Annotated in this window: 57 protein-coding genes (1 of these 57 running past the window's edge); 35 read left to right on the forward strand and 22 right to left on the reverse strand. The window is 30.7% G+C overall.

Going from position 1 to position 57,671, the window contains the following annotated elements:
- The first annotated feature begins 497 nt into the window (after window positions 1–497).
- The 6 genes from LX78_RS12090 to LX78_RS12115 all read left to right on the forward strand — a co-directional run bounded on the left by LX78_RS12090 (window position 498) and on the right by LX78_RS12115 (window position 4,809).
- Entirely contained in the window at window positions 498–1,040 is a 543-nt protein-coding gene (locus LX78_RS12090) for a DinB family protein (protein WP_109682928.1), read from the forward strand.
- Window positions 1,041–1,232: 192 nt separating this feature from the next.
- Window positions 1,233–1,478, forward strand: a complete 246-nt coding sequence (locus tag LX78_RS12095; protein WP_109682929.1) for an FUSC family protein — start codon at window positions 1,233–1,235, stop codon at window positions 1,476–1,478.
- A 226-nt stretch (window positions 1,479–1,704) separates the two neighbouring features.
- Window positions 1,705–2,139, forward strand: a complete 435-nt coding sequence (locus LX78_RS12100; RefSeq protein WP_109682930.1) for an RrF2 family transcriptional regulator — start codon at window positions 1,705–1,707, stop codon at window positions 2,137–2,139.
- A 48-nt stretch (window positions 2,140–2,187) separates the two neighbouring features.
- A complete protein-coding gene (gene ric / locus LX78_RS12105; protein ID WP_109682931.1) occupies window positions 2,188–2,919 on the forward strand; it encodes an iron-sulfur cluster repair di-iron protein in 732 nt (243 codons plus the stop codon).
- A 244-nt stretch (window positions 2,920–3,163) separates the two neighbouring features.
- Entirely contained in the window at window positions 3,164–4,351 is a 1,188-nt protein-coding gene (locus LX78_RS12110) for a hypothetical protein (protein ID WP_109682932.1), read from the forward strand.
- Window positions 4,348–4,809 carry a hemerythrin domain-containing protein gene (locus tag LX78_RS12115; RefSeq protein WP_109682933.1) on the forward strand — a complete coding sequence of 154 codons (462 nt, stop codon included), beginning with the start codon at window positions 4,348–4,350 and terminating at the stop codon, window positions 4,807–4,809. Before LX78_RS12110 ends, LX78_RS12115 begins: the two co-directional genes overlap by 4 nt.
- 15 nt (window positions 4,810–4,824) lie before the next feature.
- Here the strand turns inward: LX78_RS12115 and LX78_RS12120 are convergent, their stop codons facing one another.
- The 4 genes from LX78_RS12120 to nirK all read right to left on the reverse strand — a co-directional run bounded on the left by LX78_RS12120 (window position 4,825) and on the right by nirK (window position 9,154).
- Complete coding sequence (locus LX78_RS12120; RefSeq protein WP_109682934.1) at window positions 4,825–6,099, reverse strand: alginate export family protein; 1,275 nt, start codon at window positions 6,097–6,099, stop codon at window positions 4,825–4,827.
- A 65-nt stretch (window positions 6,100–6,164) separates the two neighbouring features.
- Window positions 6,165–6,884 carry an SCO family protein gene (locus LX78_RS12125; protein WP_245881526.1) on the reverse strand — a complete coding sequence of 240 codons (720 nt, stop codon included), beginning with the start codon at window positions 6,882–6,884 and terminating at the stop codon, window positions 6,165–6,167.
- 3 nt (window positions 6,885–6,887) lie between these two features.
- Complete coding sequence (locus LX78_RS12130; RefSeq protein ID WP_170109850.1) at window positions 6,888–7,658, reverse strand: formylglycine-generating enzyme family protein; 771 nt, start codon at window positions 7,656–7,658, stop codon at window positions 6,888–6,890.
- Between the two features lie 20 nt (window positions 7,659–7,678).
- Complete coding sequence (nirK, locus tag LX78_RS12135; RefSeq protein WP_109682936.1) at window positions 7,679–9,154, reverse strand: copper-containing nitrite reductase; 1,476 nt, start codon at window positions 9,152–9,154, stop codon at window positions 7,679–7,681.
- Between the two features lie 172 nt (window positions 9,155–9,326).
- On the opposite strand from nirK, the gene LX78_RS12140 reads away from it, so the two are divergent.
- The 8 genes from LX78_RS12140 (at window position 9,327) to LX78_RS12175 (ending at window position 16,188) form a co-directional block, all read left to right on the forward strand.
- A complete protein-coding gene (locus tag LX78_RS12140) occupies window positions 9,327–10,484 on the forward strand; it encodes a porin family protein (protein WP_109682937.1) in 1,158 nt (385 codons plus the stop codon).
- A gap of 122 nt (window positions 10,485–10,606) precedes the next feature.
- Window positions 10,607–11,371, forward strand: a complete 765-nt coding sequence (locus LX78_RS12145; protein ID WP_109682938.1) for a ParA family protein — start codon at window positions 10,607–10,609, stop codon at window positions 11,369–11,371.
- Window positions 11,372–11,373: 2 nt separating this feature from the next.
- Complete coding sequence (locus LX78_RS12150) at window positions 11,374–12,273, forward strand: ParB/RepB/Spo0J family partition protein (protein WP_109682939.1); 900 nt, start codon at window positions 11,374–11,376, stop codon at window positions 12,271–12,273.
- On the forward strand, window positions 12,263–12,865 hold the full coding sequence (locus tag LX78_RS12155; RefSeq protein WP_109682940.1) for a DUF5683 domain-containing protein: 603 nt from the start codon (window positions 12,263–12,265) through the stop codon (window positions 12,863–12,865). Before LX78_RS12150 ends, LX78_RS12155 begins: the two co-directional genes overlap by 11 nt.
- Before the next feature lie 3 nt (window positions 12,866–12,868).
- Window positions 12,869–13,570, forward strand: coding sequence for a 4-hydroxy-tetrahydrodipicolinate reductase (gene dapB, locus LX78_RS12160; protein WP_109682941.1), 702 nt, complete (start codon window positions 12,869–12,871; stop codon window positions 13,568–13,570).
- Between the two features lie 62 nt (window positions 13,571–13,632).
- Window positions 13,633–15,210 (forward strand): signal peptidase I, encoded by a 1,578-nt coding sequence (gene lepB, locus LX78_RS12165; RefSeq protein ID WP_109682942.1) that lies wholly within the window; start codon window positions 13,633–13,635, stop codon window positions 15,208–15,210.
- Between the two features lie 49 nt (window positions 15,211–15,259).
- The gene (locus tag LX78_RS12170) at window positions 15,260–15,880 is read left to right on the forward strand and encodes a WbqC family protein (protein WP_109682943.1); all 621 of its coding nucleotides are present in this window, start codon (window positions 15,260–15,262) and stop codon (window positions 15,878–15,880) included.
- Window positions 15,880–16,188, forward strand: coding sequence for a DUF6122 family protein (locus tag LX78_RS12175; RefSeq protein WP_109682944.1), 309 nt, complete (start codon window positions 15,880–15,882; stop codon window positions 16,186–16,188). The genes LX78_RS12170 and LX78_RS12175 overlap by 1 nt, the downstream gene beginning before the upstream one ends.
- Here LX78_RS12175 and LX78_RS12180 read toward each other — a convergent pair.
- From LX78_RS12180 to LX78_RS12215, 8 genes are all read right to left on the reverse strand, one after another.
- Window positions 16,180–17,202 carry an endonuclease/exonuclease/phosphatase family protein gene (locus LX78_RS12180; RefSeq protein ID WP_109682945.1) on the reverse strand — a complete coding sequence of 341 codons (1,023 nt, stop codon included), beginning with the start codon at window positions 17,200–17,202 and terminating at the stop codon, window positions 16,180–16,182. The genes LX78_RS12175 and LX78_RS12180 overlap by 9 nt on opposite strands.
- Window positions 17,203–17,214: 12 nt before the next feature.
- Window positions 17,215–18,084 (reverse strand): rhomboid family protein, encoded by an 870-nt coding sequence (locus LX78_RS12185; protein ID WP_109682946.1) that lies wholly within the window; start codon window positions 18,082–18,084, stop codon window positions 17,215–17,217.
- A 2-nt stretch (window positions 18,085–18,086) separates the two neighbouring features.
- Window positions 18,087–18,845, reverse strand: a complete 759-nt coding sequence (locus LX78_RS12190; protein WP_109682947.1) for a rhomboid family intramembrane serine protease — start codon at window positions 18,843–18,845, stop codon at window positions 18,087–18,089.
- A 15-nt stretch (window positions 18,846–18,860) separates the two neighbouring features.
- Complete coding sequence (gene mutL / locus LX78_RS12195) at window positions 18,861–20,714, reverse strand: DNA mismatch repair endonuclease MutL (protein WP_109682948.1); 1,854 nt, start codon at window positions 20,712–20,714, stop codon at window positions 18,861–18,863.
- Window positions 20,714–20,998 carry a riboflavin synthase subunit beta gene (locus LX78_RS12200; protein ID WP_109682949.1) on the reverse strand — a complete coding sequence of 95 codons (285 nt, stop codon included), beginning with the start codon at window positions 20,996–20,998 and terminating at the stop codon, window positions 20,714–20,716. The genes mutL and LX78_RS12200 overlap by 1 nt, the downstream gene beginning before the upstream one ends.
- A 5-nt stretch (window positions 20,999–21,003) precedes the next feature.
- Window positions 21,004–21,219, reverse strand: coding sequence for a hypothetical protein (locus LX78_RS12205; RefSeq protein WP_146192579.1), 216 nt, complete (start codon window positions 21,217–21,219; stop codon window positions 21,004–21,006).
- Between the two features lie 129 nt (window positions 21,220–21,348).
- A complete protein-coding gene (ribH, locus tag LX78_RS12210; RefSeq protein ID WP_109682951.1) occupies window positions 21,349–21,834 on the reverse strand; it encodes a 6,7-dimethyl-8-ribityllumazine synthase in 486 nt (161 codons plus the stop codon).
- Between the two features lie 25 nt (window positions 21,835–21,859).
- Window positions 21,860–22,630 carry a tetratricopeptide repeat protein gene (locus LX78_RS12215; protein ID WP_109682952.1) on the reverse strand — a complete coding sequence of 257 codons (771 nt, stop codon included), beginning with the start codon at window positions 22,628–22,630 and terminating at the stop codon, window positions 21,860–21,862.
- Window positions 22,631–22,762: 132 nt separating this feature from the next.
- On the opposite strand from LX78_RS12215, the gene recF reads away from it, so the two are divergent.
- From recF to LX78_RS12230, 3 genes are read left to right on the forward strand one after another with little or no spacing between them, the layout of a single operon-like run.
- On the forward strand, window positions 22,763–23,842 hold the full coding sequence (gene recF / locus LX78_RS12220; protein WP_109682953.1) for a DNA replication/repair protein RecF: 1,080 nt from the start codon (window positions 22,763–22,765) through the stop codon (window positions 23,840–23,842).
- Window positions 23,839–24,258, forward strand: a complete 420-nt coding sequence (locus LX78_RS12225; protein WP_109682954.1) for a lipocalin family protein — start codon at window positions 23,839–23,841, stop codon at window positions 24,256–24,258. Before recF ends, LX78_RS12225 begins: the two co-directional genes overlap by 4 nt.
- Window positions 24,258–24,554, forward strand: coding sequence for a DUF721 domain-containing protein (locus LX78_RS12230; protein WP_109682955.1), 297 nt, complete (start codon window positions 24,258–24,260; stop codon window positions 24,552–24,554). The genes LX78_RS12225 and LX78_RS12230 overlap by 1 nt, the downstream gene beginning before the upstream one ends.
- A 71-nt stretch (window positions 24,555–24,625) precedes the next feature.
- On the opposite strand, the gene LX78_RS12235 is transcribed toward LX78_RS12230, so the two are convergent.
- The gene (locus tag LX78_RS12235) at window positions 24,626–27,169 is read right to left on the reverse strand and encodes a M4 family metallopeptidase (RefSeq protein ID WP_170109851.1); all 2,544 of its coding nucleotides are present in this window, start codon (window positions 27,167–27,169) and stop codon (window positions 24,626–24,628) included.
- 98 nt (window positions 27,170–27,267) lie between these two features.
- Window positions 27,268–27,687 carry a nucleoside-diphosphate kinase gene (locus tag LX78_RS12240; protein ID WP_109682956.1) on the reverse strand — a complete coding sequence of 140 codons (420 nt, stop codon included), beginning with the start codon at window positions 27,685–27,687 and terminating at the stop codon, window positions 27,268–27,270.
- 89 nt (window positions 27,688–27,776) lie between these two features.
- Here LX78_RS12240 and LX78_RS12245 point away from each other — a divergent pair, with 89 nt between their 5' ends.
- Genes LX78_RS12245 through LX78_RS12255 form a run of 3 tightly spaced genes read left to right on the forward strand, consistent with a single transcriptional unit; the run spans window position 27,777 to window position 30,530 of the window.
- Entirely contained in the window at window positions 27,777–28,796 is a 1,020-nt protein-coding gene (locus tag LX78_RS12245; protein WP_109682957.1) for a DHH family phosphoesterase, read from the forward strand.
- Complete coding sequence (gene gldI / locus LX78_RS12250; protein WP_109682958.1) at window positions 28,789–29,340, forward strand: gliding motility-associated peptidyl-prolyl isomerase GldI; 552 nt, start codon at window positions 28,789–28,791, stop codon at window positions 29,338–29,340. Before LX78_RS12245 ends, gldI begins: the two co-directional genes overlap by 8 nt.
- A gap of 53 nt (window positions 29,341–29,393) precedes the next feature.
- Window positions 29,394–30,530, forward strand: coding sequence for a peptidylprolyl isomerase (locus tag LX78_RS12255; protein ID WP_109683114.1), 1,137 nt, complete (start codon window positions 29,394–29,396; stop codon window positions 30,528–30,530).
- A 53-nt stretch (window positions 30,531–30,583) separates the two neighbouring features.
- Here LX78_RS12255 and LX78_RS12260 read toward each other — a convergent pair whose 3' ends face one another.
- Both LX78_RS12260 and LX78_RS12265 read right to left on the reverse strand, forming a co-directional pair.
- Complete coding sequence (locus LX78_RS12260) at window positions 30,584–31,138, reverse strand: hypothetical protein (RefSeq protein ID WP_109682959.1); 555 nt, start codon at window positions 31,136–31,138, stop codon at window positions 30,584–30,586.
- A 36-nt stretch (window positions 31,139–31,174) separates the two neighbouring features.
- Window positions 31,175–32,635, reverse strand: a complete 1,461-nt coding sequence (locus tag LX78_RS12265) for an aminoacyl-histidine dipeptidase (RefSeq protein WP_109682960.1) — start codon at window positions 32,633–32,635, stop codon at window positions 31,175–31,177.
- Window positions 32,636–32,708: 73 nt separating this feature from the next.
- Here LX78_RS12265 and LX78_RS12270 point away from each other — a divergent pair, with 73 nt between their 5' ends.
- Entirely contained in the window at window positions 32,709–33,764 is a 1,056-nt protein-coding gene (locus LX78_RS12270; RefSeq protein ID WP_109682961.1) for a DUF3810 domain-containing protein, read from the forward strand.
- A gap of 49 nt (window positions 33,765–33,813) precedes the next feature.
- Here LX78_RS12270 and LX78_RS12275 read toward each other — a convergent pair whose 3' ends face one another.
- Complete coding sequence (locus tag LX78_RS12275; RefSeq protein ID WP_109682962.1) at window positions 33,814–37,575, reverse strand: T9SS type A sorting domain-containing protein; 3,762 nt, start codon at window positions 37,573–37,575, stop codon at window positions 33,814–33,816.
- A gap of 38 nt (window positions 37,576–37,613) precedes the next feature.
- Between LX78_RS12275 and LX78_RS12280 the strand changes: the two genes are divergently transcribed.
- The 13 genes from LX78_RS12280 to LX78_RS12340 all read left to right on the forward strand — a co-directional run bounded on the left by LX78_RS12280 (window position 37,614) and on the right by LX78_RS12340 (window position 53,951).
- A complete protein-coding gene (locus tag LX78_RS12280) occupies window positions 37,614–38,414 on the forward strand; it encodes a TrmH family RNA methyltransferase (protein ID WP_109682963.1) in 801 nt (266 codons plus the stop codon).
- 219 nt (window positions 38,415–38,633) lie between these two features.
- Window positions 38,634–38,927 carry a GIY-YIG nuclease family protein gene (locus tag LX78_RS12285; RefSeq protein ID WP_342766619.1) on the forward strand — a complete coding sequence of 98 codons (294 nt, stop codon included), beginning with the start codon at window positions 38,634–38,636 and terminating at the stop codon, window positions 38,925–38,927.
- A 115-nt stretch (window positions 38,928–39,042) separates the two neighbouring features.
- Complete coding sequence (locus LX78_RS12290; protein ID WP_109682965.1) at window positions 39,043–40,275, forward strand: M48 family metallopeptidase; 1,233 nt, start codon at window positions 39,043–39,045, stop codon at window positions 40,273–40,275.
- 74 nt (window positions 40,276–40,349) lie between these two features.
- Window positions 40,350–42,563, forward strand: a complete 2,214-nt coding sequence (locus LX78_RS12295) for a RelA/SpoT family protein (protein WP_109682966.1) — start codon at window positions 40,350–40,352, stop codon at window positions 42,561–42,563.
- 27 nt (window positions 42,564–42,590) lie between these two features.
- Window positions 42,591–43,043 carry a Fur family transcriptional regulator gene (locus LX78_RS12300; protein ID WP_109682967.1) on the forward strand — a complete coding sequence of 151 codons (453 nt, stop codon included), beginning with the start codon at window positions 42,591–42,593 and terminating at the stop codon, window positions 43,041–43,043.
- An 11-nt stretch (window positions 43,044–43,054) separates the two neighbouring features.
- Window positions 43,055–44,326 carry an adenylosuccinate synthase gene (locus tag LX78_RS12305; RefSeq protein ID WP_109682968.1) on the forward strand — a complete coding sequence of 424 codons (1,272 nt, stop codon included), beginning with the start codon at window positions 43,055–43,057 and terminating at the stop codon, window positions 44,324–44,326.
- A gap of 144 nt (window positions 44,327–44,470) precedes the next feature.
- On the forward strand, window positions 44,471–46,312 hold the full coding sequence (locus LX78_RS12310) for an OstA-like protein (protein WP_109683116.1): 1,842 nt from the start codon (window positions 44,471–44,473) through the stop codon (window positions 46,310–46,312).
- A 1-nt stretch (window position 46,313) separates the two neighbouring features.
- Window positions 46,314–47,516: an aspartate aminotransferase family protein gene (locus LX78_RS12315; protein WP_109682969.1), complete on the forward strand. Its 1,203-nt coding sequence runs from the start codon at window positions 46,314–46,316 to the stop codon at window positions 47,514–47,516.
- Window positions 47,517–47,641: 125 nt separating this feature from the next.
- The gene (locus LX78_RS12320; RefSeq protein WP_109682970.1) at window positions 47,642–49,030 is read left to right on the forward strand and encodes a tetratricopeptide repeat protein; all 1,389 of its coding nucleotides are present in this window, start codon (window positions 47,642–47,644) and stop codon (window positions 49,028–49,030) included.
- 52 nt (window positions 49,031–49,082) lie between these two features.
- Window positions 49,083–50,093, forward strand: a complete 1,011-nt coding sequence (locus LX78_RS12325) for a DUF368 domain-containing protein (protein ID WP_109682971.1) — start codon at window positions 49,083–49,085, stop codon at window positions 50,091–50,093.
- Window positions 50,093–51,103, forward strand: a complete 1,011-nt coding sequence (locus LX78_RS12330; protein WP_109682972.1) for a DUF368 domain-containing protein — start codon at window positions 50,093–50,095, stop codon at window positions 51,101–51,103. Before LX78_RS12325 ends, LX78_RS12330 begins: the two co-directional genes overlap by 1 nt.
- A gap of 1 nt (window position 51,104) precedes the next feature.
- Window positions 51,105–51,842, forward strand: a complete 738-nt coding sequence (locus LX78_RS12335) for a shikimate dehydrogenase family protein (protein WP_109683117.1) — start codon at window positions 51,105–51,107, stop codon at window positions 51,840–51,842.
- A 99-nt stretch (window positions 51,843–51,941) separates the two neighbouring features.
- Window positions 51,942–53,951, forward strand: coding sequence for a DUF349 domain-containing protein (locus LX78_RS12340; RefSeq protein WP_109682973.1), 2,010 nt, complete (start codon window positions 51,942–51,944; stop codon window positions 53,949–53,951).
- A gap of 249 nt (window positions 53,952–54,200) precedes the next feature.
- Here the strand turns inward: LX78_RS12340 and mazG are convergent, their stop codons facing one another.
- The 5 genes from mazG to ruvX form a co-directional block, all read right to left on the reverse strand.
- Window positions 54,201–54,974 carry a nucleoside triphosphate pyrophosphohydrolase gene (gene mazG / locus LX78_RS12345; protein WP_109682974.1) on the reverse strand — a complete coding sequence of 258 codons (774 nt, stop codon included), beginning with the start codon at window positions 54,972–54,974 and terminating at the stop codon, window positions 54,201–54,203.
- 114 nt (window positions 54,975–55,088) lie between these two features.
- Window positions 55,089–55,511: a DUF5606 family protein gene (locus LX78_RS12350; RefSeq protein WP_109682975.1), complete on the reverse strand. Its 423-nt coding sequence runs from the start codon at window positions 55,509–55,511 to the stop codon at window positions 55,089–55,091.
- Window positions 55,512–55,564: 53 nt separating this feature from the next.
- On the reverse strand, window positions 55,565–56,155 hold the full coding sequence (def, locus tag LX78_RS12355; protein WP_109682976.1) for a peptide deformylase: 591 nt from the start codon (window positions 56,153–56,155) through the stop codon (window positions 55,565–55,567).
- Between the two features lie 111 nt (window positions 56,156–56,266).
- A complete protein-coding gene (locus tag LX78_RS12360) occupies window positions 56,267–56,515 on the reverse strand; it encodes a hypothetical protein (RefSeq protein WP_146192580.1) in 249 nt (82 codons plus the stop codon).
- A gap of 177 nt (window positions 56,516–56,692) precedes the next feature.
- Complete coding sequence (gene ruvX / locus LX78_RS12365; RefSeq protein WP_109682978.1) at window positions 56,693–57,103, reverse strand: Holliday junction resolvase RuvX; 411 nt, start codon at window positions 57,101–57,103, stop codon at window positions 56,693–56,695.
- A gap of 122 nt (window positions 57,104–57,225) precedes the next feature.
- Here ruvX and LX78_RS12370 point away from each other — a divergent pair, with 122 nt between their 5' ends.
- A protein-coding gene (locus LX78_RS12370; RefSeq protein ID WP_109682979.1) for a 2,3,4,5-tetrahydropyridine-2,6-dicarboxylate N-succinyltransferase crosses the window boundary here: on the forward strand, window positions 57,226–57,671 show its 5' portion. The gene runs 370 nt beyond the window's last position; only the first 446 of its 816 coding nucleotides appear in the window; the start codon lies at window positions 57,226–57,228; its stop codon lies beyond the right edge, outside the window.

Consider the following 57,671-nt stretch of genomic DNA (forward strand, 5'->3'; position numbering starts at 1 on the left):
TAGTGTTTTAAAGCCAGACACATCATTCTTTAGTTGATAATGACCTGTATTCTCATTATAAACATCAAACACAGATTTACTGATGTCAATACCATAAATTTTTCTATCTTTAGTCATAAGAACTGAATTTTGGAAAGAACAGATGCTACTCACATTTCAACAACTTGAAAACGAGATCTAGGTCTCACAGAACTGAACGAAGTTTAAGTAGTAAAAGAGAGAGGATTATCAATGTTGCCGAAGTCTAAATGCTTCACCGTGTATAGTAACCTTAATTCTCTCTTTTGTTCTTTCTGATTATTACTTAAATTTAGTGAATTACAAACTTAAGACGTGTATAGTTCATTGCTTCGGATTTTCTACCGAAAATCCTCGCACTTTTGCTATCTTGGTTTCTATGGCGGAAAATCCTCGCGGATTTTCACGCAACGAAACCATACACAAACACGTTACCACTCTTTGCAAAAAACTCAACTGAAATAAAAAGCTAACCAATTATGAAACGCATACTAATTTTGACCTTGGCAATAATATTTTCTTCGTGTACACATCAAACAAATACAGAACAAAATGATTTTATAAAAGACTATTTAGAGCGATTAGAAAACTCCAGAAAATATTTAATTCTTGTAGCAGAGAATATGCCAGAAGATAAATATGAATATAAGGCATCTCCAGAGTCAATGAGTTTTTCTGAAAATTTAATGCATATTGCTTGGGCTATGGATTGGCATAGTCAAACTTTATTAGGTGGACGTAAAGCAAGGGATTGGAACACAGATAAAGAACTTAAAGTTGAGAATAAATCTAAAAAAGAGATGATTGCAACAATTAACAAAACGTTTAACGAAACTATAAAATTAATAAGCGAATTTAATACAACTCAATTTAATGATCAATTGGATTATCTAGGATTAAATAGAACGAAAAGGCAAATCTTCCTGCTACTTACAGACCACATAACCCATCATAGAGGTCAAATGCTTGTCTATATGCGACTTAATGGACTAAAACCACCTAGATATGTTTTATATCAATAATTAAAGAGAATTGGAATCTATTGGAATAAAAATATGAAAGGCTTTAACACTAAAATTAATTTCTTGGTTCTTGCCTAATTACTAAAATCCTATTTTTTCCCTCTGGTTAATTATCTTTAATTAGCTTAGTTCTCTAACAGTACAGAATAACCAAATACAAAAACGTTAAAACACTCTTGAAAAAATCAAAAAATGGATCAGAAAAAAATATCAGATTTAACTAACGAGGAGTTATTTAAAGAGAAAAAGAAAATACAATATAACAAAATAGTTAACGCATCTCTTATTGGAGTATGTCTTGGAATTGCTATTTTTAGTGCAGTTAAAAATGGATTTGGATTTTTTACTTTTTTCCCATTACTCTTAACCTACCCATTTATAAAAAACGGTAAAAAAATCAAAGAATTAGAGAAGGAATTAAAATCTCGCAACTTATAATTGAGCTCTTTTCTAATTTTAGAATTTACATCTATTTTATCGATATGTCTCATACAAACGACATCTAGCCTTAATTTCTTGGCAAAAAATCGTGAATGATTTTATAAATATTAAATCAAAAAAAAATCCTTTTAAATTACTTTTTGTTTTAACAATATTTTAATTCGGATAAATTTGTCCGTATTAAAATATTGTCATACATTTGCATTGTAATTAAAACAAAAATATGTTTTCTAAGGCATGCGAATATGGTATTAAAGCGTCAATTTTTATTGCGCTAAACTCTTACGAAGGTAAGAGAGTAAGCCTTAAAGCTATTGCTAAAGAAATTAATTCACCTGAAGCATTTACAGCCAAAATTTTACAAGATTTAGCTAGACATAGCATTATTAATTCGGTTAAAGGAGCTCATGGTGGTTTCGAAATAGATAAATATGCTATTTCAAGTATCAAGTTATCTCAAATTGTAAATGCTATCGATGGAGATAGTATTTATAAAGGTTGTGGTTTAGGTCTGCATACTTGCGATGAAGATCATCCTTGTCCTGTACATGATAAATTTAAATCTGTTAGAGAAGAGCTAAAGGATATGTTAGAAAAAACCAATTTAGAAGAATTAGCATTAGATATTAAATCTGGTGTCGCATTTTTAAGAACATAAAAAAAATTGAATAAAAATAGGATAAAATTATCCGAATAATTAATGATTATGGAAACATTAAGCAAAGACGCACAAAAGCAAATAGGTCAGTTTGTTGCAGAAGATTATAGAACAGCAGCTGTATTTTCTAAATACGGAATAGATTTTTGTTGTAAAGGACACAGAACTATAGAAGAAGTTTGTACAAAAAAAGATATTGATAGTAATGAGCTATTATTAGATTTAGACAGAGTCTTATCTGCAAATACAGATCAATCTATCGACTATAAATCTTGGCCATTAGACTTATTAGCAGAATATATTGAGAAAAAACACCACAGATATGTGGAAGAAAAAATTCCTGTTTTACGCCAGTTTTTAGATAAACTATGTCGTGTTCATGGAGAAAGACACCCTGAGTTATTTAAAATAAATGAACATTTTACTGCGTCTGCTGGAGAATTAGCAGCACACATGAAAAAAGAGGAATTAATTTTATTTCCGTTCATTAAAAAAATGGTGAAAGCTCAATTAGATAGAGGTGCCATTTTAGCTCCACAATTTGGATCTGTTGAAAACCCAATTGCTATGATGATGCAAGAACACGATAATGAAGGTGAGCGTTTTAGACTAATTTCTGAGTTAACAAATAATTACAATCCTCCTGCAGATGCATGCAATACTTATAGAGTTACGTTTGCAATGCTAGATGAGTTTGAAAAAGATTTACATCTACATATCCATTTAGAAAATAACATATTATTCCCTGAAGCAGTAAAATTAGAAAAAGCTTTTTCGTAAGAATGATTAATAGCAAAATGATATTTTCTTTATTGTAGTATCTGGGAGCCTTTCCCCAAGGGCTCCTAGATTTTTTTTAAAAAATTAAAGATTTTGGTTAGTAATAGTTGTTTTTAAAACACTTCTTTTGTAAATAATTATAATATTTAAATTTTTTGAGGAGGAAATTTATATAATTAAAAATTATTGCTTCAAAAGGAGTGTTTTTGTTTATCTACTTTTACACTTAAATTTGTAATATTTTATGTCTAAAAAGCTCGTATTAACTTGCTTAATTAACTTTTTTGTAGCTGCCTTAATGGGTTTAGCATTACGCTATACTTATATTTCTCCAATTTCAATTAATTATAGGTTTTTAACGCATGCACATTCGCATGTTGCTATGTTAGGCTGGGTCTATTTAATGCTTTACACACTTTACTTTCATTACTTTGTTCCCAATAAAAAACCTGTTTACATCTCTTTATTTTGGATAACTCAAGTTTCCGTAATTGGCATGATGATTAGCTTTCCAATTCAAGGCTATGCAGCTATTTCTATAACGTTTTCAACACTTCATATATTTTGTAGTTATTATTTTTTTAGACTTATTTGGAAAAATCTTAAAACAGACTCTAAAGTTTCAAAGTTATTACTTAAAACTTCACTCCTATTTATGCTAACCTCAACTATAGGTGTTTGGTGTTTAGGTCCAGCAGTTGGTCTTCTTGGTCAAGCTTCAGCTTTTTATCAGATTGCCATTCAATTCTTTTTACATTTTCAATTTAATGGTTGGTTTTTAGTAGCTGTTCTAGCCATTTTATTTCATAAGTTACAAATAAAAGACTCCAAAGAATTTAGATTATTCTTTAAATTACTAATCGCTTCAATTCTATTTACTTTTGCTTTACCTGTTAATTGGTTTGCTCCACATAACTCATTATTATGGATTAATGGATTTGGGGTTTTACTACAAATTGCAGCATTATATCTTTTTATAAAACTTATTAAATCTTCTTTGAAAAACGTACTTAAAACAAGCTCAAAAATTATCCAATTCATGCTCTATTTTGCATTGTTTAGTTTTGTGTTAAAAATAGGTCTACAAACCTTATCTTTAATTCCAGAAGTATCTAATGTTGCCTATCAACATAGAAACCTTGTTATTGGTTTTATTCATTTAACCATGTTAGGCGTAATTTCTGGATTTTTATTGGCTTATATTTTGCAAAGTAAATTAGTGACTTTCAATAAATCACTTTCAATTAGCATGTATGTTTTTGTACTTGGTTTTATTCTTACTGAATTAATCTTATTGCTACAAGGTGGTCTATTTTACTTTGGAAATGGATTGTTACCCAATTATTACATTTTACTTTTTATAAGTAGCATCTTACTACCAGCTGGCATTATAGGTCTTACTTTTAACATTATTAAAACCAAAATAATATGAATCCAAAACCTCAAAAACGTCATAAAGCGTTACAACCTCTAAGTAGAGAGCATCATCATGGATTGCTTTTATCCTGGAAAATAAGGAGTGGTTTTAATAAAAATATCAATCCGAATCGGATAAAAATTTATGCTGATTGGTTTTTTGAAACCCATTTAATTCCTCATTTTGAAATGGAAGAAGAAAATATATTTCCATTATTAGAAAGCGATAACGGATTAATAAAACGTGCTTTAGCTGAACATAGACGATTAAAAAGATTGTTTAATGAAACTACAGATAATGCAAAAAACCTTAGCAAAATTGAAGAAGAATTAGAGCAACACATTCGTTTTGAAGAGCGAGTTCTCTTTCCTGAAATTCAAAAAATTGCTACCGAAGAACAAATGCTTATTATAGAAAAAATTCATCAACAAGAGCCTTTTAAAGACAATCTTGATGATGAATTTTGGAAATAGTTTAAAATAAATTAATTACTCTTTTGTGTCGTCTTTCTTAAAAGATGTTTTAAATAAGGAAGGCTTTACAGTAATCATTGCCCAAGCCCAATTATTGGTAGCATCTTTATCTCCTCCTTTTATAACTTCCATACTTTCTGTTGCAAACATTTGAGAATAACCTACTTGAAAATTAATGTCTTTAGAGAACTTATAACCCACTGCTAAATCTATTTCTGTTCCAAGAGTGTTACTCATTTCGTCTCCCATTCCATCAACTATAGTAGCTGCCGAAGAAAAGAAATGTGGAACTAATATAGCAGAGAATTTATTCTTCTTGTAAGCAAAAGTGGCATTTAAATCTACTAAACCTACATTATTTATATGGTTTCCAACATAGAAATAATCCATCCAACCATTGAATTTATGATTGGTTCCATACCATGGATTAAAAGATTCTAATTTATTATCTGTAGAATTCATATCTGTTCCAGATAAATATTCACCTCCTAAACCAACATTAAAACTATCTGAAATAGCATAATGTGCATTTAATGCAAAGTTGTAAGCACTTAAACTTACATCGGCAATCTTTCCTGTTTGAAAATAAACTGATGCATCTGCTTTTAATTTACTTTTGCCATAGGTAGCATGAGTTCCAAAAGTTTGATTATAATCAACTTGTTGCTCATCATTAATATCGTCATAAGCAAATCCGTTATTAAGTATTAAGAAACTTAAACCAACATCTTTTAAATTGGTGTGATACCATAAATATTGAAACGATTTGTAGTTATTAACTGTATAATCTACTTCAGTTAAAGTTTCACCTTCAGCACTAATGGCTAAACCTAAATCTATTCTATTGTTTTCATTTGGTTTAAAAGTTACAATAAGTGCATCATGGCTTCTAGCTTGCTGTGCCCAATCTACATTACCAAACATACGTTGGTCATCGTAAATAATTTCTTGACGTCCAAATTTAATAGAAAATTGGTTGTTTAAAATAGCTTCTGCCCAAGCTTGATGTATTGTTGTTCCGTTTCTATCAGAGGTTGCTAAAGTAGATACATCTCCCCAAACTCTTACATTTTGTACGCTAAAATAGGCGTTTAGTTTTTCGCTTTTATAACCAAAATTTAAACGTGTACGTTGAGACACAAAAGTGGCTGCATTTAATGAGTCTACAGCTAATGTTTTGTATCCATGTCTGTATTCAAACCTAGGTTTTAATTCGGCTGAAATTTCAAATTCTTGAGCATAAGTTACCATGCCAAGTCCTATACATAGGATTGCTAGTATTTTTTTCATCTGTATTATTTTAAGGATTCTTTTGCGTTATAAAAAACGCTATCAATAAATTATTGATTTATATATTATTGCGTTAGTTGTAATATGGTTTCAATAGTTTCTTTATTATCAACTCCTAAACCTTCTTGTTGATGCATTAATTCGCCTTCTGTATTAAATACGCTTATAATATTTGAATGCGAAAAATCCATTGGAGATATTTGTTTATACTTTACAGCTAGTACATTAGCAAATTCTCTAACACTTCCTTCAGTTCCTTGTAAGAATGTCCATTGCTCTCCATCCATAAAATTTTCTATGGCAAACGCTTTTAAACGTTCTGGAGTATCCGTTTCTGGGTCGATACTTACTAATACAAAACGAAGATCTTTTAAACTAGTTTCTGGTATTTTAGCCTCTATATTTCTCATGTCTGCTACCAATCTTGGACAAGCAGCTTTACAAGTTGTATAGATCATGACCATTACTAAAGTTTTTCCTTTTAAATCTTCAAGCTGAATTTTTTCACCTTCTTCGGTATTCCAAGTTGAAGTTAAATTGAAAATGGATTCGTCTGAAATATCATTTTCATTTAATATTTTTGAATCTTCGCTCTCAATTGGTTGTAAGTCCATTTTACAAACTGGACAACTTCCAGCTTCAGAATATGTTTTTTCTCCTTCACATTTCATTGGACATTGATATACTGCTAATTCATCTGATGCTTTTTCAGATTTGTTTGAATTACAAGATGCCAGAGTCATCACCAGAACAAATACTGAGAATAATATTTTAAAGTATTTCATTTTTTATTTATTAATATCTTGTACACATCTAAAACCCAAATTTTTCATTGAATATTTGGCTTTTAAACTACCACGAATAGCATAGCGCATAAACGCTGCATAGTTCATTAAATCTGTAGCTCCAACAGCTGCACTTCCACAGAACAGACTACTATCCTTATCGACATCATTTCTAGATTCACCAGAAATTAATACCGAATTAAAATCTGATGTCCATTCCCAAACTAAACCATGTAAATCGTAAATATTCCAATAGTTTTTGAAAGTAGAACCAATCTCATTATTAAAGGTTTTTGGTTTTTCGTACCAACCTAAAATATATTCATTATAACTTTCTAATGTTCTTGCATCTGGCAAGGTTTCGTTAGACATAGCCACATATTCCCATTCGTCTACAGTTGGTAATCTTTTTCCTTGGCACTCACAATAATCGTTAGCTGCAAACCAAGACACATTTGTTATTGGTGCATTTAAAGCTTGAGAGTCTCCTAGAGCTATATCAGATTTCCAGTTTATTAAGTAATTGTTATCTGCAAATATTTTTTTTACTTGAGAACGTTGCCATTTTGGATATTTTTTAACGAATTCTAAAAATTGAGCATTGGTAACTGGATATACATCCATTTGAAAATCTGTAATGGTAACCTGCATGGAGTCTCTTCCATAAAGAGGAATATATGTGTCACCTTTTACAGTAACCATTTTAGATTGACAATTTGCAGTGTTAACCCAAAATATAAGTAAGCAAATTGTCAATCTTAAAACAGTTTTCATTTTATAATAGTTAGTTATAATTAGTGACTACTTTTAACTTCCAATACTTGGTTTTTAGTAACATTAGTTTTATTGTTACCCCAAGAATTATATACGTAAGTTAATACATCTGCAACTTCTTCGTCGCTAAGAGATTGTCTTGTCATTACACTGTTGTATTTTTCACCATTAACAGTAATTTCTCCAGTTAATCCATGAACAACAGCACTAATGGCACGTTTTACATCAGCATTTAAATAATCTGAATTAGCTAAAGGAGGGAATGCATTTGGAATTCCTTGACCTTCTCCTTGGTGACATGCAAAACAAGTTTGCATATATATTTGCTTCCCAGATTCAATTTTCTCATCTAAGCTTTTCTCTGTAGTTGAAACAACTGCTTCAGGCTTATCTCCATTAGGCATGGCTTGAATTCCACCTCCTTCTGGATGATAAATTCCTTCTTGTTTAACACCAGAATAAATTGCTTTATTTTCTTCGCCTTCAACTTTTAACATTCCTAAAGCACCTTTATTAAAAGCTCTAAAAATAGAGTGATCTACTAGTATAAAAGTACCAGGAACATCTACCCTAAATTCTACAATGGCAGCACCACCAGCAGGAATTAAAGTTGTTTGAACATTTTCGTTAATCATATCTCCACCTTCTACAAATACTTTATCAAAAATTTCTCCAATAACATGGAAAGAAGACACTAAATTTGGACCTCCATTACCAACATATAAACGAACTGTTTCGCCTACTTTTGCTGTAATAGCATTGTCTCCTGTAAGTGCGTTTACACTACCATTAAATACTACATAATCTGCATCTTCATCAACAGCTTTCTGCATATCAAAAGGTTGTAATCCTGGCTCTCCATTTTCTCCTTTTGTATAAAAATCTCCTTGCATAATGTAGTACTCTTTATCTACTTTAGGCAGACCACCTTCTGGTTCAACCAAAATAAGCCCATACATTCCATTTGCAATATGCATTCCTACAGGAGCAGTAGCGCAATGGTACACATAAAGACCTGGATTGATAGTTTTAAAACTAAATGTTTTTTCGTGTCCTGGAGCCACAAAAGAAGATGATGCTCCACCTCCTGGACCAGTTACAGCATGTAAATCGATGTTGTGTGGTAATTTATTGTCTGGATGATTAGACAGAGTAAATTCTACTTCGTCTCCTACTCTAGTTCTAATAAAACTACCTGGTACAGAACCTCCAAATGTCCAATATACATACTTAACGCCATTTGTCATTTCTCCTTCTTCTTCAAGAATTTCCATGTCTACGATAAGTTTCTTTGCTTTTCTATTGCCAACAGGAGTTGGTACAAGAGGTGGTGCAGTTAATTCTGCAATCATTTCTTGACTTACTTGGATATCTGCAGCATTTACATCTGCTTTTTTCGTGTCGTTTGAGCACGCTATAAAAAACATAGGTGCTAATAGCAAAAGAAGACCCTTTACTATTGTTAATTTACTTTTTGATTTTTGGTTTGTTTTCATGAATAAATTGTTTGTTGATTTTCTCAATATTTGTTGTTTATTTGCATATCAGACTAATTAGTCCTTTATGCTAGGCAAAGATAATTGCCCAAAACTAACAAAAACATGACATTAATCATATATTGAAGTTTTAAAATATATAATTTTGTTCAAAATAAAATTTTTAATAATTATGAAAACCCCCTTCCTATTTTTATTCCTATTTTATGTAACCTTTACGTTTGCACAAAAAAACAACTCTACAACAATTTATTATAATAATGGAGAGTCTAAACAATTAAACAAAGCGCATTTAACTTATAATTCAAAAGATTTTATAGTTGGTGTTGAAGCAAAAACAGATGCAAACAAAAAAATACAATATGACTTAGCAGGCGTAACTAAAGTAAACCATGATGCCACAACTTATATTATAAAATCTTATAAGAAAAAACTATATTTATTTGAAGAGTTAATTTCTGGTTCAATTTCTTTATATAAAAGTGGTGAACACTTTTTTATTGAAAATGAAGAACATGGATTTAGAGAAATAGAAAAAAAAGTGGTTGATGGTTTAACTTTAAAAACGTTTAGCTATGCTACGCTTTCTATCTATGTTAATAAATGTAAAGAGGCTCAAGAAAATGCTTACAATCAATACGACTCGATAACTATTAGTAATTTAAAAGCTATTATTGAGACTTACAATAATTGTAATTTAAGCGAAGACACACAGTTTGCTACAAATGTAATAACACAAGCAAATGAACCTTCTGAATTTATAGAAATAGGAATTAATGTTGGATTTAACTTCTTAAACACAGACTTCAACGAATTATCTCAAGGTGTTTCTAACAGTTTTGGGACTCCTGTAATAGGAGCACAAATCTATATGAATACTAATATGTTTAATAAAAGTTTAGGCTTTATTGCTATAGTTGATTACTCTCTACCAAAAGAATTTAATTCAACGAGTAATAGTATTTTCTTAAACACAAAGACTGCGTATTTATCAACCATGATTGGTGTTCGATATACATTCAATAATATCAACAAAACTTTTAGTCCTTATTTAGGTTTTAATAGTGGTTTCTTATTTAATTCAATGTCTTACGTTACAAAACAGCAAAATACTGTAGGCGCTGCAATTATTGATTTTGATACGACTAATGAATTAACATACAACTTTAGTGTAGGTAGTTATATTAAATTTGGAAAACAAAAGTTAGATTTCAACATCATGTATCAACCTGAAATTAGTTTCGGATTAGAAGCTACAGATAATTTAAGCAGATTAGTAAGTTATTATTCGGTATCTGGTTTTCAACTAAAAGCATCATACATTTTTTAATTATTAATTAATTAAAACCATATTTAAGAGTCGCTTTAAAAAGCGACTCTTTTTGTTAACAAGTTCCGTTTTTTATCCTCGTAAATAATTGTATTTTTACGGTTACAAAAACCAAATCATTAATGGGTAAAATCATCGCAATTGCTAACCAAAAAGGTGGCGTTGGAAAAACAACAACTTCAGTAAACTTAGCAGCATCATTAGGTGTTCTAGAAAAGAAAGTTCTTCTTATTGATGCAGATCCACAGGCAAATGCAACTTCAGGGTTAGGAATTGATGTCGAATCTGTTGAAATTGGCACATACCAATTGCTTGAACACACAAACATTGCAAGAGAAGCCATTATAAAAACAAGTACTCCAAATCTGGATTTAATACCTTCACATATTGACTTAGTAGCTATAGAAATAGAGCTAGTTGATAAAGAAGAAAGAGAATATATGCTTAAGAAAGCATTACAGGAAATAAAAAACGATTACGATTTTATACTAATAGATTGTGCTCCATCTCTAGGTTTATTAACATTAAACGCTTTAACAGCATCAGATTCTGTTCTTATTCCAATACAATGCGAATATTTTGCTTTAGAAGGGTTAGGAAAACTATTAAACACTATTAAAAGTGTGCAAAAAATACATAATCAAAACTTAGATATTGAAGGGTTATTACTAACCATGTATGATTCCCGTTTACGTTTATCTAATCAAGTAGTTGAAGAAGTACAAAAGCATTTTAACGACATGGTGTTTCAAACCATTATTCAAAGAAATGTTAGATTAAGCGAAGCTCCAAGTTATGGCGAAAGCATAATAAATTATGATGCAAGTAGCAAAGGTGCAAGTAATTACTTAAGTTTGGCTAAAGAACTAATTATTAAAAACTCCTAAAAATGGCGAAGGCAACAAAAAAACAGGCTTTAGGTAGAGGATTATCGGCTCTTTTAAAAGACCCTTCAAACGACATATCATCAGTACAAGATAAAAACGCAGATAAGGTAATTGGTAATATTGTTGAACTAGACATAGATTCAATTGAAATAAATCCATTTCAACCAAGAACCAATTTTAACGAAGAAACCTTAAGAGAACTTGCTTCTTCAATTAAAGAATTAGGTGTTATTCAACCAATAACCGTTAGAAAATTAGACTTTAATAAATTTCAATTAGTTTCTGGCGAACGCCGTTTTAGAGCTTCAAAATTAATAGGTTTAAAAACCATTCCTTCTTACATTCGTATTGCTAACGATCAAGAATCGTTAGAAATGGCTTTAGTTGAAAACATTCAGAGACAGGATTTAGATCCTATTGAAATTGCATTATCCTATCAAAGATTAATAGATGAAATTAATCTAACTCAAGAACAAATGAGCGAACGTGTAGGAAAAAAACGTTCTACCATAGCTAACTATTTACGATTATTAAAACTAGATCCAATTATTCAAACTGGAATGAGAGATGGTTTTATTTCTATGGGTCATGGTCGTGCTATTATTAATATTGAAGACCAATCTATTCAATTAGATATTTACGAAAAAATTATTTTAAATAAATTATCTGTTCGAGATACAGAGGCTTTAGTAAAAGAGTATCAAAAGGATAAAACAATAACTGTCCCAACAAAACAAGAACTACCAAAATTTATAAAAAAGGGAGCTAAAGAATTTTCAGAATACTTTGGTCATAAAATACACGTTAAAGTTTCAAAGAATGGAAAAGGAAATATTACAATTCCATTCCATTCTGAAGAAGATTTTAATCGTATTATAAAACTTGTAAAGCGTGCCAAATAAACTTCTAATTATATCTGTATTTTTATTTGCATTTTGTTTTTCAGCCTTTGCTCAAGAAGGTGAAAAGGAAGACAAAAAGAAAAAAAATAAAGTAACTCCTACCGAAGAGCTTGTAGTAGAAACAGGCACTGTTATTATAGAACCTATAGATCCATTGTCTCCTGCTCGAGCAGCATTTTACTCTGCAGTATTGCCTGGTTTAGGTCATGCTTACCTTAAAAAATACTGGAAAATTCCAGTTATTTATGCTGGACTTGGTGTTGGCGTTTATTTTTACATTAATAATAATAACGAATACAACAGATATCGAGATGCTTACAAACGTCGATTAGCAGGTTTTGAAGATGATGAGTTTTATGGAACTATTTCAGATGATGGTTTACAAGATGCACAAAAAACTTATGGAAGAAATCGAGAAATATCCCTTCTTGTAACCATTGGTGTTTATGCTCTAAATATTATTTGGGCAAATGTTGATGCGCATTTAATGCAATTTAATATAGATGATAATCTATCTCTACAACCTCATTACAAAATAAATGAGTTTGATAAAACAGGTGATCTGGGATTAACTTTAAACTTCAAATTCTAAATCATGAAAATTGCATTACTTGGTTATGGTAAAATGGGAAAAGCAATTGAAGAAATTGCTTTGCTACGTGGACACCAAATAGTAATAAAAACATCAGATGAAGATGGTTACGATATTACTCAAGCAGATGTTGCTATAGATTTTAGTGTACCTAAAGCTGCCTTTTTTAATATTGCAAAATGTCTTAAACATGGAGTACCAGTAATTTCTGGAACTACAGGTTGGCTGGATAATTATGAAAATATTGTAAGTATTTGTAAAGAAGAAAATGGCGCTTTTATTTATGCTTCAAATTTTAGTCTTGGAGTCAATATCTTTTTTGAACTAAATAAAAATTTAGCAAAAATAATGAGTCAACTTAAACAATATAACGTGTCTATAGAAGAAATTCATCATACTCAAAAATTAGATGCACCAAGTGGAACTGCTATTACTTTAGCCGAAGGTATTATTTCTGAACATTCAGAATATAGTAAATGGTTATTAAACGAATCTAAAGAAAAAGCAATTCCTATTAATGCAAAAAGAATAGATTCTGTTCCAGGTACACATATCATAGATTACTCAAGCATAACAGATAGTATACAATTAACACATACAGCACATAATAGACAAGGTTTTGCCCTTGGAGCAATTATTGCTGCCGAATGGATTCTTGATAAAAAGGGAATTTTCACCATGAAAGATGTGTTAAATATTGGTTAATATAAAGAAAACTAGTAACGTTTATTAGTGTTTAAACACTAATAAAAACAAAAGATAAAATTATGACATTTACGCAATTATTTATTTTCCTCCTAGCCATTCAAATTATACATGGATTAGGAACATGGAAATTATATATTAAAGCTGGTAGACAAGCTTGGGAAGCTTTTGTTCCAGTTTACAATGCTGTTATTTTAATGAAAATAATTAATAGACCTTGGTGGTGGACTATTTTACTTTTCTTGCCTATTGTAAACTTAATTATGTTCCCAGTAGTTTGGGTTGAAACTGCAAGAAGCTTTGGTAAAAACTCGACAACAGATACAGTTCTTGCCATTTTTTCTCTAGGTTTTTATAATTATTATCTTAATTATGCTTTAGATGTTGAACATATTAAAGATAGAAGTTTGCATCCAAAAACAGCAGCTGGAGATTGGGTAAGTTCTATTCTTTTTGCTATTGTAGCTGCAACCATAGTACACACTTATTTTATTCAACCTTATACCATTCCTACATCTTCTTTAGAAAAATCTTTATTAGTAGGAGATTTTCTTTTTGTAAGTAAGTTTCATTATGGAGCACGTGTTCCAATGACTACAGTTTCGGCTCCAATGGTACATGATACAATTCCTGTCATCAAGAAAAAATCTTACTTATACGACGATCATTTAGAAAATAAAAACACAGCTTTTATAAACAAGTTGTCTTTACCTTATATGCGTATTCCTGGTTTTCAGAAAATAAAGCAAAATGATATTGTTGTATTTAACTGGCCTGTGGACACCATGTTAAACATGCGTTATACAGATAGAAATAGATATAAGCCTATCGATAAGAAAACCAATTATGTAAAACGTTGTGTTGGTCTTCCAGGAGATTCTTTAGAAGTACGTGATGGTTATGTTTTTATAAATGGCAAACAAAACGAATTACCAGATAGAGCAAAACTTCAGTTTTCTTATAAAGTTGAAACTAAAAGTGGCCCTTTTAATAACGACCAATTAATAAAAAGGTATGACATAACAGATATGCCACAATATAACCAGGATTACTCCTTAAGTTATTTTCCTGGAATTACAGACGAAACATTAAATCAGTTTAAAAATCATCCAAATGTAAAGAGTGTTGAACCACTTAAACGTGAAAAAGGAGAACGTGAAGCAAGTGTCTTTCCTCATGACCCAAATTACAATTGGAATAACGATTTTTTTGGACCACTTTATATTCCTAAAGCTGGAGCAACCATCGATTTAAATTTAGAAGTCTTACCATTATACAAACGTGTTATTTCTGAATACGAAAACAAAACCCTTCAGGTTAAAGGAAACCAGATTTATATTGATGGACAGTTAGCTACAACTTATACGTTCGATAAAGATTATTACTGGCTCATGGGAGACAACAGACATAACTCGCAAGATGCAAGATCTTGGGGATTTGTGCCTTTCGATCACGTAGTTGGAAAACCTGTGTTTATTTGGATGAGTTGGGATAGCCATGGAAAACCACGTTGGGAACGTTTCTTTACAACGGTTCATGCTAGTGGGAAACCAGTATCTTATTTAATTCCATTCTTAATTTTACTAGCTGCTTGGTTTGGTTTTAACAAATGGAGAAAACATAAAAAAGCGAATAGTTAGTTGTTTAGTCGTAAAGTAATTTAGTTGAAATATTTTTACAACTTAACCAATGAACATTATTATCCATCCAACATACTTTCCAAACGTTGCTCATTTTGCAGCTATAGTTCAAGCAGAAAAAGTAACGTTTGAAATGGACGATAATTACCAAAAGCAAACCTATAGAAACAGAACCTATATTTATGGCGCCAATGGCAAATTACAGTTAAGCATTCCTATTATTCATTCGCAAAAAGTAAGACAAAAATATCGCGATATTAAAATTTATAATTCTGAAAACTGGCAGGCTATTCATTGGAAGTCTATTGAAACTGCGTATAGAACCTCACCTTTTTTTGAATTTTATGAGGATGATTTTCAACCTCTATTTTCCAAAAAAGCAGATTTTCTTTTAGAATTTAACATGACTTGTTTTAATGTTGTATTAGATTGTTTACAATTAGAAATTAGTAGTACCAAAACTGACAAATTTCAAAAAATAGTTGCAGATAAAACAGACTTTAGACATTTAGCAAATGCTAGAAAAGAACAGTCCTGGACGTTGGATGCTTATACGCAAGTCTTCAGCAATAAACATGGGTTTTTAAATAATTTAAGTATTCTAGATTTGCTTTTTAACGAAGGTCCTAATACTTTAAATTATTTAGAATCTCAAAATCTAAATTTTTAATGCTCCAGCCTATAGCACATTATGGCATCCACTTCTTAATACCTTTATTGGTTGCTTTAGTTTGGTATAAAAACAAATGGCTAACAGCATATTTAATTATGATAGCCTGTTTTTTAATAGATTTAGATCATGTATTAGCAAATCCAATGTTCGATCCAAACAGATGTAGCATCAATTTCCATCCATTACATACTTATTATGCCATTGCTATTTATGTAGTCTTATTAATTCCGAAGAAAACCAGAATTTTAGGTCTAGGTCTTGTTATTCATATCCTTGCAGATAGTGCAGACTGTGCATTAATGTAGTTTGAATGTAGCAAAAATTGGATAATGGTCAGAATACCTGTTATCGAACGTTTTAAAATCTGTGATTTCAAATTCTTTATTAGCGAAAATAAAATCTATTCTAACAGGAAAAAATTTAAAGTCGTAAGTTCTACCAAACCCATTTCCAGCAACCTTAAAAGCATCTTTTAAATTTCCTTTTATCTCTTTATAAACATAAGAGAATGCTGTGTTATTAAAATCGCCGCAAATAATCATTTTATAAGGAGATGCTTTTTTGTGCTTAATAAATAATTCTGCCTGAAACTGTTGCATCTTAAAAGTCTGCTCTACACGTTGTAAAAGTCTATCTGAATCTTCATGCTTTAGTTTTTCGACATTTGCATCAATACGAAGCGATTGCAAGTGTACATTATAAACTCTAAGAGTGTCCTGATCTTTTACTATATCCACAAAAATAGCATTATTAGAGGTCTCAGGAAATTCAACCGAACCAGAATTAATTATAGGATATTGTGAAAAAATAGCTTGTCCATACTTTACTTTTTTCCCTGAAAGCTTTTCAAATTTATATTTAAAAAAAGATAAGTCAATATTCTTATGTGGATGATATTCTTGTAAGCTTAATACATCTGGAGATTTTGCTTTTATAAAATCTATCATTTTAGTTTCTACATCTTTCTCTGGAATCCATTCGTATAAATTAAACAAACGTACATTGTAATTCATTATAGAAAGATCTGTTGCTCCTGGCTCCACATCTGAAGAAGAAAATTTATACAGTGAACCTAAAGTAAAATAACCAATAATTAAAACTATTAACGAAAGGATAAGTTGCTTTTTAACTTTAATTAACCAATATATAAAGAAGATGACATTGGTTAAAATTAAAAAAGGCACACCTAGACTTAAAACCGATAGGATTGCAAATGTTTTTGGTGGAAAAAAAGGCAAGAAATAAGAAAGTAAAAGCATGGTTGCTACTAAAGCATTAACAACATAAATTATTTTATCGATAAGCTTTAGATTCTTCATAAATACAAGCTATTATTTACCAGCTTTAAATAAAAATTCTTTTTCTTCTTTAGTTAGACTATCGTAACCACTTTTACTGATTTTATCTAAGATAACATCTATTTTTTTCTGTTTATTAAACTCTTCAAATTCTTTTTTAGCATAACCAGCTACCTTACCAGATTTCTTTTTGTGAACAGTTTTTAATGGTGATTTTTTCGATTTTTTAAACAAGCTTGCAAACCAATCCATAACGCCTTCAAACCCTTTACCTATATCGTTACCTTTACGTAATTGTACTGCATAAACATAGCCTAAAGCTGCTCCTCCTAAATGAGCCAGATTTCCTCCAGCGTTTAATCCGAAAAGTCCTAAACCATCTATAACTACAATGGCTACACCAAGATACCACAGTTTCAAATTAAAAGTAAAGAAACGCACTTCCATGTTTGGCATATAGGCACATAAAAAAATCAATAAAGCACGAACAGCTGCCGAAGCTCCAACTAATCTACTACTAGAATCAAAAAAAGATGGCACGACATTATATCCAAAAAGAAATAACAAGCCTCCAAATATGGCTCCTAAAAAATAGATGTTTAATCCTAATTTTACAGGGAACATATTTGCAAACATGCGACCAATAAAATAAAGCCAAAGCATATTAAACAATATATGCCAAAAATCGTAATGCGTAAAAGCATAGGTAAAAATGCTCCAAGGTTTCATAATAAATTCTGAAAAGTCACTTGGTAATTCTAACCAACCTAAACTTCCATTTATATTAAAGGATACCTTAATTATTAATCCAATAAAAAATATAAGTAAATTAACTACAATTATTTTTTCAAACACGTTTAAATGCTGAAGCTTATCTTGTATGTCTTTATTAAGAGAAGTCATATTTAGTCCCAACGATTTTTATTGAATTGTGTTTTTTTCCAATACCACATAATTAAAAAACCTGTTAATGCACCTCCAATATGAGCTACATAAGCCGTATTACTAGGACTGAAAAATGATTGACCAGTAATTGCTGAAATCAAATCTAATGCAATAATTCCAGGAATAAAATACTTGGCTTTAATTGGAACTGGTAAAAATATAAGCATCAATTTAGATTCTGGATACAACATACCAAAAGCTACTAACACTCCCATAATGGCACCTGAAGCTCCAACCATTGTACTGTTAAAAACTCCTACAAAATTTTGAAGTTGTTCTTGAGTTAAAAATTGATTCCAACGTGTATCGTAAACACTATAACCAGACTTCAAGGTTTCAATTGTTTGTGCTTGGTCGAAACCAGCTCCATTAAGTATATCCATTCCAGAAACAAATCTGAAATAATAATAACCTATCATACATATAGCTGCTCCCAAACCAGAAGAGATATAAAAGAATAAGAATTTTTTAGCACCAAAACGTTCTTCGACAGCAGTACCAAACATCCAAAGAGCAAACATATTAAAGAAAATATGCATAAAACCTCCATGCATAAACATGTGTGTGATTATTTGCCAAGGCTGAAAAGCTTCATTCTTTGGAAAATGTAATGCAAACCAATCGTAAAACAAAGTACCTCCACCAATGGCTAAGGTTCCAATAAACATAATGACGTTTATAATTATTAAATGTTTTACAGTATCTGTAATTTTATTCATCATAATACATGGTACTTAAATAAATTTTTTCTCTAATTCATCTACACTTAACGTAATGAATGTTGTTTTATTTGTTGGAGACATGTTTGGTTCTTTACAACCAAACAAACTATTTACCAAATGTTCTTGCTCCATTACTGATAACGATTGTCCCGTTTTTACTGCCAAACTCTTAGCCATAGACTTTGCTAACAAATCTGTAGAACTAAAATTACTGTCTGGCACATCGTTTTGGATATCGTTTATTAATTGTTCTAAGATTACTGAAACTTCGCTCTCTGGAACACTTACTGGAACTCCAGATATTTCGATAGAATCTTTAGACATATTAGAAAACTGAAAACCTGTATGCTCTAGATCTTGTTTTACCTGTTTAATTATCTCTACTTCTTGAGTTGAAAAATGAAGCTGAACAGGAAATAATAATTGCTGACTCATACTTTCTTTTACAGTAATATGTTGTAAAAAATCTTCGTACAGCACACGTTGGTGTGCTCTGTGTTGGTCAATAACCAACATTCCAGATTTAATGGTACTTACTACATATTTATTTTGAAGTTGAAACGTTGTTTGTTTGGTTTCAACTTGAGAGTCTCCTTTAAAAATAGAATCTGTTTGTTCTTCGCTTTCAAATTGAATACTACTAAAACCTTTTTGTGTTTGTGTTCCTTTAGATTCTAAACCAACATACAAACTATCCCAATTCATTGGTGTTTGCCTTTTAAAGGCCGTAGTTTGTTTACCAGAAATTTGTTTTTCCTCAAATGGGTTAAAGGCTCTATCTACTTCAATTTTTGGTGTGTTTGGGTTATTTACATCTTTATAACTGTAAGGTGTATCTAAATTTGCATCTCTTTCAAAATCTAATACTGGAGCAATATTAAATTGTCCTAAACTATGTTTTACAGATGCACGTAAAATAGCATAAAGTGTGTGTTCATCATCAAACTTAATTTCTGTTTTAGTTGGATGAATATTAATATCTATCGTTTGTGGATTTACATTAAGATTTAAAAAATAACTTGCATGTGTACCATCTTTTAAAAGGCCATCGAATGCCGAACTTATGGCATGATTTAAATAGGCACTTTTAATAAACCTGTTATTAACAAAAAAGTATTGCTCGCCTCTTGTTTTCTTAGCGTATTCAGGCTTTCCTACAAATCCAGAAATTTTAACCACTTCGGTTTCTTCATTAACTGGAACTAATTTTTCGTTAGTTTTACTTCCAAAAATATTTACAATACGTTGTCTGTAATTACTTTCAGGCAAATTAAAAACTTCACCTCCATTATGATACATCACAAAATGAATGTTTGGATGCGCTAAAGCTACTCTGTGAAATTCGTCAATTATATGACGTGTTTCTACCTGATTAGATTTCAAGAAATTACGTCTGGCAGGAATATTAAAAAACAGATTTTTAACTGCTATGGAAGTTCCACTAGGTGTAACTACTATATCTTGAGATACAACGTCGCTACCTTCAATTACTATTTGTGTTCCTACTTCATCTTTTTCTTGCTTGGTTTTCAATTCAACATGAGCAATAGCTGCAATACTAGCTAAAGCTTCACCACGAAATCCTTTAGTGTGTAATTGAAATAGATCTTCAGCAGAACGAATTTTTGAAGTAGCATGACGCTCAAAACTTAAACGCGCATCAGTAACACTCATTCCAGAACCATTATCAATTACTTGAACTAAGGTTTTACCAGCATCTTTAATTAGAAGTTTTATAGTAGTAGCATTAGCATCTATAGCATTCTCCATAAGCTCTTTAACCACAGAAGCTGGACGCTGTACAACTTCTCCAGCTGCAATCTGGTTTGCTACATGATCTGGTAATAACTGAATAATATCTGACATTAGCTGTTAGAAAAGAAAATGGATAAATCGAATTCAATAATAAAAAGGAAGATTAAAATCAGAATAGCTATTATAATTAAAACCCTTTTATTTGCTGTATTGTTTGAGTTGTTTTTATAATCGTCGAGTGCAGTAATAAGCTTGTTTTTTAACCCTTTATTACTTCCAACAGTTGTTCTAAAATCATCAAACTTATGTTTTATTTCATAAGGATTCCCTTCACCTTTATAATGTCTTGGTGAATAACTATACGTTTTATTTTTTCGTGTTTTAAAAATCCCCATACTATCTACTTTTCATATCCACTTAAAATATATAATAATACTAAAATAGCTATCAAAACTAATACCATATATAATGGAGAAGTTAAAAAACTACTTTTTCGCTTTCTTGTTCGTTTTAATTCTTGCCATTTCGACTGAATATCTTTTTCAAGATTATCGTCATTATCTTTTTGATACTTTGGTTTGATATTAAATTGTCTATTCTTTTTGAATAATGCCACGACTAATCCTTTGATATACTTCAAATGTACTTAAAATACAAAGAAATAAGGGTTTTGAAATGCCAAAAATTGTTAACAAAAAGCTTCAAATGAACTGAAATTAAAAGTAAAGTACTAATTGTAAGAAATCTAAGCCTTTCTATTTAAGTCTGCCATTTTTATAGCAGCAATAGCAGCTTCTGTACCTTTGTTTCCATGTATTCCTCCAGATCGATCAATGGCTTGTTGCATATTATTATCTGTAAGTACACAAAAAATTACTGGAACATGATGAAGAATATTTAAATCTTTAATCCCTTGAGAAACAGCCTCGCAAACAAAATCGAAATGTTTGGTTTCACCTTGAATAACACTTCCAATAGCAATTACTGCATCGACATGTTGTTCCTGCATTTTTTTACTACCAAAAATAAGCTCGTAACTACCTGGAACATTCCATCTAATAATATTTTCAGAAGACACTTCGTTTTCAATTAAAGCATTGAGAGCGCCTTGAAACAACCCTTCTGTAATGGTGTCATTCCATTCTGAAACAACAATCCCAAACCGAAAGTCTTTCGCGTTTGGGATTGAAGCTTTATCGTATTCTGATAAATTTTTATTTTCTGTTGCCATGTTTACTTTCCGAATAATCGGAGAATTATTTACCTGCTAGCGCTTGTGCTTTACCAATAAACACATCTATATTAGCTGCTTCTGTTGAAGACGCATAATTCTCTTTAATAGTATTAAAGTTAGTTAAAGCTTTATCGGCTTTTCCTAATTCTAAAGCAATTACACCTGCTTTATATAAATATAAAGGTGTTGTAAATTCGTTGGTTCTTAATTTTGCAGCTTGTTCGTAATAACCTAAAGCATCTTCTGGCTGGTTTAATTGTACAAAAGCATCTCCAATGCTTCCTTTAGCCATAGGAGCTAAAACTTCATCATCGCTAGAAAAATCACTTAAATACGTAACAGCATTTTTATAATCTTTAAGATTTAAATAAGCCATTCCAGCATAGTAGTTAGCTATATTACCTGCTTGTGTTCCACTGTATTCTGAAGCTATGTCTAGCATGCCTAATTTTCCTTCTCCACCATTAAGTGATAATGTGTAAAGTGAATCTTTAGCTGAACCTGTTACTGCTTCATTAAAATATTTCTTTGCTTGGAACATTTCGTTCATTGCTTCGTTTTGTTTAGGTTTTGCTATAAATTCATTAAAACCTAAATATCCTAAAACAATTGCAGCTACAATTCCTATAATAATAAAAATGTATTTTTGATTTGCTATAACCCAATCTTCTGTTTTAGAAGCAGATTCGTCTAGTGTATTAAAAACCTCAGCAGTTGTAGAGTGATCAACAATATCATTCTCTTTTTCCTCTTTCGTTGCTGGTTTATATCCTCTTTTCTTATAAGTTGCCATATATTCTAAATTAATGCGTGGCAAAAATATGATTTTTCTTCATATATAAAAGCCTATTTATTTGTTATTTTTCAATAATTTGCACAACCTTTTTTATTTAAAAATTCAAAAACAGAATTAAGTTGCTTTTTTATGATTTTAAAATCACTTTCATTACTAAACTATAAAAATTTTGAAAGTCAGTCTTTTGCTTTTAATAACAAAATAAATTGTTTTGTTGGAAACAATGGTGTGGGCAAAACAAATGTACTCGATGCTATTTATCATTTATCCTTTGGTAAAAGCTATTTTAACCCAATTGCTTCGCAAAATATTAAACATGACGAAGCCTTTTTTGTAATTAATGGCGATTATGAAAAAGAGGATAAAACCGAAAAAATTGTTATAAGTCTAAAAAAAGGTCAGAAAAAAATTATAAAAAGAAATAGCAAAGCCTACGAAAGATTTAGCGACCATATTGGTTTTTTACCTCTAGTAATTATCTCTCCTGCAGACAGAGATTTAATTACTGAAGGAAGTACGACCAGACGGAAATTTATGGATAGTGTTATTTCGCAAAGCGATAAACAGTATCTAGATAATTTAATTAATTATAATAAAATTTTAGTTCAACGAAATTCTTTATTAAAGTATTTTGCTCTGAATAATACATTTAATGCAGACACTCTAGAGGTATACAACAAACAACTTGACACATATGGAAGTATTATTTTTGAAAAGCGTCAAACTTTTTTAGAATCTTTTATTCCAATTTTTAAAGAGCGATATAAAATAATAAGTAAAGGAAACGAACTTGTTAATCTAAGTTATAGTAGTCACTTATTAGAAGACAAATTAGAAACACTTTTAAAGAAATCTATTAATAAAGACAAAGCATTACAATACACAAGTGTTGGTATCCATAAAGACGATTTAATTTTTGAAATTGAAGAACATCCTATTAAAAAATTTGGTAGTCAAGGACAGCAAAAATCTTATTTAATTGCTTTAAAACTGGCTCAATTCGATTTTATTAAAGCTCAAAGTGGTGTGAATCCTATTCTATTACTTGATGATATTTTTGATAAATTAGACGAAGAACGTGTGTCGCAAATTATTAAATTAGTAGACGACGAAAATTTCGGTCAGTTATTTATTAGTGATACACATGCTGAAAGAACAGAAAACGCCGTAAAACAGGTTCATCAATCTTATGAAATTTTTAAATTATGAAACGATTATTAATTATATCTATTATAAGTTTTTGCTTAATTAGTTGCTCAAAAAATCCTGAAACGTTTGTTGAACATCTTGAAGGTTATTGGGAAATTGAAGAAGTTATCTTAGTAGATGGCTCCAAGAAAAGCTACACCTTTAATGATACTGTAGATTATATTGAAGTTTCAGACAGTTTAGCTGGTTTTAGAATAAAATTAAAGCCTCATTTCGATGGTACTTTTAAAACCTCTAAAGATTCGGAACAATTCACTATCAAAATAGAAAATGATAGTTTAAATCTATATTACAAAACCCCTTTTGATACTTGGAAAGAAACTATTTTGTTAGCAACAGAAGAGCAACTAAAGGTTATAAATAAAAATAAAGCTGTATTTTTATACAAGAAATTTACTCCCATAAACTTAGATTAATGGCTAAACGAAATAACGACCATATTAGCATAGCAGATGCCTTAAAAGAATTTGTTGAAACCAACAAACTAGAATATGGTCTTGATGTTGTTAACGTTCAAGACACATGGAAAGAGATGATGGGAAATGGCGTAAATAACTATACAACAGACATACAATTAAAGAATAACACACTTTATGTGCAATTAAGTTCCAGCGTATTAAGAGAAGAGCTTAGCTATGGTAAAGAAAAAATAATAGCTATGTTAAATGAATCTCTTGGTAAAGAAGTTATTAAAAAACTTGTGTTGCGATAAAACGAGTAAACAATAAAAAAGCCTTGTAACAATTTGTTTACAAGGCTTTTTCTATATTAAAACTCTAGTACTTATTGCTTAATCAGCTTAATTACTTGAGTAGCATTTTTAGCATGAACATTCATGAAATAAATTCCAGAAGTTACTTGTGTGATATCTATAGTCTGTAGACTTTGTCCACTAGAAAGATCGATTGTTTTAATCAACCTTCCGTTAATATCAAATATTTCAGCTTTAACCAATTCGATATTATTTAGATTTTTAAGTGTAAACTCTCCATGAGATGGATTAGGAAACACTCTAATATCGTTTTGCAAACCTTCAAAATCTGTAACAGAAAGAATCATATCGCAATTATAAACTGAAATATCATCTACATACCAGCCCTCTCTACCATTACATCCATCTGTACCAACTTCAAATCTAAATTGAATGGTTGAATTTGCTGTAACTCCTAATCCAGATAAATTGATATAGCTTCTTCCCCAACTTCCAGAAGTTGAGCCTCCATCAGAACCAGTAAAAGCCTCTTCGCCAGCCATCGGGTTATCGTTTCCACCTGCATTAATTACACCATTATAAGCATTTTCTGTAAACGCACTACCAGGTAAAAGTGTCCACAATCCACCATCAAGACTATACTTTATGTTTGCTCCATCCCAACTATCTTCAGTAGAAATATAGTGCATAAAAGTCATTTCGAAAGTTCCAGTAGGTTGATCTGGAATATTTATAACTGGACTTTCCAATCTTAAAATTCCATTTTGTAATGAAGTTGTACAGTTACCATTTATAGGATCTACTCCAAAAATAGCTTGTCCAGTTCTACCATCTGGCAAATTAGATTCTAAAACCCAATCTCTTGATTCCCAAGTACCAGGATTTGATGCAATTTGAGACACAGTCCAACCACTCATACCAGATTCCCAGTCTTCTAAAAAGATTGGTGCTAATGATGCTGAGTTACAAGGATCTGCAGTAGCTGCTAATATTGGAATATATCCACAATTATCATCCATACGTAATTCGACAGCTAATAACACTTTAACCAACTCATCATAATCTGATGTAGTAATTATTTCACCTGAAGGTCCAACTGCAGCAGCTGTACTTAAACCTTCTAAATTAATTCCTAGTAAATCTGTACAAGAAGCTTCTAAAGCATCTGCTAACGAATAAAAATCACTTGTAGCAGTTAAGTATTCACTTTGAGCTCTCCAAAAAATATGAGCAGCTTTTGTAAAACCAATACCATTTATAGTTTGCCCATTATAAGTACCTCCATCTACTAAAAGAGCATAGGTATGATTTGGAATACCTGAATTGGAATGAACTCCTCCTCCATCTCCAGTACCACAGTAAAAATTTCCATCGGTTAACTTTCCTGGATCTCCATTACAAGGTGGATTCCACATATCTCTAATAGCACCTCCAAATGCTGTAGCATCTTCTCCCATTCTCCATCTGTCTGAACTATTACAAGCTGTTCTTAACGAATTATCATCGTCTGCATCTTCGTAATTATTCAACAAGTCAATTGTTTCTCCCCAAATATCTGAGTAAGCTTCATTCATAGCTCCAGATTGGTAAGCATAAATTAATCCACTTGTATATTCTGTATAAGCATGTCCCCATTCATGAGCAATAACATCATCTGAAGCTGTTCCATTACAATAATTTGCAGTAACTCCATTCCAGTTTGCGTTAGGACAAGAAATATTTGGATTATTATTAATAGTTCGCATTTGCGCATCTGCTCCATCATAAGACATGTAGCCAAAAGCATTATTAAAAAAATTATACATGTGAGCAGAAGCTTCAACTTCATTTTGCTGCCAAATACTTAACGTTCCTGGAAAAGCATCTCCTTCTTGCCATACAATATTAGACGTGTTGTTTTCATAAACAATTCTGTCTAAAGCATGAGCCATTCCTGTAAATTGTTCAGTGATTATTCCAGTATGCGCATTTACATAAACATACTCTCTTACATCTGCATCATTCCTAACTTCAACTTCATAAACTAAATAAGTAGCTCCAAAAGAATTATCAATTAACCCTTTTTGAAAAAGATATAAGTTAGTATCAAAAGCAAACAAAGAAACACCTGAATGATTAATTTCCTGCTTGTTTACCGTTTCAATAGCAATATTATTTGCTTGTGAAGAACTTATAGAAGGAATTGTATGGTTTTTTATGTTTGATACATAATTCCCATTTATTGCAGTTAGTTTATTTTCTGCATTAAAATGAAAACGTAGTTGTCCATCAAATACTGGAACATTATTTTTATGTTGTGTTAATACTAATTGTTTAAAACCATAATTGTCAATAACAACAGAACCAAAAGAAAAAGCAGATTCAATAGTTTGAAAAGGGAATATTTCTTTATTGGATTCTAAAAAGGAAACAACCTTCTCTTGAAGTGTTATACCTTCTAATTGCAACGGACTTGAAGCTGGAAACTTAATAAATTCTGCAACTCCATTTAAGTTTACAGTAATCTTAGCGTTGCTTTGAGTTTCCAATTTTTTAATTGCTTCTTGCATATTTTGTGCAGAAGCTATAGAGCTAATTAACACAAAACCAAGCAATAATATAATAGACTTTATCATAAGTAAATTTTTAGGTTGGGCGAATTTATAATAAAAATCACAAAAAAGCCTGAAAAAATAAATTTTCAGGCTTCTTATAATGTATTAAGATTGTTTTATTAAAACATCTCTCTTCCAGAAAAATGAAAAGCACCTTCTATAGCAGCATTTTCATCGCTATCACTTCCATGAACAGCATTTTCTCCAATAGAAGCAGCATATAATTTTCTTATAGTGCCTTCTGCTGCATCAGCAGGATTTGTAGCACCAATTAAAGTTCTAAAATCTTCTACAGCATTTTCTTTTTCTAAAATAGCAGCTACAATAGGACCACGAGTCATATATTCTACTAATTCTCCAAAGAAAGGTCTTTCGTTATGAACTGCATAAAATGCCTGAGCATCTGCTTTTGTCATTTGTGTTAATTTCATTGCTACGATTCTAAAACCTGAAGCATTAATTTTTTCTAAAATTGCGCCAATGTGTCCTTTTTCAACTGAATCAGGCTTAAGCATTGTAAATGTTCTGTTAGTTGCCATTTATATTTTTTTTAATTTCGTGCAAAAGTAAGGTATTTCATTATAATAACCTTAAAAACCAATATTAAAAAATTGTATCTTCGTTGCCTATGACAAAAGACGATATTAAAAAAATAAAACAACTGTTAAAAACACCTAAACAGATTGTTATTGTACCTCATAAAAACCCTGATGGAGATGCTATTGGTTCTACACTTGGATTATATCATTACCTTTTAAAACACAATCATAAAGCATCTGTAATTGCTCCTAACGATTATCCAGATTTTTTGAAATGGATGCCAGAAGAATCTAAAATTTTAAAATACGATTCACAGAAAGAGCAAAGTGATAACCTAATTAATACTGCTGATATAGTTTTTACTCTAGATTTTAATGCATTGAATAGAACTGGCGACATGGAAGATGCTTTATCAAAAAGTGAAGCTATAAAAATAATGATAGACCATCATCAGCAACCTGATGCTTATGCAACTTATATGTACTCAGATGTTAATATGAGTTCCACTTGCGAAATGGTCTATAATTTTATCGATATGTTAGGAGATAAAGACCTAATAGATTCTGATATTTCTAGTTGTTTATATGCTGGAATTATGACAGACACAGGTTCTTTCAGATTCCCTTCAACAACAAGTAATACACATAGAATTGCAGGAGATTTAATAGATAGAGGTGCTAATCATTCTGAAATACATAATCAAATTTTTGATACCAATAGTTATGAGAGAATGCAATTATTGGGTTGTGCATTAACCAATTTAAAAGTTCTACCAGAATATAGAACAGCATACATTACTTTGTCTCAAGAAGAACTTAATCAATTCAATTTCAGAAAAGGAGACACCGAAGGTTTTGTTAATTATGCCTTGTCATTAAACAATATAATTTTTGCAGCTATCTTTATTGAAGATTCGCAAAATAACATCATAAAAATATCGTTACGTTCTAAAGGACATTTCTCTGTAAACGAGTTTTCCAGAGCACATTTTGGAGGTGGAGGACACACAAATGCTGCTGGTGGAAAGAGCGATTTAAATCTAAAATCAACAATTGAAAATTTTATTAGTATATTACCAAGCTATAAAATTGCCCTAAACAATGAGTAGAATTATAACTTTAATAGTATGTGCTTTGCTTCTGGCTGCTTGTAAATCGCCCGAAGCCAGACGACCTATTTCTTCAAAATCCGGTTCATTTATTGATGCTTCTGTAGCTAGAAACATTAAATTAAATGAAAAAGAACAGTCTTATATTAAAAAAATTATGAAAGAAAATCCTGATGAAAACTATATAGCTTCAGAAAATGGATTTTGGTATTACTATAATATAAAACAACAAGCAGATAGCCTTATATCTCCAGATTTTGGTGATATTGTTAACTTTAATTATGATATTAAAACATTAAATGGGCAAGTTATTTATACTAAAGACGACATAAAAACTCAAAATTATGTCATGGATAAACAAGAACTTTTTTCTGGATTAAGAGAAGGGTTAAAACTAATGAAAGCTGGAGAAACGGTTACTTTCATGTTTCCATCGCAAAAAGCTTATGGATATTATGGAGATGAAAATAGAATTGGAACAAACGTGCCATTAATCTGCGAAGTTTCTGTAAACTCCATTATAGATAATCAACAAGAACAATAAATCACTAATTTTACACCAAACATTAATTACAAATGAACATTTTAAAGCATACTATGAAAATTTTATTCCTAACTATTTTATTAAGTTTCACATCTTGTGAACAGCAAAAATATCCTGATTTACAAGATGGTCTTTATGCTGAATTTGTAACCAATCAAGGCATTATGGTTGCTAAACTTAACTATAAAGAAGTACCTGTAACTGTAGCTAATTTTGTTGGTTTAGCAGAAGGCACGCAACCAAACCTTCCTGATTCTTTAAAAGGAAAGAGATATTACGATGGTACTACTTTTCACAGAGTTATCGACAAATTCATGATTCAAGGTGGAGATCCAACTGGTAGTGGTTCTGGAAACCCAGGATATTCGTTTTTAGATGAGTTCCATCCAGATTTAAAACACAACAAGCCTGGTATTTTATCAATGGCAAACTCTGGTCCTGCTACAAATGGAAGCCAGTTTTTTATTACTGAAGTACCAACTCCTAATTTAGATAACAGACACGCTGTTTTTGGCGAATTGGTTATTGGATTAGAAGTACAAGACACCATTTCTAATGTTGCAGTAAGTCAAGGCAACAATAAGCCTGTTGAACCTGTTGTTATAGAAACCATTAATATTATTAGAGTAGGAACAGATGCTGAAGCTTTTGATGCTGCTAAAGTGTTTGCAGAAGACTTACCTAAAATAGAAGAAAGACAAAAACAATTAAAGGAAGAAGAACAAGCAAAAATGAAAGAATCTGCTAAGCAAGCTGGTGAAGAGTTTTTAAAGAAAAATGAAGCTTTTGCAGGTACTATTAAAGAATTGCCTACTGGCTTAATAATGATTGTTACTGAAGCTGAAAATGGTGTAAAACCAAATTCGTCTCAAAAAGTCCTTGTTAATTATGCTGGATACTTTGAAGATGGACGTTTGTTTGATACCTCTTGGGCTGAAATTGCAAAAGAAAATAATCAATATAACGAACAACGCGACACACAAGGAGGTTACAAACCATTCCCTATGATTTATAACGAAACAGCTCAATTAGTACCTGGCTTTAGAGAAGCGATGCTAAATATGAATGTAGGCGATAAAGCTCGTGTATTTATTCCTAGTTATTTAGGTTATGGAGCAAATGGCATGGGACCAATTCCACCAAACACAAATTTAGTTTTCGATTTAGAGATTTCTGGATTAGCTGAATAATTAACATACAGCATATAAAATAAAAAAAGCAGCTCGATGAGCTGCTTTTTTGTTTAAATAGATTCATCAATCGGTTTCGTTTCATTTCCGATTTTATATTTTATTCTACTTCCAGAAAAGCTTGTAACATATCCATAAATCACTTCTTGTCTGATTTCTCCATCAACATTGTATTCAATCATCAAGCTATTATCATTTGTTATTCCAACCCATTTTGTTTTCACTTCACCAATTTCAAGTTTAAGAATTTGAGTTGGTTCTCCTCCAATAATTTTAATTTGTGAAATTTCTCTTCCAGTTTCATTTATTAATGTAACAATCATTGTATTCATTAAAAATATAACAAAGTATGTATAGCAAATAACAATAGGAATATTTAAAAGCATTATCAAAGCCGTTCTTAAATACTCTTTCTTATTCTCTCTTTTAGTATTATAGTCAAAGACTATTTTTACAAGAATTACTAAATTAATAATTCCTACAATAATTATAAAAATTAATCCATAATAAGCTATTATAGATGAGTAAGTGAAATAAAATATAACTAATAATAAAGTCCCAATTAGAAATGATACTAATGCAGTGTAAACTCCAATCTTATTAATCATAAATTATTAAATATAAAATTAGCAATAACAAAAAAATTACTTCTTAGGAATCTGTTTCAAAATCTCTAAAACAAACTTCCAGTATTTTTGAGCTGAAGATATTTGCGCTCTTTCGTCTGGCGAGTGTGCTCCTTTAATATTTGGACCAAAACTAATCATGTCCATGTCTGGATAATTCTGTCCAAGTATACCACATTCTAATCCAGCATGACAAGCAGCCACATGCGCTTTTTGTCCATTCATTTTCTCGTATAAATTATCCAACACTTTTAAAATGGCAGAATCCATATTAGGTTTCCAACCAGGATAATCTCCAGAAAATTCAACTTCGCAACCTGTTAATTCAAACGTGGCACGTAGCATATTGGCTAAATCCCATTTTGAACTTTCTACAGAAGAACGTGTTAAACATCCTATCTTAATAGCACCATCCTTAACTATTACTCTTGCAATGTTATTTGATGTTTCTACCAAATCTGGAATATCTGCACTCATTCTATACACACCATTTAAAGCTGCATACAAAGCTCTGGTCAAACCTTCCTGAACACCTAAATCCATGATGTTTTTAGGAGTTTCAGTTTTAGAAACCACAATCTCTAAATCTGGTTCCTTGGTTTTTAATTCTGTTTTTATCTCGTTAGCATAGTCAGCCATTTCAGCTTTAAAAGCTTCTTCGTGAATAGCGTCTATAGCTACAATAGCTTTGCTTTCTCTAGGAATAGCGTTTCTTAAACTTCCTCCATCGATTTCAGAAATACGTAATCCAAAATTTTCAAAACCATCAAATAACAAACGATTCAATATTTTATTGGCATTTCCTAAACCTTCATGAATTTGCATTCCAGAATGTCCACCTTGTAGTCCTTTTACTGCAATTGTATATCCTGTTTTAAATTCAGGTGTTTCTTCTTCATTATAGGTTCTTGTAGCAGTTACATCGACTCCTCCAGCGCAACCAACACCAATCTCATCATCTTCCTCAGTATCTAAATTCAAAAGAATACTTCCTTCAAGCAAACCACCTTTTAAACCCATGGCTCCTGTCATTCCTGTTTCTTCATCAATAGTAAACAAAGCTTCAATAGCAGGATGAGGAATATCTGTACTTTCCAAAATAGCCATAATAGTTGCTACACCTAAACCGTTGTCTGCACCAAGAGTTGTGCCTTTAGCACGAACCCAATCGCCATCTACATACATGTCAATACCTTGAGTTGCAAAATCGAAATTGGTATCTGCATTTTTTTGGTGAACCATATCTAAATGCGATTGCATAACAATTGTTACACGATCTTCCATTCCTGAAGTTGCTGGTTTTTTAATAATCACATTACCAACTTCGTCTTCTATAGTTTCAAGATTTAACTTTTTACCAAAATCTTTCATAAAAGCAATTACTTGTTCTTCTTTTTTTGAAGCTCTTGGCACAGCATTTAAATCGGCAAATTTATTCCAAAGTTGTTTTGGTTCTAGGTTTCTTATTTCTGAATTCATATCTGTTTTTTAAAAGTTTTACAAAGGTACTTATATCTTATAGAGTATTAAAACATTTGACTATTTTTGAAAGATGCTGAAAAACCCAAAACCATATATAGCCTTTTCTATAGTTCCATTATTCTTGATAGTGAAGCTCCTCAAGCAATTTCCTGAAACTGTTGAAACCTATTATAGTCTTGGTATTTATCCTGTAATTTCGAGTTTGTTTCGATATAGTTTGGGCTGGATTCCCTTTTCATTTGGAGATTTATTTTATGGCTTTGCCATTATCTACATAACAAGATGGTTTATAATAAACAGAAAACGCATTTTAAAAGACACGAAACATTGGTTGATAGATGTCTTTGCTGCCTTTTCAATTATATATTTTGCGTTTCATTTATTTTGGGCCATGAATTATTACAGATTGCCTTTACATAAAAGTTTAAATCTAAATTCAGATTACACAACCGAACAACTAATTTCTGTGACTGAAAAACTGATAGAAAAATCGAATACTCTTCATTTAGAATTGGCTGAAAACGATTCGACTAAAATCGATATACCTTATAGTAAAAATGAGATTTTAAGTATGGTCCCTGAAGGTTACGACGCATTGCAAAAAGAATTTCTTCATTTAGAATATCATCCAAAAAGTATAAAAAAATCGTTATTTAGTTTGCCCTTAACGTTTATGGGCTTTAGTGGCTATTTAAATCCGTTAACCAACGAAGCACAAATTAATAGTTTGATTGTTCCATACAGATATTCTGTGGTTGCTTCTCATGAAGTGGCGCATCAATTAGGATATGCTAAAGAAAATGAAGCCAATTTTATTGGAGGTTTGGCTGCAATTAATCACCAAGATATTTATTTTAATTATAGTGGCTACACGTTTTTATTGAAACATTGTTTGATAGAATTATATAAGCGAGACCACGATTTATATTTAGAAATTTCAAAAACAGTAAACAAAGGGATTTTAAAAAATTATCAAGAAGTGCAATTGTTTTGGGACAGTTACCAAAATCCAGCAGAACCATTTTTTAAAATATTTTACAGTCGTTTTTTAAAAGCCAACAATCAAGAAAAAGGTATGGAAAGCTATAGTTATGTGGTGGCACTAATTGTTAATTATTTGAAATAAAAAAGGGCTTCAGAATATTTCTGAAGCCCTTTTATTTTTTTTCAATATTTTATTCAACAATAAGCTTTTCAACAATTTTAAAATTACTTCCAACCAATTCGACAAAATACATGCCTTTTGATAGGTTAGAGACATTAAATTGAATGGAATTCAAATTAGAAACAGTATTCGTTTTCATTACTGATTTTCCTTGTAAATCAAAAATATTCACTTTTATGTTGCTGTTAACATTTGTATTAAATTGAACATTCACTAGCTGAGTTGCTGGATTTGGATACATACTAAATTGGGTTGAATTAAAACCTTCAACTGAAAGATTAGCAACAAACTCTGTTTCGAATGTATTAGTTGTAACTGCTGGATTAAAATCGAAATAGATGTCTGCATAATTTGGAATTATATCTCCTTCTGCATATCCTGCTAATGGTTTAATTTTAAAATAAATATAACCATGACTGTTTGGTTCATCCATACTTTCGCTTGGCAGATTAATATCTTCAAATTCCCAAGTTAAATTACCATCTACTCTAGTTAATACATAATCATGACTTGCATTTAGCATTTTAAAAGTAGTAACATCTAATTGAGAATCTAATACATCTTCCACTCTTATATTTATAGCTTCAGCTGTTCCTAAGTTTTGGAAATTTATAATATAAAACAAGTAATCTTCACTTGTAAAATCATTCAACTTAATTTCTGGACCATGAGATTCAACCTTATTATTTGGATCGTAAGAATTGACTACAACTTCGGTTAATATAGACTCATTATTTTCTAAATTAATATCACTTACATTATAAACAACAGAATTAGTAATTATATCTCCAGCAACTAAACTAGGTGGAACATTTAGTCTTACTGTAACAACTTCCTCATTATTTGGCTGTAAATTATTAAAGTTTAAAATAAACCCAGTAGCAGTATTAGTTACTGTATTTCCTGGTTCTACATATAGAACATCTAAGAGAGATAATAAAGGGTCATGTGTAAACTCTACTGAACCAGACACTGGAATGCTACCCAAATTTTCAATAATCAAATTATTATAATCAATTATCCCAGGACGAGGTGGTACATAAGACAATAGATAAACACCAATATCACTACAATCTGTTATTGGATTTACTGGAAAATTAACCTCAACGGTCTCTCCAATGACAGCTGTAACATCTTCTACTAATGTGAAAGGCTGACTTAAACAACTATTATAACCTTCAAACATAACAAAACTAATATCATAAGTATCACCTTCTTCTGTAATAGGAATTAAAAAACTACCTGTAGATGAATTCACATAGTTTATTACACCATCATTATTAACTTCATACGTAAAGACACCTTCGCTAAAATTTAATTCAGAAGCATCTAATACGCCATTAGAATTTTGATCGATAAATGCATTTACTTCAATAAGACCTATAGCATCAATACAGAATATATTAAAATCTATTGGTGTGTAATTATTTGTTTGACAACTAATAGAACCATCTGATTCTACTTTTATTGTAATTGTATCTCCTGAAGATGTGAATGTTAATCCAGTAACATCTCCAGAATTTCCATAAGGCGTGTCTTCATTTAAATTGGTAACACCATCAGAATCTAAAACAATTAACTCATCCCAATCTACTTCTACTTGTCCTGAATTAAAAAAGACTGTTAATGGCGCACCATTATCACTTGTAAAAGAATATTCGGTTGTTTCGTCGTTTACATAACAAAAAGTTACATTTTCTTCGCAAGCTATTGGGCAATCTGTATCTACAATTAAGTCTAACGATGTAGTATCAAAACATCCAGCAAACTGATTTTCAACTCGAACATATATTGTTTGTAGATTAGCCACTACATTCAAATATCCAGAGGAGTTTAAAGCATTCAAACCAGAATCTGCATCTGCTTGAGTTTCATAATAGCTAACCACATAATTATTAGCATTTAATCCTTCAAGAATTTCAGCATCCTTTGTGCTTAAATTAAATGTTGAGAAGCCGTCATTAGTGCCATCAAAATCACAAATCGTATATGGTGAAGGCATGATAATATTTGGTGATTCTTCAACAAAAAGTTCAACAATACCAAAGCCAATACATTCTTCAACTGTACTTTCACCTCTAGTAAAAATGGCTTGAGGATTTGAATTATTTGTATAAACTTCTGGAGAAGCTATAGGATTGTTATTATTTTGAGCATCAACTTCAGTTTCAAAAAACGTAACAGTAATATCTGTTTGACCATTAGTTATTTCTGGTATAGTATCAGCTAAATTAAATTCTGCTATACCATCGTTAGATTCATCATCGCATTGAAACAAAGTAACAGTTTGTAGTTGCACGCTATCTATAACATTCAAATAGCATTCAATTAAGCTATAACAATCAGAATTTTGGTCATCTACTCGAGCAATAATTGTCTGAACAAAAATTTCCTCATTGACATAAGGACTTAATAATTCATTATTTTCATTATCAGCATCAGCAAACGTTCTATAATATCTTACTTGATAATCAGGATTTCCTCCAGTTACTGAAACATCCATAGATGCTAAATCAAATTCAGCAAATCCTTGCTCAAAACTGCAAGCTAGAATTTCAGATGCAAATATTGTTGGTGAAAGACTAACTATTAAATCAAACTGAGTCGTTTCGTAATTACTTGTATTGATATCATCAACACGTACATATATAGTCTGAGGATTTGTTATATTCGTATAAGTGCTAGGGTTTGTAATAATATTCGTATCATTCTCTGCATCTACTAAGCTTTCATAATAATTTATAATACTACATGTGGTTCCTCCATTTATAATATTTGTTTGAACCGTTAAATCGAATATAGAAAACTCCGTATCGCTACATATTTCTAAATCATCAGGGTCTTCTCCAACTAAATTTGGAGTTAAAGTTATAGTTTCTGAGATTGTAGTTGGGTTTCCTGTATTAGGATCTATATATGTAACCACTAACGTAAAAGTTTCCACTGTAGTTGGACATACATTAATTGACATATCTGTACTAATCAAAGTATTAGTCTGGTTGTACCACTCATAGGTATTATTTGTTGTACTACCAAATGGATTAAATCGCCATGCTTCGTTAATGGCTTCCCATTGCCCAGTATTTCGTCCAGTCGGAACAACTGCTTGAGTTCCTTCTGGGTTTTGGATTCCCACTACAGAACTTCCATTATTCCAAGTCTCGCAAAGTGGTTTGTTTAATAAGTAAACTTCAATGACATTTGTAGTTTCATATAACACCATCATTTGCGTAGTAAATAAATCATCACATAAATAATTTGGTGCTAAACTAGTACTATAGACAAATGCTCTAAATGGAGCATCGCCAATTATTTCCCAACCATGTTGGTGTATATCCATATCATGCATGGCTCCAAAAATATTGGCGCCAATAAAGGCTGTATTTGTATTATTTGGCAATTCTTCAGTAAATGCCCATTGATGAAAACCATCAGCTAAACTTGTATCGAAAGAAATGGCACCATTCCCACTTGTTAATAATGCAGAATACGCATTCCCATAAAAATAAAAATTAAATGGCAATCCAATAGCATTACTCCATCTATCGTCTAATCCTATTAACACATTTTCTAAACCATCAAAAGTAGTTGGAGGATTAAAAGAAATACTCTCAACTGTATAATCTATGGTATTTTCAATATTCGGAAAAGTAGCTGTAAGAGTTGAACAACCTGTCGTACAATCTAAATTTTGATCTATAATTGAGAATTGTGAAAAAGCTGAGGTTGAAAAAATGAGGGCTACTGAAAAAAAAAGTAATTTTTGCTTCATAATAATGTAACTTTGTGAGTCTAAATATAGGTAATTTAATGGCTTTCAAACAAATAACAAGTGCTAAAAATTCTTACATTAAAGAACTTGTACTTCTTAAAGAAAAATCCAGAGCACGAAAAAAATCTGGTTTATTTTTAATTGAAGGTGTACGTGAAATTGGGCTTGCAATTAAAGGAGGATATACAATTGACACCCTTTTATTCTATCCAGAATTATTTTCTGAAGAGCAATTAAACGCTCTAACTACATCACAACATAATACGATTGAAATATCTAAAGAAGTTTACCAAAAACTAGCTCATAGAGAAACTACAGAAGGCGTTATTGCTGTTGCAAAAGCTAATGAGTTTTCTCTAATAAATTTAAGTTTCAAAAATAAAAATCCTCTAATATTAATTGCAGAAGCTCCTGAAAAACCAGGAAATATTGGAGCTCTTTTACGTACAGCTGACGCAGCAAATATAGATGCTGTAATTATTGCAAATCCAAAAACCGATTTATACAATCCTAATATTATACGTTCTAGTGTAGGTTGCATTTTCACGAATCAGATAGCAACTGGAACGACTTCTGAAATTATTCAGTTTTTAAAAGAAAACAACATTAATATTTATTGTGCTGCTTTACAAGCAAGCAAAAATTATCATACACAAGACTACACAAAACCAACAGCTTTAGTTGTTGGAACAGAAGCTACTGGACTTAGTGAAGAATGGCTAGAAAGTTCTTCTCAAAATATTATTATTCCTATGCAAGGTGAAATAGATTCTATGAATGTGTCTGTTGCAGCAGGCATCCTTATTTTTGAAGCCAAAAGACAGCGAAATTTTCTGTGATAATTTCGAGAAAAGCACAAAAGTACTAAAATAATAAACACTTCGACTGCGCTCAGTGTGACACTGAAGATTCCTTTTAAATATTCATAATATTATCATAACTCTTTTTGACAATAAAATAGATTTAAGTTATCTTCAATAAATTATAGTTCAAATGTCAGCTTGAGCGCAGTCGAAGGCCTTTAACTCCTAAAAGATATATTTATCTATTATGTTTATATTCTTAAATGTTCAGACGAATCATATTACACTGGAATTACTAATAATTTGGACAGACGTCTCAAAGAGCATATTTATGGAAAATATAAAGATTGTTACACTTATAGAAGACGACCATTAGAAATACAATTCCAAGAAACATTCATTGATGTATTACAAGCAATTTATTTTGAAAAGAAAATTAAAAAATGGACTAAAGCTAAGAAAAAAGCTTTAATTAATGGTGATTTTGACATGCTCCAAATTCTTTCAGAATGCAGAAATGCTACGCATTACAAGTATTACGGAGAGTAACATCTTATATTAAATACGTCATATAAAAACATTAAAATGCGACAATTAGTTTCTATTTTTGTATTTGAAATAAATTCTAAAAATTCGGAATTTAAAATATTGGAATTTTAATTTTATGACAGCTACTTCCCTATTCTATATTATTATAGCCATTCTAATTATTAATTTTATTATTGATAAAATTCTTGATGCTCTTAATGCAAAACATTTTAACGATCCTATTCCTCAAGAACTTCAAGATGTTTATGATGAATCGGAATACAAAAAATCTCAATCCTATAAAAAAACAAATTATAAATTTGGACTTCTAACTTCTACATTTTCAATTCTTTTAACTCTTGCCTTTCTATTTTTTGATGGTTTTGAGTTTGTAGACAACATTGCTAGAAATTATTCCGAAAATCCCATTTTAATAGCACTTATTTTCTTCGGAATTATTATGATTGGAAGCGATATTCTTTCCACACCATTTTCATATTACAAAACCTTTGTAATAGAAGAACAGTTTGGATTTAACAAAACCACAAAAAAAACTTTTGTTCTGGATAAAATTAAAGGCTGGCTTATGTTAGCTATTTTGGGTGGAGGAATTCTAGCGCTTATTATTTGGTTTTATCAGTTTTCTGGTAAATATTTCTGGTTATATGCTTGGGCTTTGGTGACAGTGTTTACAGTTTTTATGAATATGTTTTATGCTAGATTAATTGTTCCTATATTCAATAAACAAAGTCCTTTAGAAGAAGGTGAATTAAGACATAAAATTTCAGCATATGCAGAAACAGTTGGTTTTAAATTAAACAAAATTTTTGTTATAGATGGGTCTAAACGAAGTACCAAAGCCAATGCCTATTTCTCTGGATTTGGGAGCGAAAAACGTGTCACGCTTTACGATACTTTAATTAACGATTTAGATGATGATGAAATTGTTGCTGTTCTTGCCCACGAAGTAGGTCATTACAAGAAAAAACATATCATTTTCAATTTAGTCGCTTCAGTTTTACTAACAGGATTGACACTTTATATCTTATCTATTTTTATTTCAAACCCCTTGCTTTCAAATGCTTTAGGTGTCCAAATTCCTAGTTTTCATATTGGATTAATTGCTTTTGGATTACTTTATGCACCAATTTCAGAAGTTACTAGTTTAATAATGAATTGGTTTTCCAGAACCTTTGAATATCAAGCAGATAATTATGCAAAAAATACGTATAAAGCCGAACCATTAATTTCTTCACTTAAAAAATTATCAAAAAACAGTTTGAGTAATTTAACACCTCACAAAGCTTATGTTTTTATGCATTTTTCACATCCAACACTTTTAGAAAGAGTGAAAAATTTAAAATTATAACATATCAAAAAAACTAAATAATTTTAAATACAAAAGGGTTGTAAAATCATTTCATTTATACTATTTTTAAGTCTATGACAGAACTAGAGCTAGAAAAAGAAAATGTTGCTATTGCTAAGGCTTATAAAGAGTTACTTCGTGTAAGCTATAGAACCCTTACAAACGATGATAAAAAGCTTATTAGAAAAGCCTTTGATGTAGCTGTAGATGCACATAAAGACCAACGAAGAAAATCTGGTGAAGCTTATATTTTTCACCCAATTGCTGTTGCTAAAATTGTTGCTCAAGGAATTGGCATGGACGCTACCTCTATTGCTGCAGCACTTCTCCATGATGTAGTTGAAGATAATGAAGACTACACCATTGCAGATATAGAACAATTATTTGGTGAAACAGTTGCAAAAATTGTAGATGGTCTAACTAAAATTTCTTCATTAGACACTGAAATGGATGTGTCTTTACAAGCTGAAAATTTTAGACGTATGTTACTAACATTAAATGATGATGTTAGGGTTATTATCATAAAAATAGCAGACAGATTACATAACATGCAGACCATGGAATCCATGAGGTCTGATAAACAAGTTAAAATTGCTTCTGAAACCTTATATATATATGCGCCTTTGGCCCATAGAATTGGCCTTTATAATATTAAAACAGAACTTGAAGACTTAGGTTTAAAATATACCGAACCTGAAGTTTACAAAGACATTCTCACCAAAATTAAAGAGAGTAAAGAAGAACAAGACGCTTATATAAATGAGTTTAATAACGTTATTAAAACATCTTTAGATAAAGAGCACTTAGATTATGATATAAAAGGACGTCCAAAATCCATTTTTTCTATTCGCAGAAAGATGCAAAACCAAGGGGTTTCTTTCGATGAAGTTTACGATAAATTTGCTGTAAGAATTATTTATAAAAGTGAGCCAGAAAACGAAAAATTTCTAGCTTGGAAAATTTACTCGATAGTAACAGATCATTTTAGACCAAATCCTACCAGACTTCGAGATTGGATTTCTTCACCAAAATCAACTGGCTATGAAGCTTTACATATAACCGTTGTTGGACCAAAAGGTCGTTGGGTAGAAGTTCAAATTAGAAGTGAACGCATGAACGAAATAGCCGAAAAAGGCTTTGCAGCTCATTATAAATATAAAGAAGGAAGTGAAAAAGAAGATAATTTAGACACTTGGGTTGCTAAACTTCAGGAAGCACTTGAAAACCATGAAACCAATGCAGTAGATTTTGTTGAGCAATTTAAACTCAATTTATACTCAAAAGAAATTTTTGTTTTTACTCCTAAAGGCGAATTAAAGTCATTACCAAAAGGTGCAACTCCATTAGATTTTGCTTTTAGTATTCATACAGAAGTAGGAATGAAAACTCGTGGCGCTAAAGTAAATGGAAAATTAGTTCCATTAAGTCACGAATTAAAAAGTGGCGATCGTGTAGATATCCTTACTTCTGAAACAGCTAAGCCAAATTCTAACTGGTTAGATTATGCAACAACTGCCAGAGCTAGAGGAAAAATTAAATCTTCTCTAAAAGAAGATAAAAAGCTAATAGCCGAAGATGGTAAAGAAATTCTAAGAAGAAAATTAAAACAGTTAAAAATTGTTTTAAATGAAAAATCTGTAAACGAGTTAGTTAGCTATTTTAAACTTAAAACCAGTTTAGATTTATTTTATAGAATTGGCGTTGGTACAATTGATAATAAAATGCTTAAAGAATTTGCTTCATCTAGAAGTAATGTTTTTATGAGCTATATTAAAAATAAAATTTCAAGAAAACCAACGCTTACTAAAGAAGAATTAGATAAAGACGAAATAACTTCTAAATACGATTTATTAGTATTTGGTAAAGAAGAAGAGAAATTAGATTATAAATTTGCTAATTGTTGCAACCCAATACCTGGAGATCCTGTATTTGGATTTTTAACCATAAATGATGGTTTAAAAGTGCATAAAAAAAATTGTCCAAATGCTGTAAGTCTTCAATCTAACTATGCCTACAGAATAATGATCGCTAAATGGATTGACTCTTCACAGCAAGAATTTGCAGCTAAAATTATATTATCTGGAATTGACAATCTAGGACTTGTAAACGAAATCACTAAAGTTATTTCTTCCAATATGCATGTAAATATGAAAAGTATCAGTTTTCAGAGTGATGATGGTATTTTTTCAGGAAAAATTAATGTAATTGTTAAAAACAACACCTTGCTTAAAAAACTTATGGACAACTTAAAAAAAATTAATGGTATCGATAAAGTATCTAGAGTTTAAAAATTAATGTAAATTTGCGGTGGAATTATGAGTTTAAAAACAGATACAAAAAATCAGGAAATTGTAAAAAACGTCTTTACAGCTTTTTTAGAACAAAAAAGTCATCGTAAAACTCCTGAACGTTTCGCTATATTACAAGAAATATATAATAGCGAAGAGCATTTCGATATTGAATCTTTATACTTAAGTATGAAAAACAAAAAATATCGTGTGTCTCGTGCAACTCTTTATAATACTATAGAATTACTATTGGAATGTGGCTTGGTTAGAAAGCACCAATTTGGACAAAATCAAGCACATTACGAAAAATCTTATTTCGATAAACAACACGACCATGTTATTTTAACCGATACAGGTGAAGTTATCGAATTTTGCGATCCAAGAATTCAAAGCATAAAAAAAACAATCGAAGAAGTTTTTGATATCGAAATCAAAAACCATTCACTCTACTTTTACGGCAACAGAAAAACAACTAAATAACTTATTTTACAATGGCAGTAGACTTACTACTAGGATTACAATGGGGAGACGAAGGCAAAGGAAAAATTGTTGATGTTCTTACCTCCAACTACAATATTATTGCTCGTTTTCAAGGTGGACCAAATGCTGGGCACACCTTAGAATTTGATGGTATAAAACATGTTTTAAGAACCATTCCTTCTGGAATTTTTCATAAAGAATCAATAAACGTTATTGGTAATGGTGTGGTTATCGATCCTGTTGTGTTTGCCAAAGAATTAGAAGGTTTAGATCAGTTTAATCTAGATTATAAAACAAAGCTTATTATTTCCAGAAAAGCTCACGTTATTTTACCAACTCATAGACTATTAGATGCAGCTAGTGAAGCTTCCAAAGGAAAAGCTAAAATTGGTTCTACCTTAAAAGGTATTGGACCAACATATATGGATAAAACTGGTAGAAATGGTATTCGTGTTGGCGATTTAGAACTGTCTGATTGGAAAGAAAAATATCGTGCTTTAGCAAATAAACACGAAGCCATGATTAAATTCTATAATGTAGATGTTCAGTACGATTTAGAAGAAATGGAAGTGGAGTTTTTTGAAGCTGTTAAAGTTTTAAAATCCTTACAATTTATAGATTCAGAAGAGTATTTGTACCAAGCACAAAAAGCTGGTAAATCTATCTTAGCTGAAGGTGCTCAAGGATCTTTATTAGATATCGATTTTGGTACTTATCCTTTTGTTACTTCAAGTAATACAACAGCTGCAGGAGCCTGTACAGGCTTAGGTGTTGCGCCAAACCAGATTGGTGAAGTATATGGTATTTTTAAAGCTTACACAACTCGTGTTGGCTCTGGACCTTTCCCAACTGAATTATTTGATGAAGTTGGAGCCAAAATGGCTAAAATAGGTAATGAATTTGGCGCAGTTACTGGACGTGCAAGACGTTGTGGCTGGTTAGATTTAGTCGCTTTAAAATATGCTTGTCAGGTAAATGGTGTTACCAAATTAATGATGATGAAAGGCGATGTGCTTTCAGGATTTAAATCCTTAAAAGTTTGTACAGCCTATAACTATAAAGGCGAAACGATTACACATTTACCTTATAATATTGAACCAGAAAACCTAAAACCTATTTATACAGACTTTAAAGGTTGGAAAGAAGATTTAACTAAAATGACTAAAACGTCGCAATTTCCAAAAGAATTAAACGACTATATAGACTTCTTAGAAAAAGAATTAGAAATTCCTATTCATGTGGTTTCTGTTGGACCAGACAGAAAGCAGACTATTTTTAGGTAAACCTGTTGTCATTCTGAGCAAAGCGAAGAATCTCTTATAAAAAGTAAAACCTGTCAAGGTACCTCCTTGACAGGTTTTCTATTAAAAATATCTTAATGCAACGCAATGGAAGATATTAATCATTATTTTTGGACAAAATTTAAGATGTTGCAACAACCAAGTCAGAAACTATTAAGCTTTTTCTTTTGTCTTTTATTCTTCGGGCTTTCCTTTGCTCAAGAACAAAAGCGTATAGAGATTAAATACTCTGGTTTTTTGGAGTTTAAAGAGGAAGAAGCTCCAGGACTTAAAGTCATGACTCGAGACGATACACAACAAATTCATGTAATTCATGAAGGTGTTAATATGTATTGCGACCAAGCTTTACTTTATAGCGAAGACAACTTTATTGAAGCATATGGAAATGTAAAGATGATTCAAGGAGACACCATTAATATGACTGCAAAATATGTAGAATATAGTGGTAAAACTAAACTAGCTTTTGCAAGTGGCAAAGTTGTACTTACCGAACCTAATTCAACATTAACAACAGACACCTTATATTTTGATCGTGTTAAGCAACAATCTTATTATAAAAGTGGTGGAAAGGTTGTAAGAGATTCTTCAGGCACTATTACCAGTAGAATTGGTCGTTATTATATGAATGAAGAAAAATATCAGTTTGTTAAAAATGTGGTATTAACGCATCCAGATTATAAAATTAAAACCAGACATTTAGATTTTTATTCAGAGAGTGGACATGCCTATTTATATGGTCCTTCTACAATTGTTACAGATGAAAGCAAAACCTATTGCGAAAAAGGTTTTTACGATACCGAAAACAAAACAGGTTATGGTGTTAAAAAAACTAAAATAGAATACGATAATCGGGTTTTTGAAGGAGACAGTATGTATTTTGACAATAATAGAAGTTTCGCTTCAGCAACAAATAACATAACTGTAACAGATACAATTAATAAAAGTATTATTAAAGGCCATTATGCTGAAGTTTATAAAGACAAAGATTCTGTTTTTATAACTAAAAGAGCTTTAGCCATATCAGTTCAAGAAAACGATTCTATTTATATTCATGCAGATACGCTCATGGTAACTGGAAAGCCTGATAAAAGAATTACCAGAGCTTTTAGAAATACAAAGATGTATAAATCTGATATGAGTGGAAAGGCAGATTCTATACATGTTAATCACCAAACAGGTTTAACTCAACTTATAAATCTTTCTAGATTATCTTCAAAAGATGCGTTTGCAGTAAAACGAAGACCTGTTATTTGGAATTTAGAAAATCAAATTTCAGGAGATACTATTCACATTAAATCGAATCCAGAAACCGAAAAATTAGATTCTTTAATCGTTTTTTACGATGCCTTTTTAATTAGTAAAGACACTATTAGTGAAGATAGTTTTAATCAAATTTCAGGAAAAAGGCTCATTGGTTTATTTGACGATAAAAACAATTTAAGGCAAGTGGATATTATTAAAAATGCCGAATCTATATTCTTTGCAAGAAACGATAAACAAGAACTCTTTGGTATAGACAAAGCCAAATCAGGAAGTATTTCCATCTTTTTTGCAGATGGTCAGATTGAACAATACAATAGGTATAATCAAGTAGATGCTAAAACATATCCAGAAGCAGATTTCCCTAAGAATTCAAGAAAATTAAGGGGTTTCGATTGGCGTGAAGAAGAAAGGCCAAAAAGTGTAGAAGACTTATTTAGTGAAGATCCTCCACTAAAATTACCTAAAATAAAAGGGTTAGACGATTATGTTCCTCAAAAAGAATTTTTCGATGAAAGTATGATAGGTAGAATTGATAAAGCCGAAAAAGCCGAAAAGCCGAAAAAGAACGTTTCGAATAAAGATAAAATTAAAAACAATAAAAAGAAGCGCTCTAAAGCTGCTAGACAAGTCCCACAACATATAATAGATAGCGTGAATCTTAAAAAAGAAAACAAAAAACCCATGATAAAAGAAAATAGCAATTAATATGGCTATAGATTTCTTTAAATATCAAGCACAAACGTCGCCTCATCCTTTGGCAATGAAAGTCTCTCACGCCAAAGGGTCTTACATTTACGATACAGACAACAAGGCCTACTTAGATTTTGTAGCTGGTGTTTCAGCTTGTACTCTTGGTCATTGTCATCCAAAAATTGTTACAGCCATTAAAGAACAATTAGATCAATATTTGCATGTTATGGTTTATGGAGAATATATTCAAGAACCTGCTGTAGAGCTTGCCAAATTAATGGCAAAAAATTTACCAAATTCATTAGAAAAAACTTATTTAACAAATTCTGGAACAGAAGCTATTGAAGGTGCATTAAAATTGGCAAAACGAGCTACTGGACGAAGTCAGATTATTTCTGCCAAAAATGCATATCATGGAAATACTATGGGTTCTATGAGTGTTATGGGTTACGAAGAACGCAAAAGGGCTTTTAGACCTTTAATTCCAGATGTAGAATTTATTGAATTTAATAACGAAGACAACTTAAATAAAATTACAAAGAAAACGGCTTGTGTTATTTTAGAAACCATACAAGGTGGAGCAGGATTTATAGAACCAAAAAATCATTATTTAGAAAAAGTTAGAGAAAAATGCGATAAAGTTGGAGCTCTCTTAATTTTAGATGAAATTCAACCTGGTATGGGAAGAACCGGAAAGCTATTTGGTTTTGAACATTATAATTGTGTACCAGATATATTGGTTACTGGAAAAGGATTAGGTGGAGGCATGCCAATAGGCGCTTTTACAGCATCGTCTAAATTAATGGACTTATTACAAGACCATCCAAAATTAGGACACATAACAACCTTTGGTGGACATCCTGTTATAGCTGCTGCTGCTTTAGCAACCTTAAAAGAAGTTACCAAAAGCGACTTAATGGCTCGTACTTTAGTGAAAGAACAACTTATTAGAGAACATTTAGTGCACCCACTTATTTTACAAATACGAGGAAAAGGCTTAATGTTAGCTGCAATAACACCTTCTGCAGAAATAGCTAATCAACTTATTTTAGGTTGTCAAGAAGAAGGACTAATACTTTTTTGGCTTCTTTTTGAACCGAAAGCTATTAGAATAACACCACCTTTAACCATCTCGAATGAAGAAATCTTAAAAGGGTGTCAAATTATTTTAGCCGTTTTAGATAAAATTCAAAACAACCACACACAAACAACCTCCTGATAATCAATAACAAGAGTGCTTTTTCCTTAATATGTTGATTACTTTGTTAAAAACATTTAAGCTATTTCCTAATAAAAATCAATTAGTACGTTACATTTAGTACTGTAAACCATACAAATGTGCTTATGGAGTTTAGTCCCAACGACAACAACAATTTACCTCTTACGAAATTTGAATCGATGTTAAAAACTAACCATGTGTTGTTTTTCGATTCTGAAGAATTTGAAAATATTATTCATCATTACCTAACTCAAGGTAAGGTCTCCTTAGGGAAAAAAGCTGTTAAATTAGGATTAGAACAACATCCTACTTCAACCAATTTAAAACTTTTTAAAATAGAAATCTTCGTTTTCGAAGATAAACTAGACGAAGCAGATTTACTCTTAAATGAACTTCATGAATTAGAGCCTATGAATGAAGAAATTTACATTCAGAAAGCTAATATTTTTTCAAAAAAAGACAAACACAAAAAAGCCATTCATGTTTTAAAACAAGCATTAGAATTAACTAAGGATACTCAAGATATTTACTCTTTAATTGGGATGGAATATTTGTTTTTAGACAAGTTCGAAGAAGCTAAATATTATTTCATGAAATGCATGGAAGAAAATTCTGAAGACTATTCAGCTTTATACAATATGGTCTATTGTTTCGAATTTCTTGACCAACACACAGAAGCCATAGATTATTTAAACACCTTTTTAAATAAAAATCCTTATTGTGAAGTTGCTTGGCATCAATTAGGAAAGCAGTATTACACATTAAAAGAATATGAGAAAGCTTTGGCAGCATTCGATTTTGCTATAATTTCTGAAGATTCATTTATTGGAGCTTATCTTGAAAAAGGCAAAGTTTTAGAGAAACTAAAACGTTATGAAGATGCCTTAGAAGCTTATTCATTAACTTTAAAATTAGATGATGCAACATCTTTTGCATTATTAAGAATAGGACAGTGTTACGAAAAATTAAAGCAAGACGATCTAGCAATTCAATACTATTCTAAAACTGTTAAAGAAGACCCTTTATTAGACAAAGGCTGGATTGCAATAACAAAGTTTTATAATAAAAAAAGAAACTATAAAAAATCGCTTTACTATATAAACAAAGCTATAAATATAGATTCTGAAAATGTTATTTACTGGAAATTATATGCCCAATTAAATCAGCGTTTAAATTTTCTTGAAGAAGCTGAACGTGGCTATAAAAAAACATTAGAACTTGGCAATTACGAATTAAACACTTGGTTAATTAGAGGTGATATTTTATTGAAACTTGGCGAACCAGAAGCAGCAATCTATAATTTCCTTCAAGCTTCAGAGTTCTACCCAGAAAATGCTGAGATAGAATATCGATTAGCTGGATTATATTTTACTATAAACGAAACTGAGAAAGGAGAATATCATTTAAAAAATGGTTTGTGTTTCAATACTGAATATGCCTTTATTCTTGAAGAATTATTCCCATTAGTTTATAATAAAAAACAAATTAAGAACTTTCTAAAATCCAAACAATAGCAGTATTGGCTAACTTAATTTATATACCTTTGGTTTTTATCTAAAACAAAGCATGCAAAGACGTATTAAAAATTATTTTACTATAACCCTAAAAGGTATAGCCATGGGAGCTGCAGATGCAGTACCTGGTGTTTCTGGAGGAACTATAGCATTAATATCAGGTATTTACGAAGAGTTAATTTCCACAATTAGCAATGTTAATTTATCGCTTGTAAAAACACTTCGAAAAGAAGGTTTTCTTGCATTCTGGAAACAACTAAATGGCAGTTTTCTATTAGCCCTTCTTATTGGTATTCTAACAAGTTTTGTTTCTTTTATGAGACTTGCTAAATACCTAATTGAACAGCATCCAGTTTTAATCTGGTCTTTCTTTTTTGGACTTATTATTGCAAGTATCTTTTTTGTTGGAAAACAAATAACCAAATGGAATCTGGCTACAATTGTATCATTAATCATTGGAACTTTTATAGCCTATTATATAACAACACTTCCGTCTTTAGCAAGCAATAGCAACCCATTATTTTTGTTTATTGCTGGAGCCATAGCCATTTGTGCTATGATTTTACCTGGAATTTCTGGTTCGTTTATTTTAGTCATTCTAGGTGCTTACAAAACTCTAAGCGATGCCATACATGATTGGGATTTTAAACGAATTGCCGTTTTTGGTATTGGAGCTATTGTTGGCCTTTTAAGTTTTAGTCGTGTTTTAAAATGGCTATTTAAACACTATCATAACATAACAATGGCCATTTTAACAGGTTTTATTATTGGTTCTTTAAATAAAATTTGGCCTTGGAAAAAAACAATTACCGTTTTAAATGAAGCGAATGGCGAAACTGTAGCTTTTTCAGATATTTCTAATTTAGGATCACTATCAGTTTATCAACAACAAATAAATAATTTCGAATCTATTAAAATCATTACCGAAGAGAGTGTCTCTCCATTTGTTTATTCGGCTATTAACAATAACATTAGTTCTCAATTAAATATAGCAATAGCTCTTATTATTGCAGGTTTTTTAACTATTTTTATTCTTGAAAAATTAGGAAATAAAAAACAGTAATGCAACGTACCAGAACTTTTACAGACAAACTATTTCTAATTTTAAAAGGATTAGGAATGGGAGCTGCTAATAAAGTTCCAGGAATTTCTGGTGGTGTTGTTGCATTTGTTGCTGGCTTTTATGAAGAGTTTATTTATTCACTTCAAAAGGTTAATGGTAAAGCTTTTAAGCTTTTAATAAATGGTCGTTATAAAAGCTTTTACCAATATATAAATGGTAGATTTTTAAGCCTTCTCTTCTTAGGAATGGTTATTAGCTACTTTAGTGTTTCTAAAATTTTAGATTATTTAATAGTCCATTTCGAATTATATGTTTGGAGTGTATTTTTTGGAATGATAATTGGCTCCATCTATTACATTAGTAACGATTTTAAAGACTGGAATTACAGAACATATCTAGCATTAATTATTGGAATTATTTTAGGTGTTGGTATTAGTTTTTTAGATCCAGCTACAGAAAACGACAATCTGCTATTTGTTTTCTTTTGTGGTGTTATTAGTGTCTCTGGAATGACATTGCCAGGTTTTTCAGGTTCGTTTATATTAATTCTCCTAGGGAATTATGTCCTCTTATTAGTAGATTCTGTAAATGCTTTATTTGACACATTTGCAGAAATTATTACTGGAGATTTTGGCTTTATAAATAATTTAGAACGCATTAGAATGCTAAAAGTTTTAGCAGTTTTCACTATTGGTTCTGTAGTTGGATTAGTAACTTTTTCTCATATTTTAAGCTATATCTTAAAACATTATAAAAGTATTACAATCTCCACGATTATTGGTTTTATTGTTGGCTCGTTAGGTGTTGTTTGGCCTTGGAAAAAGACCATTTTTAAAACCAATTTAGAAGGTGCTTATATATTAGATACTTCTGGAGGAAAAGTTGTAGAGAATTATACACGTTACATGCCTGAATTTAATACTGAAACTTACTATGCAATAGGATATATTATTCTAGGCATATTAATTGTCTTAGCGCTTGAATTATTTGGTAAAAAAACCAGAAGATAACATGAATAAATATGGCTTAATTGGTAAAAACATTTCTTATTCTTTCTCTAAAGATTATTTTAACAAGAAATTTAAAAGTGAACTAATACATAATTCATCCTACGAAAATTTTGATATTCAAAGCATTATAGAATTTCCCGAAATACTAAATGAAGACTCAAATATAAAAGGTTTAAATGTCACTATTCCTTATAAAGAATTGGTGATTCCATATTTAGATAAATTAGATAAAAAAGCAAAAAGAATTGGTGCTGTAAACACGATAAAAATTTCAAAAAAAGGAAAGCTAAAAGGCTATAACACTGATTATTATGGATTTAAAAAATCAATTGAGCCCTATCTAAATTCTCAACATAAAAAAGCATTAATCCTAGGAACTGGAGGAGCAAGCAAAGCCATAGCTTATGCCCTAAGAAAATTGAAAATTGAATATGCTTTTGTTTCAAGAAAATCTTCAGAAAAAATTACATTTACATATAATGAATTAACTGAAAATGATATAAAAAATCATCAAATTATAATTAATTGCACGCCTTTAGGAACCTATCCAAATATTGAAGAATCTCCAAATATTCCTTATCAAGCAATAACAGATCATCATATTTTATTCGATTTAATTTACAACCCATTAGAGACTAAATTTTTAGCACTAGGAAAAGCTAAAAAAGCGATTACAATTAATGGATTAACCATGCTAAAACTTCAAGCCGATAAAGCATGGAAAATATGGAATTCTTAGTTCCAATACGTATAAAAACAGTCTAAGCCTTTGTAAATATTGAAGTTGTTATTATCTTTAACGCTAGAGTACATTTACGAACCATAACATTTTACAAAAATGTCAGAGCAAGATAACCTGCAAAAAGCAGACGGAAAAGAAGAATTATTAGTTTCAACAAATCAAATTGAAGACAAAAAAGATACTATTGAAGAAAAATCTGAAGAAGTAGAAAGTCAAAAAGGTGATGCTGATGTTGTTTCAGAAGTAGAAGAACCTCAAACTGAAAGCAACATTCAAAACAAACCAGAAGAAACTGATAATCAAGAAAATGATGATAAAGTAATTTCAGAAATTGAAGAGTCTAACGCTGAAGATGCCGAAGATGAAGGCAGTATGGATAGACATGTAATAGTTAAAAAAGACTATGAAAAAATGTCAATGGAAGAACTTGCAGACGAACTAGAGAATCTTGTTAGTAAAGAGAAAGCACAAGCCATAAAAACACATGTTGAAGAAATAAGAAGTGAATTTAAATCTAAATTTAGCACACTTCTAGACGAGAAGAAAGAAGAGTTTTTAAATGATGGAGGAAATGAAATTGATTTTTATTACTCTAGCCCATTACAGAAAAGAGTTAAAGACATTATTAAGGAATACAGAGCAAAAATTACTTCGCATTATAAAAATATTGAAAATAATTTAAAAGATAATTTAACTGAAAGATTAGAAATTATTGAAGAAATTAAAGGTTTAATTAATGTTGAAGAAAATATAAATACCACATATAAGCACTTTAAAGAATTACAAGAAAGATGGCGTAATGCTGGTCCTATACCAAGAGATAAATACAATAATGCATGGAATAGTTACCATCATCATGTTGAAATTTTTTACGATTTTCTTCACTTAAATCGCGACTTAAGAGATTTAGATTTTAAACATAATTTAGAGCAAAAATTAAAAATTATAGAACGTGCTGAAGAATTAGCACAAGACGATGATTTAAACCGTTCGTTTAGAGAGTTACAAGTTTTACACAAAATGTGGAAAGAAGAACTTGGACCTGTAGATAAAGAACATAGAGAAGACATTTGGAAACGTTTTAAAGCTGCAACCAAAACCATTCATGACAAACGTCAAGTTTATTTTAATGAATTAGATAAGGTTTACGAAAAAAACCTTGAGATTAAACATGAGATAATTGAAAAAATAATAAAACTTAGTGAAGGCGAAACAAAATCTCATGGCGAATGGCAAAAGAAAATTAAAGAGCTAGAGGCTTTAAGAAACGAGTTTTTTAGCGCTGGAAAAGTACCAATAAAAGTAAATGAAGCTACTTGGTCTACTTTTAAAACAGCTGTTAGAAACTTTAATAGAAAGAAAAATGCTTTTTATAAAGAATTAAAAAAAGATCAATATGATAACCTTCAGAAAAAATTAGATCTAATAAAAATTGCTGAAGACAATAAAGACAGTGATGACTTTGAGGTTACAACTGCTTTAATGAAAAAAATACAAAGCGATTGGAAGAAAATTGGTCATGTACCTAGAAAAAATAGTGACAAAATATGGAATCAGTTTAAAACTGCATGCAACTACTATTTCGATAAATTACATGAAGCTAAAAACGAAGCAGATAAAGAAGGTATTGAAGCTTATAACGACAAAGTAAAGTTGCTTGAAGAAATTAAAACTCTTGAACTTTCTGGTAAAAAGGAAACAGACTTAAAAACTATTAAAACGTACATAGATAAGTGGAAAAACATTGGAAATGTACCAAGCAATAAGAGATATATTGAAGGAAAATTAAATAAAACCTTAGATAATTATTTTAAAAGTTTAAAATTAAATAAAACTGAAGCAGAGTTAATCAAGTTCGAAAACAAATTAGAGGTTTTAAATAATTCTGACGACTCGAGACATCTAGATAACGAACGCTCCTTTATAAGTAAAAAAATTAAAGAAGCTAAAAGTGAAATTAATCAATTGGAAAATAATTTACAATTTTTTACAAATGTAGACGAAACAAACCCTCTTGTTAAAGAAGTAATAGATAACATTCAAAAACACAAAGACAATCTCGCTCTTTGGAAAACTAAGCTCAATAAAATTAAAAAGTTTTATTAATCAAGTAACCAATGTTACTAAAAATAAAAATCCTATTTGAAGTTTCAGCAAATGCTTAAGCTCACAAATAGGATTTTAATCTAACTAAACTAACTAAACGTTATTTTTTCCCAACCAAAAATAACTTCATATGTTATGACATTTTATAAAAGGTAAGAATTGATTATGCTATTAATCTACTTATGATAAATGCCATTTAGTTATATATACGTATAGAAGTTAAAAATGGATTATATAAAATTGAAAAAATTACATTTTTTTGGCTTCTTCCCAAAATATATCCATCTCTTTAAGCGACATATCTTTTAAATTCTTATTCAAAGATTTTGCTTTAGATTCAAGATATTGAAATCGCTTAGAGAATTTTTTATTTGTTCTTTCAAGGGCATTTTCAGGATTGATGTTTAAAAATCTAGCATAATTAACCATAGAAAACAAGACATCTCCAAACTCGCTTTCCATACCATCTTTATTATTATTTGCAACTTCCTGTTTAAACTCGTTTAACTCCTCCTCTACTTTTTCCCAAACTTGATTAGATTCTTCCCAATCAAAACCTACACCTGCAACTTTATCTTGTATTCTATTTGCTTTAACTAGAGCTGGCAAACTTTTTGGTACACCTTCTAACACGCTAGATTTTCCTTCTTTTAGTTTTAGTTTTTCCCAATTTCGTTTTACATCCTCTTCATTTTCAACAACCACATTGCTATAAATATGTGGATGTCTGTCTACCAACTTATCGCAAATACTGTTACAAACATCTGCAATATCAAAATGATTGGTTTCACTACCAATTTTCGAATAAAACACAATATGTAACAACACATCTCCTAATTCTTTTTTTACCTCATTTAAATCGTTATCTAAAATAGCATCACCTAATTCATACGTTTCTTCAATGGTTAAATGTCTTAAACTTTCCATGGTTTGTTTTTTATCCCAAGGACATTGCTCACGTAATTCATCCATTATGGTTAATAATCGGTCGAAAGCTTTAAGTTGATTTTCTCTAGAATTCATTTGTGTGGTTTTGATAAAATTACAATTTTATATATGATTTAAACTTCCATTTGAAACAAAAAAATCTAGCATTATTTGCTAGATTTTTTATTAATATATCTTTTAATAATATTTTTATTCTTCTTCATCTGAAGCAGTAGTTTCTGCTACATCAAAATCTAACATATCGTGTTTTTGTAGTAAGTTATACCATTGTACAACCTTTTTAATATCGCTTGCATAAACGCGATCTTCATCATAATCTGGTAAGATTTCAAAAAAGTATTCCTCTAAAACATCTTTGCTATCTTTATGGCTAATAGGAGTTTCTTTACCATTCTCTTTCTCTTTAATCTTAGAAAGCACATTACGTAAAGGCACTTCTTCAGTTAAGGTATAAATAGCTATTTCACTTAATACGCTTACATTTTGATGGATGCTAACAGACAATCTTTTTTTATCTAATAAAGACTCTGCAATAAAACCACCACGTGTTTGGGTTACTAATTTGTATAATCCTGGTTTTCCAGAAATGGCTAATACTTTTTCTAAACTCATAATTAATTTTTAAGGAGCGCAAATATGCTACGTTTGTTATTTTAAAACAAATATTATCGTTTCTTTTTTTGATTTGGAAAACGCATTCTGTAATCCACACTAATTTTCCCTTTAGAAATGTTTGTTAACTTTCCTTTTATCAAACGCTTTTTTAATACAGAAAGTTTATCTGTAAACAATATACCTTCAATATGGTCGTATTCATGCTGAATGACTCTTGCAATCAAACCATCGAAAGTCTCTACTTGTTTTTCAAAATTTTCATCTAAATATTCTATTGTAATAATAGGTTGTCTAAACACATCTTCCCTAACATCTGGGATACTCAAACAACCTTCATTAAAAGCCCATTCGTCACCTTCTTCTTTGGTTATTTTTGCATTAATAAAGGTGCGTTTAAATTCTTTTAATTCCTTTTGTTCTTCTGGAGTCCATACATCATCTTCGGCAAAAGGAGAGGTATCTACAATAAACAATCTTATTGGAAGTCCTATTTGAGGAGCAGCTAAACCAACTCCAAAAGCACCATCCATAGTCTCATACATGTTTTCAATAAGCTCATTTAAGTTTGGGTACTCTTTAGTTATGTCTTTTCCCATTTTCTTTAAAACTGGGTCTCCATAAGCTACAATAGGTAAAATCATTATTTGTGTTTTGTAAATTCTTTGCAAAAATACAATCTTTAATTAAGATATATAAAAAAACTCCTTTTATATAAAAGGAGTTTTAAAAACATTATATTATTTATAAGCTAATTAGCAAATTTCGCTTTTATCTGCAACAAAGAATAAATCTACTTCGCCTTTTAATTTAGAATCAATTTTAGCGTTTAATATATCTTTCTTTTTAGCTGTAATTTCTTTATTTGAATCTAATTTAATTTGCTCAACATTATTATTTAATGCAACTTCAATTGTAGGATTTAAAACCTCTACATTAGATTGAGCATTTACTTGAAAAGTAGTTAATAAAACAATAGCAATTAATATTAAAAATGATTTCATGTCGTACATTTATTTATGATAACAGGACAAATATATATCCGACGAACGGTAAAAAAAGAATAAATTTGTTGAAAGACTATGTAAAATCGATAATATGACAAAAACATGTATTTCACCGATAAACGTACTACCTATAAACCTTTACAAGGTGTATTTCATCGATATATTGATTTGAAGCTATCTGGAATACAAGTAACTTTGTAATATAAGTGTGGCACTAATTTCATCTACTAAAGCTTTATTTTTACGCTTTTTTTTAGATAAACCACTATCAATCATGGTTTGTACTGCCATTTTAGAAGTAAATCTTTCATCCACTCGTTCTATAGGAATTTTTGGAATGGCTTTTTTTAGTTTCTCTAAAAAAGGAATAATTAGTGCTTCACTTTCAGAAGGGTTATTATCCATTTGTTTTGGTTCTCCAACTACAAAAAGTTCCACATTTTCTGATGTAGTATAATTTTTTAAAAATTCAATTAATTCCTTAGTGGCAACTGTCTCAAGCCCAGAGGCAATTATTTGCAACTCGTCTGTAACAGCTATTCCAGTTCTCACTTTTCCAAAATCTATGGCTAATATTCTTCCCATTTGGCAAAGTTACCATTTATATAGAAAAGATACATGAACTCACTCATATTTCATGTTTATAAAGATTAGACTTTATAGATTTCAATTATAGAGTTATCTTTGCCAAAACACATTCAAAAAACATGAAACAATTACAGCAAATTATAGAAAACGCTTGGGATAACAGAGAGTTATTATCAGACAAACAAACTATAGATAGTATTCGAAAAGTTATATCCTTACTTGACGAAGGGACTTTAAGAGTCGCTGAACCAACTACAAATGGCTGGCAAGTAAACGAATGGGTAAAAAAAGCTGTGGTATTGTATTTTCCAATTCAAAAAATGGAAACTTTTGAAGTCGGTATTTTTGAATATCACGATAAAATTCCTTTAAAAACTGGTTATGCTGAAAAAGGAATTCGTGTTGTGCCTCATGCAGTTGCAAGACATGGAGCATACATTTCTAAAGGCGTAATTATGATGCCTAGTTATGTTAATATTGGTGCTTATGTAGACGAAGGCACTATGGTAGATACTTGGGCTACTGTTGGTAGTTGTGCTCAAATTGGTAAAAACGTCCATCTTTC

Source organism: Xanthomarina spongicola, assembly GCF_003148645.1.
Lineage (GTDB): Bacteria > Bacteroidota > Bacteroidia > Flavobacteriales > Flavobacteriaceae > Xanthomarina > Xanthomarina spongicola.

Bases quoted from the DNA above. Each gene is read 5' to 3' on its own strand.
- LX78_RS12270 (WP_109682961.1), top strand. From the start codon at position 32,709: ATGCTGAAAAACCCAAAACCATATATAGCCTTTTCTATAGTTCCATTA.
- LX78_RS12265 (WP_109682960.1), bottom strand. From the start codon at position 32,635: ATGAATTCAGAAATAAGAAACCTAGAACCAAAACAACTTTGGAATAAA.
- LX78_RS12295 (WP_109682966.1), top strand. From the start codon at position 40,350: ATGACAGAACTAGAGCTAGAAAAAGAAAATGTTGCTATTGCTAAGGCT.
- LX78_RS12290 (WP_109682965.1), top strand. From the start codon at position 39,043: ATGACAGCTACTTCCCTATTCTATATTATTATAGCCATTCTAATTATT.
- LX78_RS12275 (WP_109682962.1), bottom strand. From the start codon at position 37,575: ATGAAGCAAAAATTACTTTTTTTTTCAGTAGCCCTCATTTTTTCAACC.
- LX78_RS12095 (WP_109682929.1), top strand. From the start codon at position 1,233: ATGGATCAGAAAAAAATATCAGATTTAACTAACGAGGAGTTATTTAAA.
- LX78_RS12120 (WP_109682934.1), bottom strand. From the start codon at position 6,099: ATGAAAAAAATACTAGCAATCCTATGTATAGGACTTGGCATGGTAACT.
- LX78_RS12305 (WP_109682968.1), top strand. From the start codon at position 43,055: ATGGCAGTAGACTTACTACTAGGATTACAATGGGGAGACGAAGGCAAA.
- nirK (WP_109682936.1), bottom strand. From the start codon at position 9,154: ATGAAAACAAACCAAAAATCAAAAAGTAAATTAACAATAGTAAAGGGT.
- LX78_RS12200 (WP_109682949.1), bottom strand. From the start codon at position 20,998: ATGGGGATTTTTAAAACACGAAAAAATAAAACGTATAGTTATTCACCA.
- LX78_RS12350 (WP_109682975.1), bottom strand. From the start codon at position 55,511: ATGAGTTTAGAAAAAGTATTAGCCATTTCTGGAAAACCAGGATTATAC.
- LX78_RS12340 (WP_109682973.1), top strand. From the start codon at position 51,942: ATGTCAGAGCAAGATAACCTGCAAAAAGCAGACGGAAAAGAAGAATTA.
- LX78_RS12125 (WP_245881526.1), bottom strand. From the start codon at position 6,884: ATGAAATACTTTAAAATATTATTCTCAGTATTTGTTCTGGTGATGACT.
- LX78_RS12360 (WP_146192580.1), bottom strand. From the start codon at position 56,515: ATGAAATCATTTTTAATATTAATTGCTATTGTTTTATTAACTACTTTT.
- LX78_RS12320 (WP_109682970.1), top strand. From the start codon at position 47,642: ATGGAGTTTAGTCCCAACGACAACAACAATTTACCTCTTACGAAATTT.
- LX78_RS12215 (WP_109682952.1), bottom strand. From the start codon at position 22,630: ATGGCAACTTATAAGAAAAGAGGATATAAACCAGCAACGAAAGAGGAA.
- LX78_RS12230 (WP_109682955.1), top strand. From the start codon at position 24,258: ATGGCTAAACGAAATAACGACCATATTAGCATAGCAGATGCCTTAAAA.
- LX78_RS12235 (WP_170109851.1), bottom strand. From the start codon at position 27,169: ATGATAAAGTCTATTATATTATTGCTTGGTTTTGTGTTAATTAGCTCT.
- recF (WP_109682953.1), top strand. From the start codon at position 22,763: ATGATTTTAAAATCACTTTCATTACTAAACTATAAAAATTTTGAAAGT.
- LX78_RS12090 (WP_109682928.1), top strand. From the start codon at position 498: ATGAAACGCATACTAATTTTGACCTTGGCAATAATATTTTCTTCGTGT.
- LX78_RS12225 (WP_109682954.1), top strand. From the start codon at position 23,839: ATGAAACGATTATTAATTATATCTATTATAAGTTTTTGCTTAATTAGT.
- ric (WP_109682931.1), top strand. From the start codon at position 2,188: ATGGAAACATTAAGCAAAGACGCACAAAAGCAAATAGGTCAGTTTGTT.
- ruvX (WP_109682978.1), bottom strand. From the start codon at position 57,103: ATGGGAAGAATATTAGCCATAGATTTTGGAAAAGTGAGAACTGGAATA.
- LX78_RS12100 (WP_109682930.1), top strand. From the start codon at position 1,705: ATGTTTTCTAAGGCATGCGAATATGGTATTAAAGCGTCAATTTTTATT.
- LX78_RS12280 (WP_109682963.1), top strand. From the start codon at position 37,614: ATGGCTTTCAAACAAATAACAAGTGCTAAAAATTCTTACATTAAAGAA.
- LX78_RS12170 (WP_109682943.1), top strand. From the start codon at position 15,260: ATGAACATTATTATCCATCCAACATACTTTCCAAACGTTGCTCATTTT.
- LX78_RS12175 (WP_109682944.1), top strand. From the start codon at position 15,880: ATGCTCCAGCCTATAGCACATTATGGCATCCACTTCTTAATACCTTTA.
- LX78_RS12115 (WP_109682933.1), top strand. From the start codon at position 4,348: ATGAATCCAAAACCTCAAAAACGTCATAAAGCGTTACAACCTCTAAGT.
- LX78_RS12245 (WP_109682957.1), top strand. From the start codon at position 27,777: ATGACAAAAGACGATATTAAAAAAATAAAACAACTGTTAAAAACACCT.
- LX78_RS12130 (WP_170109850.1), bottom strand. From the start codon at position 7,658: ATGAAAACTGTTTTAAGATTGACAATTTGCTTACTTATATTTTGGGTT.
- LX78_RS12150 (WP_109682939.1), top strand. From the start codon at position 11,374: ATGGCGAAGGCAACAAAAAAACAGGCTTTAGGTAGAGGATTATCGGCT.
- LX78_RS12255 (WP_109683114.1), top strand. From the start codon at position 29,394: ATGAAAATTTTATTCCTAACTATTTTATTAAGTTTCACATCTTGTGAA.
- LX78_RS12180 (WP_109682945.1), bottom strand. From the start codon at position 17,202: ATGAAGAATCTAAAGCTTATCGATAAAATAATTTATGTTGTTAATGCT.
- LX78_RS12145 (WP_109682938.1), top strand. From the start codon at position 10,607: ATGGGTAAAATCATCGCAATTGCTAACCAAAAAGGTGGCGTTGGAAAA.
- LX78_RS12330 (WP_109682972.1), top strand. From the start codon at position 50,093: ATGCAACGTACCAGAACTTTTACAGACAAACTATTTCTAATTTTAAAA.
- LX78_RS12185 (WP_109682946.1), bottom strand. From the start codon at position 18,084: ATGACTTCTCTTAATAAAGACATACAAGATAAGCTTCAGCATTTAAAC.
- LX78_RS12260 (WP_109682959.1), bottom strand. From the start codon at position 31,138: ATGATTAATAAGATTGGAGTTTACACTGCATTAGTATCATTTCTAATT.
- lepB (WP_109682942.1), top strand. From the start codon at position 13,633: ATGACATTTACGCAATTATTTATTTTCCTCCTAGCCATTCAAATTATA.
- LX78_RS12190 (WP_109682947.1), bottom strand. From the start codon at position 18,845: ATGAATAAAATTACAGATACTGTAAAACATTTAATAATTATAAACGTC.
- mazG (WP_109682974.1), bottom strand. From the start codon at position 54,974: ATGAATTCTAGAGAAAATCAACTTAAAGCTTTCGACCGATTATTAACC.
- gldI (WP_109682958.1), top strand. From the start codon at position 28,789: ATGAGTAGAATTATAACTTTAATAGTATGTGCTTTGCTTCTGGCTGCT.
- LX78_RS12300 (WP_109682967.1), top strand. From the start codon at position 42,591: ATGAGTTTAAAAACAGATACAAAAAATCAGGAAATTGTAAAAAACGTC.
- ribH (WP_109682951.1), bottom strand. From the start codon at position 21,834: ATGGCAACAGAAAATAAAAATTTATCAGAATACGATAAAGCTTCAATC.
- LX78_RS12140 (WP_109682937.1), top strand. From the start codon at position 9,327: ATGAAAACCCCCTTCCTATTTTTATTCCTATTTTATGTAACCTTTACG.
- LX78_RS12310 (WP_109683116.1), top strand. From the start codon at position 44,471: ATGTTGCAACAACCAAGTCAGAAACTATTAAGCTTTTTCTTTTGTCTT.
- dapB (WP_109682941.1), top strand. From the start codon at position 12,869: ATGAAAATTGCATTACTTGGTTATGGTAAAATGGGAAAAGCAATTGAA.
- LX78_RS12110 (WP_109682932.1), top strand. From the start codon at position 3,164: ATGTCTAAAAAGCTCGTATTAACTTGCTTAATTAACTTTTTTGTAGCT.
- LX78_RS12240 (WP_109682956.1), bottom strand. From the start codon at position 27,687: ATGGCAACTAACAGAACATTTACAATGCTTAAGCCTGATTCAGTTGAA.
- def (WP_109682976.1), bottom strand. From the start codon at position 56,155: ATGATTTTACCTATTGTAGCTTATGGAGACCCAGTTTTAAAGAAAATG.
- mutL (WP_109682948.1), bottom strand. From the start codon at position 20,714: ATGTCAGATATTATTCAGTTATTACCAGATCATGTAGCAAACCAGATT.
- LX78_RS12325 (WP_109682971.1), top strand. From the start codon at position 49,083: ATGCAAAGACGTATTAAAAATTATTTTACTATAACCCTAAAAGGTATA.
- LX78_RS12315 (WP_109682969.1), top strand. From the start codon at position 46,314: ATGGCTATAGATTTCTTTAAATATCAAGCACAAACGTCGCCTCATCCT.
- LX78_RS12335 (WP_109683117.1), top strand. From the start codon at position 51,105: ATGAATAAATATGGCTTAATTGGTAAAAACATTTCTTATTCTTTCTCT.